At 53.9% G+C, this 56,467-nt stretch carries 55 protein-coding genes and 1 pseudogene (1 of these 56 cut by a window edge); 11 read left to right on the top strand and 45 right to left on the bottom strand.

The genetic code is table 11. The features are described from left to right. The 4 genes in view from paaC to ACHH0Z_RS16285 are tightly spaced (at most 12 nt apart) and all read right to left on the bottom strand, a layout consistent with a single transcriptional unit that may run on beyond the window. On the bottom strand, positions 1-265 hold the 5' end (the start) of the coding sequence (gene paaC / locus ACHH0Z_RS16300) for a 1,2-phenylacetyl-CoA epoxidase subunit PaaC (protein ID WP_045409999.1). Its footprint begins 482 nt before the window's first position; only the first 265 of its 747 coding nucleotides appear in the window; its start codon is at positions 263-265; the stop codon falls past the left edge of the window. An 8-nt stretch (positions 266-273) separates the two neighbouring features. Continuing rightward, positions 274-561, bottom strand: a complete 288-nt coding sequence (gene paaB / locus ACHH0Z_RS16295) for a 1,2-phenylacetyl-CoA epoxidase subunit PaaB (protein ID WP_045409990.1) — start codon at positions 559-561, stop codon at positions 274-276. Positions 562-573: 12 nt separating this feature from the next. Then, positions 574-1,503: a 1,2-phenylacetyl-CoA epoxidase subunit PaaA gene (gene paaA, locus ACHH0Z_RS16290; protein ID WP_021241328.1), complete on the bottom strand. Its 930-nt coding sequence runs from the start codon at positions 1,501-1,503 to the stop codon at positions 574-576. Positions 1,504-1,513: 10 nt separating this feature from the next. Next, a complete protein-coding gene (locus tag ACHH0Z_RS16285; protein WP_163291595.1) occupies positions 1,514-1,687 on the bottom strand; it encodes a hypothetical protein in 174 nt (57 codons plus the stop codon). A gap of 101 nt (positions 1,688-1,788) precedes the next feature. Here ACHH0Z_RS16285 and paaZ point away from each other — a divergent pair, with 101 nt between their 5' ends. The 3 genes from paaZ (at position 1,789) to ACHH0Z_RS16270 (ending at position 7,532) form a co-directional block, all read left to right on the top strand. Next, complete coding sequence (paaZ, locus tag ACHH0Z_RS16280) at positions 1,789-3,828, top strand: phenylacetic acid degradation bifunctional protein PaaZ (protein WP_045409989.1); 2,040 nt, start codon at positions 1,789-1,791, stop codon at positions 3,826-3,828. A gap of 205 nt (positions 3,829-4,033) precedes the next feature. Further along, positions 4,034-6,307, top strand: coding sequence for a primary-amine oxidase (gene tynA, locus ACHH0Z_RS16275; RefSeq protein WP_045409987.1), 2,274 nt, complete (start codon positions 4,034-4,036; stop codon positions 6,305-6,307). A gap of 118 nt (positions 6,308-6,425) precedes the next feature. Then, complete coding sequence (locus ACHH0Z_RS16270) at positions 6,426-7,532, top strand: GGDEF domain-containing protein (RefSeq protein WP_023344047.1); 1,107 nt, start codon at positions 6,426-6,428, stop codon at positions 7,530-7,532. Between the two features lie 88 nt (positions 7,533-7,620). Here ACHH0Z_RS16270 and ACHH0Z_RS16265 read toward each other — a convergent pair whose 3' ends face one another. Further along, the gene (locus ACHH0Z_RS16265; protein ID WP_025911374.1) at positions 7,621-9,120 is read right to left on the bottom strand and encodes an aldehyde dehydrogenase family protein; all 1,500 of its coding nucleotides are present in this window, start codon (positions 9,118-9,120) and stop codon (positions 7,621-7,623) included. A 241-nt stretch (positions 9,121-9,361) separates the two neighbouring features. Between ACHH0Z_RS16265 and feaR the strand changes: the two genes are divergently transcribed. Next, complete coding sequence (feaR, locus tag ACHH0Z_RS16260; RefSeq protein WP_021241324.1) at positions 9,362-10,270, top strand: transcriptional regulator FeaR; 909 nt, start codon at positions 9,362-9,364, stop codon at positions 10,268-10,270. On the opposite strand, the gene ACHH0Z_RS16255 is transcribed toward feaR, so the two are convergent. From ACHH0Z_RS16255 to ACHH0Z_RS16245, 3 genes are read right to left on the bottom strand one after another with little or no spacing between them, the layout of a single operon-like run. After that, complete coding sequence (locus tag ACHH0Z_RS16255; RefSeq protein ID WP_008502387.1) at positions 10,271-10,588, bottom strand: YdbL family protein; 318 nt, start codon at positions 10,586-10,588, stop codon at positions 10,271-10,273. Between the two features lie 7 nt (positions 10,589-10,595). After that, complete coding sequence (locus ACHH0Z_RS16250) at positions 10,596-10,787, bottom strand: YnbE family lipoprotein (protein WP_008502388.1); 192 nt, start codon at positions 10,785-10,787, stop codon at positions 10,596-10,598. A 2-nt stretch (positions 10,788-10,789) separates the two neighbouring features. Continuing rightward, a complete protein-coding gene (locus ACHH0Z_RS16245; RefSeq protein ID WP_045409984.1) occupies positions 10,790-13,423 on the bottom strand; it encodes a YdbH family protein in 2,634 nt (877 codons plus the stop codon). 867 nt (positions 13,424-14,290) lie between these two features. Between ACHH0Z_RS16245 and ACHH0Z_RS16240 the strand changes: the two genes are divergently transcribed. Next, entirely contained in the window at positions 14,291-15,280 is a 990-nt protein-coding gene (locus ACHH0Z_RS16240) for a 2-hydroxyacid dehydrogenase (protein ID WP_023311563.1), read from the top strand. A gap of 20 nt (positions 15,281-15,300) precedes the next feature. On the opposite strand, the gene ACHH0Z_RS16235 is transcribed toward ACHH0Z_RS16240, so the two are convergent. After that, on the bottom strand, positions 15,301-16,506 hold the full coding sequence (locus ACHH0Z_RS16235; protein ID WP_045409979.1) for an MFS transporter: 1,206 nt from the start codon (positions 16,504-16,506) through the stop codon (positions 15,301-15,303). Between the two features lie 454 nt (positions 16,507-16,960). Between ACHH0Z_RS16235 and ACHH0Z_RS16230 the strand changes: the two genes are divergently transcribed. Together ACHH0Z_RS16230 and uspF are read left to right on the top strand one after the other, a co-directional pair. After that, positions 16,961-17,632: an MgtC family protein gene (locus ACHH0Z_RS16230; protein WP_008502394.1), complete on the top strand. Its 672-nt coding sequence runs from the start codon at positions 16,961-16,963 to the stop codon at positions 17,630-17,632. A 245-nt stretch (positions 17,633-17,877) separates the two neighbouring features. After that, complete coding sequence (gene uspF, locus ACHH0Z_RS16225; protein WP_039025368.1) at positions 17,878-18,312, top strand: universal stress protein UspF; 435 nt, start codon at positions 17,878-17,880, stop codon at positions 18,310-18,312. Between the two features lie 117 nt (positions 18,313-18,429). On the opposite strand, the gene ACHH0Z_RS16220 is transcribed toward uspF, so the two are convergent. Both ACHH0Z_RS16220 and dcp read right to left on the bottom strand, forming a co-directional pair. Further along, a complete protein-coding gene (locus ACHH0Z_RS16220; protein WP_045410513.1) occupies positions 18,430-21,012 on the bottom strand; it encodes an EAL domain-containing protein in 2,583 nt (860 codons plus the stop codon). Positions 21,013-21,314: 302 nt separating this feature from the next. Further along, positions 21,315-23,348 (bottom strand): peptidyl-dipeptidase Dcp, encoded by a 2,034-nt coding sequence (dcp, locus tag ACHH0Z_RS16215; RefSeq protein ID WP_045409974.1) that lies wholly within the window; start codon positions 23,346-23,348, stop codon positions 21,315-21,317. Between the two features lie 142 nt (positions 23,349-23,490). Here dcp and ydfG point away from each other — a divergent pair, with 142 nt between their 5' ends. Both ydfG and ACHH0Z_RS16205 read left to right on the top strand, forming a co-directional pair. Further along, positions 23,491-24,237, top strand: a complete 747-nt coding sequence (gene ydfG, locus ACHH0Z_RS16210; protein WP_023292548.1) for a bifunctional NADP-dependent 3-hydroxy acid dehydrogenase/3-hydroxypropionate dehydrogenase YdfG — start codon at positions 23,491-23,493, stop codon at positions 24,235-24,237. 91 nt (positions 24,238-24,328) lie between these two features. Beyond that, the gene (locus ACHH0Z_RS16205) at positions 24,329-25,015 is read left to right on the top strand and encodes a GntR family transcriptional regulator (protein ID WP_008502405.1); all 687 of its coding nucleotides are present in this window, start codon (positions 24,329-24,331) and stop codon (positions 25,013-25,015) included. Positions 25,016-25,050: 35 nt separating this feature from the next. Here the strand turns inward: ACHH0Z_RS16205 and ACHH0Z_RS16200 are convergent, their stop codons facing one another. Continuing rightward, positions 25,051-25,482 carry a universal stress protein gene (locus tag ACHH0Z_RS16200; protein WP_008502406.1) on the bottom strand — a complete coding sequence of 144 codons (432 nt, stop codon included), beginning with the start codon at positions 25,480-25,482 and terminating at the stop codon, positions 25,051-25,053. A 287-nt stretch (positions 25,483-25,769) separates the two neighbouring features. On the opposite strand from ACHH0Z_RS16200, the gene ydfZ reads away from it, so the two are divergent. Next, positions 25,770-25,973, top strand: a complete 204-nt coding sequence (ydfZ, locus tag ACHH0Z_RS16195) for a putative selenium delivery protein YdfZ (protein ID WP_014883679.1) — start codon at positions 25,770-25,772, stop codon at positions 25,971-25,973. 43 nt (positions 25,974-26,016) lie between these two features. Here ydfZ and ACHH0Z_RS16190 read toward each other — a convergent pair whose 3' ends face one another. The 3 genes and pseudogenes from ACHH0Z_RS16190 to ACHH0Z_RS16180 all read right to left on the bottom strand — a co-directional run bounded on the left by ACHH0Z_RS16190 (position 26,017) and on the right by ACHH0Z_RS16180 (position 29,514). Further along, positions 26,017-27,480 (bottom strand): mannitol dehydrogenase family protein, encoded by a 1,464-nt coding sequence (locus tag ACHH0Z_RS16190; RefSeq protein WP_045409972.1) that lies wholly within the window; start codon positions 27,478-27,480, stop codon positions 26,017-26,019. 221 nt (positions 27,481-27,701) lie between these two features. After that, positions 27,702-28,985: pseudogene (locus ACHH0Z_RS16185) on the bottom strand (MFS transporter); the annotation flags it as partial. 139 nt (positions 28,986-29,124) lie between these two features. After that, positions 29,125-29,514 carry a S24 family peptidase gene (locus ACHH0Z_RS16180; protein ID WP_395149551.1) on the bottom strand — a complete coding sequence of 130 codons (390 nt, stop codon included), beginning with the start codon at positions 29,512-29,514 and terminating at the stop codon, positions 29,125-29,127. Positions 29,515-30,047: 533 nt separating this feature from the next. Here ACHH0Z_RS16180 and ACHH0Z_RS16175 point away from each other — a divergent pair. After that, entirely contained in the window at positions 30,048-32,027 is a 1,980-nt protein-coding gene (locus tag ACHH0Z_RS16175) for an acyltransferase family protein (protein ID WP_395149550.1), read from the top strand. Positions 32,028-32,086: 59 nt separating this feature from the next. On the opposite strand, the gene ACHH0Z_RS16170 is transcribed toward ACHH0Z_RS16175, so the two are convergent. From ACHH0Z_RS16170 to ACHH0Z_RS16025, 30 genes are all read right to left on the bottom strand, one after another. Then, positions 32,087-34,012 (bottom strand): glycosyl hydrolase family 28-related protein, encoded by a 1,926-nt coding sequence (locus tag ACHH0Z_RS16170; RefSeq protein WP_395149549.1) that lies wholly within the window; start codon positions 34,010-34,012, stop codon positions 32,087-32,089. Between the two features lie 56 nt (positions 34,013-34,068). Beyond that, a complete protein-coding gene (locus ACHH0Z_RS16165; protein WP_395149548.1) occupies positions 34,069-36,552 on the bottom strand; it encodes a host specificity factor TipJ family phage tail protein in 2,484 nt (827 codons plus the stop codon). Beyond that, a complete protein-coding gene (locus ACHH0Z_RS16160) occupies positions 36,464-36,931 on the bottom strand; it encodes an NlpC/P60 family protein (RefSeq protein WP_045409668.1) in 468 nt (155 codons plus the stop codon). Before ACHH0Z_RS16160 ends, ACHH0Z_RS16165 begins: the two co-directional genes overlap by 89 nt. Further along, positions 36,924-37,394, bottom strand: coding sequence for a hypothetical protein (locus ACHH0Z_RS16155; protein ID WP_032657161.1), 471 nt, complete (start codon positions 37,392-37,394; stop codon positions 36,924-36,926). The genes ACHH0Z_RS16160 and ACHH0Z_RS16155 overlap by 8 nt, the downstream gene beginning before the upstream one ends. Next, positions 37,394-37,888, bottom strand: coding sequence for a hypothetical protein (locus ACHH0Z_RS16150; protein ID WP_045409665.1), 495 nt, complete (start codon positions 37,886-37,888; stop codon positions 37,394-37,396). Before ACHH0Z_RS16150 ends, ACHH0Z_RS16155 begins: the two co-directional genes overlap by 1 nt. Position 37,889: 1 nt before the next feature. Then, positions 37,890-41,315, bottom strand: coding sequence for a tail protein (tape measure) (locus tag ACHH0Z_RS16145; RefSeq protein ID WP_314734030.1), 3,426 nt, complete (start codon positions 41,313-41,315; stop codon positions 37,890-37,892). Between the two features lie 12 nt (positions 41,316-41,327). Next, complete coding sequence (locus tag ACHH0Z_RS16140; protein WP_045409663.1) at positions 41,328-41,999, bottom strand: DUF6246 family protein; 672 nt, start codon at positions 41,997-41,999, stop codon at positions 41,328-41,330. Positions 42,000-42,056: 57 nt separating this feature from the next. Continuing rightward, positions 42,057-42,800: an Ig-like domain-containing protein gene (locus tag ACHH0Z_RS16135; protein ID WP_047748764.1), complete on the bottom strand. Its 744-nt coding sequence runs from the start codon at positions 42,798-42,800 to the stop codon at positions 42,057-42,059. Positions 42,801-42,862: 62 nt separating this feature from the next. Beyond that, the gene (locus ACHH0Z_RS16130) at positions 42,863-43,246 is read right to left on the bottom strand and encodes a hypothetical protein (RefSeq protein WP_047748763.1); all 384 of its coding nucleotides are present in this window, start codon (positions 43,244-43,246) and stop codon (positions 42,863-42,865) included. Further along, positions 43,243-43,683: a hypothetical protein gene (locus ACHH0Z_RS16125; protein WP_045408444.1), complete on the bottom strand. Its 441-nt coding sequence runs from the start codon at positions 43,681-43,683 to the stop codon at positions 43,243-43,245. The genes ACHH0Z_RS16130 and ACHH0Z_RS16125 overlap by 4 nt, the downstream gene beginning before the upstream one ends. Positions 43,684-43,685: 2 nt before the next feature. Next, a complete protein-coding gene (locus ACHH0Z_RS16120) occupies positions 43,686-44,042 on the bottom strand; it encodes a hypothetical protein (RefSeq protein WP_045408443.1) in 357 nt (118 codons plus the stop codon). Next, the gene (locus ACHH0Z_RS16115; RefSeq protein ID WP_045408440.1) at positions 44,042-44,215 is read right to left on the bottom strand and encodes a hypothetical protein; all 174 of its coding nucleotides are present in this window, start codon (positions 44,213-44,215) and stop codon (positions 44,042-44,044) included. Before ACHH0Z_RS16115 ends, ACHH0Z_RS16120 begins: the two co-directional genes overlap by 1 nt. Next, positions 44,215-44,616, bottom strand: coding sequence for a hypothetical protein (locus tag ACHH0Z_RS16110; protein ID WP_001514201.1), 402 nt, complete (start codon positions 44,614-44,616; stop codon positions 44,215-44,217). The genes ACHH0Z_RS16115 and ACHH0Z_RS16110 overlap by 1 nt, the downstream gene beginning before the upstream one ends. Positions 44,617-44,678: 62 nt before the next feature. Next, complete coding sequence (locus tag ACHH0Z_RS16105) at positions 44,679-44,972, bottom strand: hypothetical protein (protein ID WP_045408437.1); 294 nt, start codon at positions 44,970-44,972, stop codon at positions 44,679-44,681. Positions 44,973-44,981: 9 nt separating this feature from the next. Next, positions 44,982-46,058, bottom strand: coding sequence for a major capsid protein (locus ACHH0Z_RS16100; protein WP_013095983.1), 1,077 nt, complete (start codon positions 46,056-46,058; stop codon positions 44,982-44,984). Positions 46,059-46,075: 17 nt separating this feature from the next. Further along, positions 46,076-46,525 carry a hypothetical protein gene (locus ACHH0Z_RS16095; RefSeq protein ID WP_045408433.1) on the bottom strand — a complete coding sequence of 150 codons (450 nt, stop codon included), beginning with the start codon at positions 46,523-46,525 and terminating at the stop codon, positions 46,076-46,078. Positions 46,526-46,537: 12 nt separating this feature from the next. Next, on the bottom strand, positions 46,538-47,803 hold the full coding sequence (locus tag ACHH0Z_RS16090) for a hypothetical protein (RefSeq protein ID WP_045408430.1): 1,266 nt from the start codon (positions 47,801-47,803) through the stop codon (positions 46,538-46,540). A gap of 2 nt (positions 47,804-47,805) precedes the next feature. Next, on the bottom strand, positions 47,806-48,732 hold the full coding sequence (locus ACHH0Z_RS16085) for a phage minor head protein (protein WP_045408428.1): 927 nt from the start codon (positions 48,730-48,732) through the stop codon (positions 47,806-47,808). Beyond that, a complete protein-coding gene (locus tag ACHH0Z_RS16080) occupies positions 48,692-50,041 on the bottom strand; it encodes an anti-CBASS protein Acb1 family protein (protein ID WP_045408425.1) in 1,350 nt (449 codons plus the stop codon). The genes ACHH0Z_RS16085 and ACHH0Z_RS16080 overlap by 41 nt, the downstream gene beginning before the upstream one ends. Before the next feature lie 15 nt (positions 50,042-50,056). Beyond that, positions 50,057-51,535: a phage DNA Packaging protein gene (locus tag ACHH0Z_RS16075; RefSeq protein ID WP_045408422.1), complete on the bottom strand. Its 1,479-nt coding sequence runs from the start codon at positions 51,533-51,535 to the stop codon at positions 50,057-50,059. Beyond that, positions 51,522-52,001 carry a DUF2280 domain-containing protein gene (locus ACHH0Z_RS16070; protein WP_045408419.1) on the bottom strand — a complete coding sequence of 160 codons (480 nt, stop codon included), beginning with the start codon at positions 51,999-52,001 and terminating at the stop codon, positions 51,522-51,524. Before ACHH0Z_RS16070 ends, ACHH0Z_RS16075 begins: the two co-directional genes overlap by 14 nt. 32 nt (positions 52,002-52,033) lie before the next feature. After that, positions 52,034-52,672 (bottom strand): putative metallopeptidase, encoded by a 639-nt coding sequence (locus ACHH0Z_RS16065; protein WP_045408416.1) that lies wholly within the window; start codon positions 52,670-52,672, stop codon positions 52,034-52,036. 165 nt (positions 52,673-52,837) lie between these two features. After that, a complete protein-coding gene (locus tag ACHH0Z_RS16060; protein ID WP_045408413.1) occupies positions 52,838-53,056 on the bottom strand; it encodes a hypothetical protein in 219 nt (72 codons plus the stop codon). 95 nt (positions 53,057-53,151) lie between these two features. Beyond that, complete coding sequence (locus ACHH0Z_RS16055) at positions 53,152-53,280, bottom strand: Rz1 lytic protein (protein ID WP_241772293.1); 129 nt, start codon at positions 53,278-53,280, stop codon at positions 53,152-53,154. A gap of 28 nt (positions 53,281-53,308) precedes the next feature. Beyond that, positions 53,309-53,725 carry a hypothetical protein gene (locus ACHH0Z_RS16050; RefSeq protein ID WP_045408410.1) on the bottom strand — a complete coding sequence of 139 codons (417 nt, stop codon included), beginning with the start codon at positions 53,723-53,725 and terminating at the stop codon, positions 53,309-53,311. Continuing rightward, positions 53,718-54,212, bottom strand: coding sequence for a lysozyme (locus ACHH0Z_RS16045; RefSeq protein WP_045408407.1), 495 nt, complete (start codon positions 54,210-54,212; stop codon positions 53,718-53,720). Before ACHH0Z_RS16045 ends, ACHH0Z_RS16050 begins: the two co-directional genes overlap by 8 nt. Beyond that, entirely contained in the window at positions 54,212-54,484 is a 273-nt protein-coding gene (locus ACHH0Z_RS16040) for a hypothetical protein (RefSeq protein WP_021241270.1), read from the bottom strand. Before ACHH0Z_RS16040 ends, ACHH0Z_RS16045 begins: the two co-directional genes overlap by 1 nt. Positions 54,485-55,025: 541 nt before the next feature. Continuing rightward, positions 55,026-55,790 carry an antitermination protein gene (locus tag ACHH0Z_RS16035; protein WP_045408400.1) on the bottom strand — a complete coding sequence of 255 codons (765 nt, stop codon included), beginning with the start codon at positions 55,788-55,790 and terminating at the stop codon, positions 55,026-55,028. 158 nt (positions 55,791-55,948) lie between these two features. Beyond that, positions 55,949-56,134 carry a hypothetical protein gene (locus ACHH0Z_RS16030; RefSeq protein ID WP_045408398.1) on the bottom strand — a complete coding sequence of 62 codons (186 nt, stop codon included), beginning with the start codon at positions 56,132-56,134 and terminating at the stop codon, positions 55,949-55,951. Further along, the gene (locus ACHH0Z_RS16025) at positions 56,122-56,322 is read right to left on the bottom strand and encodes a hypothetical protein (protein ID WP_395149547.1); all 201 of its coding nucleotides are present in this window, start codon (positions 56,320-56,322) and stop codon (positions 56,122-56,124) included. The genes ACHH0Z_RS16030 and ACHH0Z_RS16025 overlap by 13 nt, the downstream gene beginning before the upstream one ends. Positions 56,323-56,467 lie beyond the last annotated feature (145 nt).

Genomic DNA, 56,467 nt, shown 5'->3' with positions numbered 1-56,467 from the left:
TGCCGTTCGGCTGCTCCACCAGCAGGACGTTGCGGAACTGGCGCTCGTCGCGGCCAAACGCCAGCGTGTCCTCATCGCCCTGGCCTTCCCGCTCCGCGGCATAGGTCAGGAAATTACGCGCCTGTCCCAGCAGGTCGAGACCGATATTGGCGAGCGCGAGGTCGATCTCCAGCTCCGGCGCGTGGCCGCACCAGGCGCCGAGACGCTGAGAAAGCACCAGACCGTTGTCGCCCAGACGCAGGGCATAGGCAGTCACTGAATTCATTATTTGCCTCACATATGCTCGATGCCGTCAGGGATCGTGTAGAACGTCGGATGGCGGTAAACCTTGCTTTCCGCCGGGTCGAAGAACTCGCCGCGCTCTTCCGGCTGGGAGGCGACAATCTCGCTCGCCTTAACCACCCAGAGAGAGCAGCCTTCGCTGCGGCGGGTATAGGCATCACGCGCATTTTCCAGCGCCATGCGATCGTCGGCGGCATGCAGACTGCCCACGTGACGGTGGGACAACCCCTGTTTGCTGCGTACGAACACTTCGTACAGCGGCCAGTAGACATTGCTCATGGTTATTTCCTCTTAAGCGGCCTGACGGGCGCGTTGTTTTTCGGCGTGCGCCAGCGCGGCTTCCCGCACCCACGCGCCCTCTTCCCAGGCTTTACGTTTCGCGGCCAGGCGTTCGTGGTTGCAGATGCCGCGCCCGTTAATGACCTCGTCAAACTCCTGCCAGTCGATCTCGCCGAAGCGATAATGACCGCTCTCTTCATCAAAATGCAGGTCGGGATCGGGCACCGTCATGCCCAGCATCTCCACCTGCGGCACCGTGTTGTCGACAAAGCGCTGGCGCAGCTCGTCGTTGCCAAAGCGTTTGATTTTCCACGCCAGGCTGCGGGCGCTGTTCGGCGAATTGTCGTCGTTCGGCCCGAACATCATCAGCGCCGGCCACCAGAAGCGGTTGATGGCGTCCTGCAGCATCTGACGCTGGGCTTCACTGCCCTGCGCCAGCGCCATGCAGGCTTCAAAGCCCTGACGCTGGTGGAAGCTCTCTTCTTTACAGATTTTCACCATCGCGCGGGCATACGGACCGTAAGAGGTGCGGCACAGCGCCACCTGGTTGACGATGGCGGCGCCGTCCACCAGCCAGCCGATCACGCCGATATCGGCCCAGCTCAGGGTCGGATAGTTGAAGATGGAGGAGTATTTCATCTTGCCGTCGAGCATCTTCTGGTAGATGTCTTCCCGCGCGCAGCCCAGCGTTTCCGCCGCGCTGTAGAGGTAAAGCCCGTGTCCGGCTTCGTCCTGCACCTTCGCCAGCAGGATCGCCTTGCGGCGCAGCGTCGGGGCGCGGGCGATCCAGTTCCCTTCCGGCAGCATGCCGACAATTTCGGAGTGCGCATGCTGGCCAATCTGGCGGATCAACGTCTTACGGTAGGCGTCAGGCATCCAGTCCTGAGGCTCAATCGCCGTCTCCTGCGCTATGCGCTGCTCAAACCGTTGTTCTTGCGTCACGTCATCACCTTTATGATTCGTTAGTTTGCAAATTAAAGCGTAATGCTGAATCACTTTGTTTTTTAAAAGTTACACAAAGGTTAAATATAACCCCAAGAATTGTTTGCTTGTTTTGTGATGCTGCTCGCAAGGCTTTTGCTTCAAGCCTTGATAGGCGGGCCTTGGTATTCTGTGATTCATCCATCCAGATCACATCGTTAACAATTCATTAAAAACTCAGCTTGATTTTTATGATTCACGATCAAACTATTAATGGGTAAACCACGTAACATTTGGAGATAAGCGATGCAGCAGTTAGCCAGCTTCTTGTCCGGCGCCTGGCAGTCTGGCCGGGGCCGCGAACGCACTATTCATCACGCCATCAGTGGCGAAGCGCTGTGGAGCGTGACCAGCGAAGGGCTGGACATGGCGGCCGCCCGTCGCTATGCGATTGAGCGCGGCGGCGAAGCGCTTCACGCGATGACCTTTATCGAACGCGCAGCCATGCTGAAGGCGGTGGCAAAGCATCTGCTTAACGAGAAAGAGACGTTTTATGCTCTGTCCGCCCAGACCGGGGCGACGAAAGCAGACAGCTGGGTCGATATCGAAGGCGGGATCGGCACCCTCTTCACTTACGCCAGCCTGGGCAGCCGCGAGCTGCCGGATGACACCGTGTGGCCGGAAGACGAGCCGATCCCGCTGTCAAAAGAAGGCGGCTTTGCCGCGCGTCACGTCCTGACCTCGAAGTCCGGCGTGGCGGTGCACATCAACGCCTTTAACTTCCCCTGCTGGGGAATGCTGGAAAAACTGGCCCCGACCTGGCTTGCGGGCATGCCCGCCATCATCAAACCTGCCACCGCTACCGCGCAGGTGGCGCAGGCGATGGTGAAATCCATCGTCGACAGCGGGCTGGTGCCGGACGGTGCCATCAGCCTGATCTGCGGCGGCGCGGGCGATCTGCTCGACCAGCTCGACAGCCAGGACGTGGTCACCTTTACGGGCTCCGCCAGCACCGGGCAAAGCCTGCGCGTGCACCCGAATATTGTGGCGAATGCCATTCCGTTCACGATGGAAGCCGACTCCCTGAACTGCTGCGTGCTGGGGGAAGACGTCACGCCGGAGCAGCCGGAATTTGCCCTGTTCATTCGGGAAGTGGTGCGCGAGATGACCGCCAAAGCCGGGCAGAAATGTACGGCCATCCGCCGCATTATCGTCCCGCAGAGCCAGATTGACGCCGTGAGCCAGGCGCTGGTTGCCCGCCTGGAAAAGGTGGTGGTGGGCGACCCGGCGCAGGAAGGGGTAAAGATGGGCGCGCTGGTCAACGCCGAACAGCGCGCGGACGTGCAGGAGAAAGTGGATCGGCTGATCGCCGCAGGCTGCCAGGTCCGTCTTGGAGGCAAAGCGGATTTGCAGGCCGCGGGCGCGTTCTTCCCGCCGACCCTGCTGTTCTGCCCGCAGCCGGATGAAACCCCTGCCGTCCACGCAACGGAGGCTTTCGGGCCGGTCGCGACCCTGATGCCGTATCGCAACGCACAGCACGCAATGCAGCTTGCCCGTGCGGGCGGCGGCAGCCTGGCGGGCACGCTGGTCACCGCAGACCTGGACATTGCCCGCCAGTTTATTCTCGGCGCGGCGCGCGCCCACGGGCGTATCCAGATCCTCAACGAGGAAGCCTCGAAAGAATCCACCGGCCACGGTTCCCCTCTGCCACAGCTAGTGCACGGCGGTCCCGGACGTGCGGGCGGCGGCGAAGAGCTGGGTGGCCTGCGCGCGGTGAAGCACTACCTGCAGCGCACCGCGATTCAGGGCAGTCCAACCATGCTGGCCGCCATCGGCAAGCAGTGGGTGCGTGGCGCAGCGGTGCAGGAAGATCGCGTGCATCCGTTCCGCAAATACTTTGAGGAGCTGCAGCCGGGCGACAGCCTGCTGACGCCGCGCCGCACCCTGACGGAAGCGGACATCGTGAACTTTGCCTGCCTGAGCGGCGACCACTTCTACGCCCATATGGACAAGATCGGCGCGGCAGAGTCGATCTTTGGCGAGCGCGTGGTGCACGGCTACTTCCTGATTTCCGCCGCGGCAGGGCTGTTCGTTGATGCGGGCGTTGGGCCTGTCATTGCCAACTACGGCATGGAAAACCTGCGCTTTATCGAGCCGGTTAAACCGGGCGATACCATTCAGGTGCGTCTGACCTGCAAGCGTAAAACGCTGAAGAAACAACGCAGTGCTGAGGAAAAACCAACCGGCGTGGTGGAATGGGCGGTTGAGATCTTCAACCAGCACCAGCAGGCCGTGGCGCTCTACTCCATCCTGACGCTGGTGGCGCGCCAGCAGGGGGATTTCTGACACCTTCCCTTCACCACCTTTCCTGCCGGGTGGCGCGATGCCTACCCGGCCTACGACGACCAGCCGGGGTGTGACATCGCCCCGCTCTTTTTTTAACCTGGCAAGACTGGCAAATAATCTGGCAGATGCAGGCAAACGCTTTTCTCAGGCGCCTGTCAGGATAAGGCTGTCACAACACAATAAACACAACAAGATGAGGTCTACGATGGGAAGCAATTCTTCTTTTTCTGCCCGTAGAACGGCGCTGGCTATGGCCGTTGCGCTGTGTTGCGCCTGGCAATCCCCTGTTTTCGCCCACGGCAGCGAGGCGCATATGGTCCCGATGGACAAAACACTGAAGGACTTTGGCGCGGACGTGCAGTGGGATGATTACGCACAGATGTTCACCATTGCGAAAGACGGCGCCTTTGTGAAGGTCAAACCGGGCGCTAAAACCGCCATCGTCAACGGGAAAACCCTCAAGCTCGAGGTGCCGGTGGTGATGAAAGGCAAGAAAGCCTTTATCTCTGACAGCTTCATCAATGATGTTTTCCAGTCCGGTCTTGACCAGACTTTCCAGGTTGAAAAACGCCCTCACCCGCTGAACGCGCTGACGGCGGACGAAATTAAGCAGGCCGTTGAGATTGTCAAAGCCTCAGCGGATTTTAAACCGAATACCCGCTTTACCCAGATTGCCCTTGCTGAGCCAGAGAAAGCCAAAGTGTGGGACTTTGTGCTTAACGGTACGGCTCTGGATGCCCCGCGTCAGGCAAAGATTGTGATGCTCGATGGGAAGCACGTCATCGAAAGCGTGGTGGATCTGAAGGATAAAAAAATCCTGCGCTGGGAGCCGGTGAAAGACGCGCACGGCATGGTGCTGCTGGATGATTTCACTGCGGTGCAGCAGATCGTTAACGAGAGCACGGAGTTTGCCGAGGTGCTTAAAAAACACGGCATCACCGACCCGAAAAAAGTGATTACCACGCCGCTGACCGTCGGCTATTTCGACGGTAAAGACGGCCTGAAGCAGGAAGATCGCCTGCTGAAGGTGGTGAGCTATCTCGACGTCGGCGACGGCAACTACTGGGCGCACCCGATTGAGAACCTGGTGGCCGTGGTCGATCTTGAGCAGAAAAAAATCCAGAAGATTGAAGAAGGCGCCGTTGTTCCGGTTCCGATGACGCCGCGCCCCTACGATGGCCGCGACCGTATAGAGACGCCGAAAAAACCGCTCGACATCATTGAGCCGGAAGGCAAGAACTACACTATTACCGGCGATATGGTGCACTGGCAGAACTGGGATTTCCACCTGAGCCTGGACTCCCGCGTCGGCCCGATGATTTCAACCGTCACGTATAACGACAACGGCAAAAAACGCCAGATTATGTATCAGGGGTCGCTCGGCGGCATGATCGTTCCTTACGGCGATCCGGACGTGGGCTGGTACTTCAAGGCCTATCTTGATTCCGGCGACTACGGTATGGGCACCCTGACCTCGCCGCTGGTGCGCGGGAAAGACGTGCCGTCCAACGCGGTGATGCTCAACGAAACTATCCCGGACTACACCGGCGCGCCGATGGAGATCCCGCGCGCGATTGCGATTTTCGAACGCTACGCGGGGCCGGAATATAAGCATCAGGAGATGGGCCAGCCTAACGTCAGCACCGAGCGCCGCGAACTGGTGGTGCGCTGGGTAAGTACCGTGGGCAACTACGATTACATCTTCGACTGGGTGTTCCATGAAAATGGCACCATCGGCATTGACGCCGGCGCGACGGGTATCGAGGCGGTGAAAGGCGTGCAGGCGAAAACCATGCACGACGCCACCGCCAAAGATGACACTAAATACGGCACGCTGATCGACCACAACATCGTGGGCACCACGCACCAGCACATCTACAACTTCCGTCTTGATATGGACGTGGACGGCATCAACAACAAGCTGGTGGCGATGGATCCGGAAGTGAAGCCGAATACCGCCGGGGGCCCGCGCACCAGCACCATGCAGATTAATCAGTACGATATTGATACCGAGCAGCAGGCGGCGCAGAAGTTCGACCCGGGCACGATTCGACTGCTGAGCAACACAAGTAAAGAGAACCGCATGGGCAACCCGGTCTCGTACCAGATCATCCCTTACGCGGGCGGCACGCACCCGGTGGCGACCGGCGCGAAATTTGCCCCGGACGAGTGGATTTACCATCGCCTGAGCTTTATGGACAAACAGCTGTGGGTGACCCGCTACCACCCTGATGAGCTCTACCCGGAAGGGAAATTCCCGAACCGCTCCATCCACGACACGGGCCTTGGGCAGTACAGCAAGGATAACGAGTCGCTGAACGATCAGGATGACGTGGTCTGGATGACCACCGGCACCACCCACGTGGCGCGCGCGGAGGAGTGGCCGATCATGCCGACGGAATGGGTGCATACCCTGCTTAAACCGTGGAATTTCTTCGACGAGACGCCAACGCTCGGGAAGAAAAAAGACGAAAAATAACCATCCGCCGGGCAATTGCCCGGTTTTTTTTGCCCTGCCGTTTGAGGATCGTCCTGGCTTGCTTATAGTTACTGATATCTCACCTGCATGATTTATCCCCCGGACGGGAAAGGGCTTTATGGAAAAAAGAAAAAAACCGACGCTGGAACGGGCAACCTGGCCAACGCGCCAGGCCATGGTCATGCATGGACTGGCGATGAACCTCCCGTGGCTGGCCTTCGTCAATATCAGCTTCGCGGTGATGATTCTGCTGCGACACGTTCTGCTTAAGGCCAGCGATCCCCTTTATCCCCACTCGCCGCAGCTGACGAGAATCGTCGATGCCTCCATGCTCGGTATTATCATCCTCTCGGCTGCGCTGATCCTTATGGCCTGGCGGCGCATCGCCGGCATCAGCGTGGTGTTGTTTATCTGCAGCGCCATCTGGTCGGTCTCCTGCTTCTGGTTTATCACCCAACTGCTGCTCCCGCACGTCTGGCCGCTGTGCGTTATTCTGTTACTCGCCGGTTTGACGGCGCTCTATTTTTACCCTGAAGGGCTGCTCGCCTTTGTGCTCCCGCTCTGGATCACCCTGCCGATAGCAAGCTGGATACGAAACGATGGTCTCAACCTTCACTTCGTTGTTATCTGGAGCGTCTTTACGCTGATCCTGATCTGCGGGCGTTTTATTCTGCTGAGCTGGTTTGACGAAGCCTGGCGACGTAACCAGCAAAATCAGCTGCTGATTTCGCGGCTGGATGCGCTGGCGCATCAGGACCCGTTAACCAAAACCGCCAATCGACGGAAAATGGAGGTGGTGCTGGAGAACGCGGTTGAGCAGAAGAAGCCCTTCTCGTTGATTATGCTGGATATCGACTACTTCAAGCGCTACAACGACACCTACGGACACCAGGCGGGTGACGACTGTCTGACGCGCGTGGCGCGCGTGCTTAAGCAGTCGGTGCGCACACCTGAGGATGTGGTGTCACGCTACGGCGGCGAAGAGTTTCTGGTGATTCTGTTTAATTGCCCGGAGAACATCGCTGAAAAGGTCGCCCTGCGTATCCAGGACGGCCTTCGCGCAGAGGCCATACCGCACGGCGCCTCGACGGTCAGCGACCATGTCACCGTGAGCATGGGGATTGCGGGGATGGCGGGGGGACTCGCGGGCACCGAGATTATCGCCCGCGCCGATGCGGCGCTGTATCGGGCGAAAGAGGCCGGGCGGGATCGGTGGTCGCTGTAGATAAAAGCCGGGTGGCGCTGCGCTTACCCAGCCTACGGTTCGAGTCGTTGTAGGCCGGGTAAGGCGTAGCCGCCACCCGGCTTGCTTTTTAATACCGCACGCACACCGACTTGGTTTCACACCAGCCGTCCAGCCAGTCAGGACCAAAGTCACGCCCTGTTCCGGACTGCTTCATCCCGCCGAACGGCAGGTTGGCGTCGATCAGCGTATGGCTGTTCACCCACACGGTGCCCGCCTGCAGCCTGTCGGTGTACTCCAGCGCCTTGCTGATATTCTGCGTCCAGACGCTGGCCGTCAGGCCATATTCGGTGTCGTTTGCCAGCTGGAGCGCCTCTTCCCCGTCGGCGACGCGTACCAGGTTGACCACCGGACCGAACACTTCTTCGCGGGTGAGCCGCAGCGAGGCATCCGGGTTCACCACCAGCGTCGGCGACACGTAATAGCCTTTGCCCTCCGGACCACGGTTACCGACGATCAGCTCCGCGTTGCGCGACGTCGCCTCATCAAGGAAGGACTGCACCTTGTCGCAGTGCGCACGCGACACCAGCGGGTTGATAAAGGCCTCCGGCGACATGCCCGGCCCGACGCTCAGGGATTTCACCGCCTGTTCGAACCCGCCGACCAGCGTGTCAAACAGCGGCGCCTCTATGTAGATACGCGAGCTGGCCGCGCACACCTGCCCCTGGTTCAGGAAGCTGCCGGTCATTAATCCTTCTATCACCCACGCGGGGTCCGCATCCTTGAGCACGATGGCCGGGTTTTTTCCGCCCAGCTCCAGGGTCACCCCGGTGAGCGTGTCCGCCGCCGCGCGGGCAATTTGCTTACCCGTTGCCGTTGAGCCGGTAAAGCTCACCTTCGCAATATGCGGGTGCGAGGTCAGCGCTGCGCCACACACCGCGCCGCTGCCGGTCACCACGTTGAACACCCCGTCCGGGATGCCCGCTTCACTGGCGAGTTCCGCCACGCGCAGCAGGGTCAGCGGCGTGGTTTCCGACGGCTTAATGACGATAGAGCAGCCCGCGGCCAGCGCTGGCATCACTTTCCACATCCCAATCATCAGCGGGAAGTTCCAGGGCACAATTCCGGCCACCACGCCAACCGGCTCTTTACGCGTCCACGCCTGATAGCGTGCCCCCTGGGGTAGCGGGATGGAGAGATCGAGGGTTTTGCCCGCAATTTTGGTGGTCAGCCCGGCGGTATAGCGCATCCAGTTCAGGGTGCAGCCGACTTCAAAGGCACGGGAGATGTTGATGGACTTGCCCTGCTCCAGCGTTTCAAGCTGAGCCAGCTCCTCGCCGTGCTTTTCAACGAGATCGGCGAAATGGAGCAGGATCCGCTCGCGCTCCGCCGGGAGTTTTCCGGCCCAGGTACGGGCCACAAAGGCGCGCCAGCCGGACATGACGGCACGATCAACGTCGTCGACGCTGGCATCGGCAGTTGAGGCAATCACTTCGCCCGTGGCCGGGTTGTAGACATTAAGCCGCTTTTCACTGTCCGACGCGGCCTGACGCCCTTCAATCCACAGGCCATGCTGTCGGTCTAAAAATTGTTGCACGGCAGGCTGAATAGCCACCAGTGATTCAGACATAGGATACTCCTTCGTTATTCTTCGCAGGGTGTTCATCCAGTCTAAGAGGGGTTTTGCATTCTCGCTTTTGTCTCTGTGACATTCGCTTTGCCACCTGTGACAGGCGCCGCAAATCGCGATAATTGCCGCTTATATCGCTGTTACCGGTGAGTGTTCTTTCCTATAGTCAGCCTCATAGCTCTGACAAAATGCAACACAAATGCAACAATGCGAAAACGTTGACGGTGCAGTGAGAGAAACGATGGCGTGTGCAAGCGAGCAGGAACAGTATCAGCAGTGGCTGGCGCAAATTAACCAGGTTTGCGGGCGTTTTAACGCGCAGCCCACCGGGGGCAGATTCTACGGCGAGCTGGAGACCAGCTATGCGCGCAGCCTGAAGCTCAGCACCGTCACCGCCGGTGGTGTCAACCTGTTCCGCTCCCGTGAGGAGATCAAACAGAGTAACGATGCCTGGTTCTATACCGTGTTTCAGCTCGAAGGCAGCGCGGAGATTGAGCAGGATGACCGTCGCGCGGTACTCAGAACCGGGGATATCACGCTGATTGACGCCTCACGTCCCTGCTCGATCAACTGGCAGGAAAAATCCCGCCAGATTTCGCTCCTGGTTCCCCGTCAGATTATTGAGCAGCAGTGCCGTTTTCAGGAGATAAGCTGCGCCACCGCCCTTTCCCGCACGCTGCCCACGGTACAGCTAAGCCATCGCCTGCTGATGGAGAGCATGAGCAATGCCAGCCTGAGTGACCGGGAGAGCGAAGCGGCGCTCGAAGCGATGATCTGCCTGCTGCGCCCCGCTTTCCAGCAGCGCGAAATCATTCAGCCGCGTAAGGAGCGCCAGTTCCAGCATGTGGTGGCGCTGATTGACGACCACATTCAGTCTGAATCGCTGCGCCCGGAATGGATTGCCGCCGAAAGCGGTATGTCCGTGCGCAGCCTCTATCGTATGTTTGCCGAGAAGGGGCTGGTGGTCGCGCAGTACATTAAAAACCGCCGCCTGGATCGCTGCGCGGAGGTGCTGCGCGCAGCCGGTGATGACGAAAAGCTGGCGGGGATTGGCTACAGCTGGGGGTTCACCGACCATAGCCATTTTTCAACGGCGTTTAAGCAGCGCTTTGGCGTTTCGCCGGGTGAATACCGCAAGCGCTACCGCTAGCTATTTTTTCAGCCATTTTCCGTTAATGCCCTTCACATACTCGCCCGGCTGGGCGCGGGCAACCAGTTTTTGCCCTGCCATTTTGGCCACTTCATCGACCGGCAAATTATTGCTGTCAGCCAGCTTCTGGTAGCTTTCCGTGCGCGCCGCGTTGATGCGATTGACCAGCGCCAGCGTTTCGGCATCCTGTTGAATCGGGGCCAGATAACCGCTGAGGGTTTCCCCCACGCGCCCCTGGGCCCGGGCATCGTTGAGGGTGAGCGTAGCCGCCTGCACGTTCATCCCCAGCGCCAGCAAAATCAGAGCTACTCGTTTCATGGCATCCTCAGAACAGATCGCTGCGCGATTTCAGCAGGGTTTCAACGTCTTTATCGACTTTAATGTGGATCTCATGTTCGATTTTGACATTCATGTTGATGGTAATCGGCTCCTTTGGCGCAGCGACTTCAATGCGCGGCGTACAGCCGGACAGTAGCGCGGCAACGGCAACGGTGAGCGCACCAGCCATCTTTTTCATTGTTATTCCTCACTTTCCTTGCCAGTCGAACTGCGGAGACCGGGTATCGCCGCGTGTTGCTCAAACCAGGTTTGCAGGTTGTCTCCAAAACGCAGGCTGCGCCAGAGGGTAAAGACATTCTCGTCATGGGTATAGTTCAGGTTGACGGAGCTGCTTTTGCCATCGACCCGGCTGGTCCCCTTGATGGTCGCCTGCATGGTTAATTCCCCCAGGTTATCTAAATTGATTCTCGTCCACGAACGCGAAATTTCCATATAGCGGAGCCAGTTAATCGCGGCGCCCGCGACCATATTGTCTTTCACGATGGCGTCGGCCGTATCTTTGTCGATGCGCAGCGTCATTGGCCCCGGGTTGGTCAGCCAGCCATCCTTAATGATCCATCTTTCGTTGTCCAGCCAGAACGGCAGCGCCCCGCTGACCGGCCCCGACATGGCGAACTGTTTCGGATTGACGGCGCTAATCAGCTCGCTCGAGGAGATATTGTCCACCCGCAGCAGAGCCGGATCGTGCTGCGGCATTCGCAGCTGCTGCATGGTGATCTTCCCGCCGAGGGTTTCCACCTTCACGTTGGTGAGCAGCAGCGGATTGTCCTCCGTCCAGGGATAATCGCCCTGTAAATCCGCGGTAATGTTGCGCGCGGTCACCAGGTTTACCACTTCACCGATGCGCAACGTGACCGGACCGCGCGTGCCCAGAGACCAGGTGCCCTCGCTGAAGCGGAACGGCAGCACAAAATCGACGCCGTTAATCTGGTTATCGGGCATCCAGGCGCTGCCGGATTTCAGCACCCCGTGCCCGCCCGCTTCAAAGCCCTGATCGGCCGCCGCCGAGAAGGCGACCTGCGCATAAAGCGCCCCGTCGCGCAGCGTCATTTTCCAGTCCGGCGGAATAAGCGGCTGGAATACGGTGAGGGACTGTTTCGGCCACCAGGCCTGCCCGCGAAGGCGCACGCCATCCCAGCGTCCGTTCACCTGTACCGGGCCGATGTTGTCCGCATGGAGGTCACCCTTAAACTGAAAAATCGTCGGGTCGGTGCCGTCGACGCTGAAGGTCAGGACCGAGGGCGGCAACACGCTGCCGCCGGAGAAACGGGTTTGCCCTGCGTTGAGCGACAACGCCCCACTGAAGGTTGGTTTTTCGGCATCGCGCAGCCAGCGTACAGGCCGATCCAGCACCAGACGCGGCGTGCTGACCTCCATCGTGCCGTACTGAAGCTTGTCAAAGCCGGTGGAGAGCGCCGTCAGCTCAATAAGGTTGTCTCGCCACTCGCCTTTCCCGGCGACATCCCAGCGGGCATGCATCGGCGTAAAGCCACCTTTGCCCCAGTAGCGCCACTGCCACAGGCCATTATCGGGTAAAAAGTCGTTGGCCTGACCGTCCAGGTGGAGTTCAAAATCCCCCATCTGGTTTTCATGGGCGCGCAGAATCGCCTGTAAACGACCGTCCACGCCCTTCCGGGTGAGCTTCACGCCCGCCAGAGGCCAGCGGATTTCATCGATATCGAGTGAGTCAATGATGCGCCCGCGCGAGCGGAGCAGCGCGCCCGGCTCAAAGGCCAGCTGCGGTTCATACAGGCTGCCGGTCAGTTTTGCCGGTAATTTGGCGTAAAGAATGAGATCGTTTTGCTTCGCCTCGCCGCTCAGGTGCAGGGGCATGTCGCTGTTTTCCATGCTGAGCCTGCCGGGCCCAATATTCAGTACCGCGTTGCCTTTACCCGCATCGCCTTGCGTCAACACGTTCAGTCGTCCGGTCAGGGTGGCTTTCTCCAGCCCCTGCTGCCAGTTGTCGGCGCGAAGGGACACCCGCCCGCTCAGCGGCATACCCGAGAGATCCCAGTTCCAGCGCCCGTCGCTGATGTTGAGCTGTTCCGCCGTGATCTGCCACGGCAGGTCGAGAAGCGGATCGGGGTTGTCTCTCGCCATCACCACCAGCTGTCCCTGATTGTCTTCCCAGTCGAGATCGGCATCGACCAGAGACGTTAACTGTGGCACGTTAAAGGTCGCCACCGCGTGGCCTTTCACCGGCACGCCATCCGGCACCAGCGGCAGGGTAAACTCGCCCACCAGCTTAATCGGCTGCGGCTGGTCCGGGAGCTGGATATCGAACTGGCTGACCGAGAGCGTCTGACCGCGAAGCGTACCTTTAATGCTGACCTGCTCGCCTTTATAGGCGATCTCCTGAATGGACGGCGTCAGCGACGCATGCAGCTCGCCCTGCCACTGCTGCCAGGGCGACAGCGTCAGACGGTGAATCGTGAGCCAGGTATTGGGTAACACTGCCTGCCATTGTGCCAGCGTTTTCGGGGCGACCGTTGAGGGCGCCGACTGGGGAATTTTGCTCAGGCAGACGGTGTTAAGATCCAGCGCGCCGATATCCAGCTTCCAGCGGCTGGGGTGTGACAGCGTCACGTTATCGATGCGGGCAATTTCGCAGTCTTCCACCAGATAGCGAAGATCGGGGATCACCAGCGCGCGGCGAGTCAGTTTCGGACTCTCTTCGAACGCGATGCGCGTCCCGACGGGAAGCCAGATCCCGGCGAGCGTCGGTACCCACTGAGCGAGCGTCATCAGCAGCGTCAGCGGCAACAATATGAACAGCAGTAAAAGCGCAAGAGCGGCTTTGTATTTACCCTTCATGGGCAGTTAATATCCTGATTTAGCGAAAGAATTAAGCCGGCAGTGCCGATCATTGTCGCATGTTTAGCGGTTGAGTTGAAGTTAACGCCAGGATTAAGGATAGATGCTGTAAATAGTATGAGGTAACTTTTTTGCTATGCGTAACCTAAAGAACACATTTTAGATTCAGCGGGTTACGCATTATTTCAGGCGTAAAAAAGGGGAAAACACGGCGAAACTAATACCTGTTCCTGGGCATTGCCAGCAGGTAAAGCATAGCGAATATCAATGACCCCCAGTACACCGAATCGTACCGCCAGGGATCAAAATCGATATGTAAAAAACCGCGAACAAACTCATAGCCGTTGGCAAAAACGTTAATCTGGATGGCTGCAATGGCTATCACAAACAGCGTATAGGCTATGAACAGTGGGTATTTACGGAGCCGGTTAACCTTCTGTTTCCCGATATATAACAAGAAAAAAATTACAATAGATACAATAAAATAGCACAAAGCGGGCAGCATTGACGGAGAAAAGGACAACTCCGGTTGTTGCGACATGCATCATTCTCCCTCTTTATCAGAAACTCACCCAGTTCCCGATATCGTCCCATCACATCCGGAAGGATTGCAGTTTTCACACCCTCTTGCCATTCTTTAACTTAATTCAGACTGGCTTTTTTCGCATCCTCAACCCACTGCATTTTTCTCTACATGCCCTGACCCGATTCACGCCAAAGATTCCTCGTAGCAAGAATATCATGGAGTTAGGATATAGATATGCTCTAAAATAATTGATAGAACTTATTGAATTCAATAATATTTTAGAAATTGTAAGATAATTTTAATCATGCTAACGTGAATGCAAAATCACTGGAGAAAGTCTTATGAAACTCGCAGTATATAGCACAAAGCAGTACGACAAAAAGTATCTGCAACATGTTAACGAGGCTTACGGGTTTGAGCTTGAATTTTTCGACTTTCTGCTGTCCGAAAAAACCGCCAAAACGGCGCACGGCTGTGAAGGCGTCTGCATTTTTGTTAACGACGACGGCAGTCGCCCGGTGCTGGAAGAATTGAAAAAACAGGGCGTGAAATATATCGCCCTGCGCTGCGCGGGCTTTAATAACGTGGACCTCGACGCGGCGAAAGAGCTGGGTCTGAGGGTGGTGCGCGTCCCGGCGTACTCCCCGGAAGCGGTCGCGGAACATGCGATTGGCATGATGATGTCGCTCAACCGTCGTATTCACCGCGCTTATCAGCGCACCCGTGATGCCAACTTCTCTCTGGAAGGGCTGACCGGCTTTACCATGTACGGCAAAACCGCGGGCGTGATCGGCACCGGTAAAATCGGCATCGCCGCCCTGCGCATTCTGAAAGGCTTCGGCATGCGTCTGCTGGCGTTCGATCCGTACCCGAGCGCCGCTGCGCTGGAGCTGGGCGTGGAATACGTCGACCTGCCGACCCTGTTCTCGCAGTCTGACGTGATCTCCCTGCACTGCCCACTGACGCCGGAGAACTACCACCTGCTAAACCAGGCGGCGTTTGACCAGATGAAAGATGGCGTGATGATCATCAACACCAGCCGCGGCGGGCTGGTTGACTCTCAGGCCGCTATCGAAGCGCTGAAAACTCAGAAAATTGGCGCGCTGGGGATGGACGTGTACGAGAACGAACGCGATCTGTTCTTTGAGGACAAGTCGAATGATGTGATCCAGGACGACGTGTTCCGCCGCCTGTCTGCCTGTCATAACGTGCTGTTTACCGGACACCAGGCGTTTCTGACTGCCGAAGCGCTGATCAGCATTTCGGAAACCACGCTGGGTAATCTGCAGCAGCTGGAAAAGGGCGAAGCGTGCCCTAACGAGCTGGCTTAAGTGCTACGCCGGGTGGGCGGCTAAGCCTCACCCGGCGCGTTTGTTTCCCAGCTCCGGTGCGCAACGCGCCACCAGAGCAGGACGGCAGCCAGCGCAATCGCGCTCAGGACACTGAATGCCGTCGCAAACGAGTAATGACCGGCGATCGTCCCGGTTAATGCCGGACTCATGGATGCCCCTACTCCCTGCATCAACATCACCACGCTCTGCCCGGCATTGACGTGCCCGCTTCCGCGCAGCAGCACCACAATAAACGACGGTACGACGACACCCAGGATCCCGGCGGCCAGGCCGTCGAGAATTTGTACCGGGATCATCATTAACGGCGCATCCGTGGATGCCGCCAGCGCCGCACGCACCGGCATAACCAGCAGCGCCAGCATAATCAAGCGCCAGGAGCCATAGTGTTCGATCCGGCGCGAGGCCCAGATGGCGACAGGGATCATCACGGCCTGAGAAATGATGACGGTACCTGCTGCATACAAACCGGGGTTGATCGCGGCAGGTGCCGCGGCAACCCTCATGCTCAGCATCGGCAGCAGCGCGGCGTTCGCCAGGTGGAACAGCAGCAGCGTCAGCCCGGTCACAAACAGCGCCCGGTTTTTCATCAGCACCGCAAAACCGGGGACCGGCAGGCTCGCTGAAGAGGACAGCCCGCGCGCCGCGTCGTTATCGATATCGCTGTTGCGAATGGCAAGCAGCGCACACAGCGTTAGCAGCGTGGTGCTGGTCATCAGCAGGAAAATCCCGCCCACGCCCCAGTACCACGCAATGCCGCCCGCGATCAGTGCAGTAACAAAATTGCCGCCGTGATTGAACGCTTCGTTTCTACCCATCTGCGCGCTGAACCCGCCCTGCCCGGTCAACCCCAGCGTAATCCCGGCGATCAACGGCCCGACAAATGCCGCACAGATACCGGTGACGACTTGCGACACGGCGACAACGCTGCTCTGCTGGCTAAACCAGAGCAGAAGCGTGCTGAGCGTGATCAGAATGCACAGCAGCGCGAGCACAGCGCGCTTGTTGCGGGAGGTGTCGGTGATGAACCCCGCCGGCAGCGTGGCCAGTAACCCCGCCAGCCCGCCGGCCGTCATCAGGATGCCGATATCATCAGGGGTCCAGTGGCGTTCGGTCAGGAAAATACCGAGGAAAGGCCCCAGACCATCACGAACATCAGCAATGAAAAAACTTGTCAGGCATAACGCCCGCAGCGAACGAAGAGACATACTTCCTGCCTTGCCTGTTATTGCCTGAAATAAGCAAAATGCAGTATACCGGGTATTTTTGAAAATCAGATGACGTCTGAAAAAATTTCCCTGCAAACTTAAACAATACATCAAGGGCGCTGTTTTTTTACTTTACTCATTATTGCGCCTGCTTATACTGGCAAAAAATTTCACAGGAGTCCTTCGTTGGAAAGCCATTTTATCTTTGATACGAAGGTAAGCTGACGCGATTTTCTCGCTGCTTACCTTAACGGTGGGCAGCAATCCTCTTGACGTGATTGCATCCCAATACATTAAGAACGACCAAATTTGTGGGGCATCGCGATGTTCATGTTTAATCATTCACTCTTTCCGCCGCCCTCGCGCTGACATGCTTTGCGTTTTAACGGCGTCATACTGTGCTTTGTGAAGCGCTGACGCTTATCGTGTAACCATGTTAACAGGCGACAGGCTGATGTTCCCTTATATCTCTCATCTGCTCGCAGCGATGCTGCTGGGCGCAATTATTGGCGCGGAAAGACAGTGGCGCCAGCGTATGGCCGGGCTTCGCACCAATGCTCTGGTTGCAACGGGTGCGGCCGTGTTTATTTTAAGTTCCCTCTCGACGTCACCCGATAGCCCGGGGCGTATTGCAGCGCAGATTGTCTCCGGAATAGGTTTCCTTGGCGCTGGCGTTATTATGCGTGAGGGAATGAATATTCGCGGTCTTAATACCGCCGCGACACTGTGGTGTTCGGCCGGAATTGGCGTGCTATGTGGATTAGGTCAATTCTGGAATGCCGGTATGGCCAGCGTGATTATTCTGTGCGCCAACATCCTGCTTCGCGAAGCTGCGCAGCGGATTAATCAACTGCCCGCGATCCATGAAGGCGAAAAATGCTATGTCCTGAAAATCACCTGTGATGACGAGCATGAAGATGCGGTGCGGCAGAGTGTGGTCAACATGGCGAAAGAGTTGACGTTGAGTCTGAAAGCCATTTATTGCGATACGGCGCAAGCAGAAGGAAAAACTGAAATACGGGCCGAGGTGATGACCCGTGAGGAATACCGGAAATTACTCGAGCTAATTATGGGTAATATCGGCGGGAATAAAATTATGGCTTCCGTAAGCTGCCACGCAATATGAATACGATACCGGGCATTGCGCCCGGTTGAGGCTTTGCCGTTTTGCAGAAAACGGACCGTGACGCGAAGAGATTCATCCCCGGATGTCCCTGTTCGTTGTCACGCCACGTTGGCAAGATCACGGACAGGTTCGACTGTACGCCTATCACATAACCGAAATTTGTCCCCGTTATGACACCCTGCTCTCTGTTTTCCTGAAATTAACGGTCTACCCTGAATTGTGTGAAAAACACTCAGGAGGGACACATGTACAACTCAATTTTGGTTCCTATTGACATTTCCGAGGATAGCCTGACGCACATGGTTATCCCGTTCGTTCAGGCACACACCGCACTTAACACGGCCAAGGTTCACTTTCTTACTGTTATTCCATCGCTTCCCTATTATTCATCGTTAGGTTTGGCCTACCCCGCAGAAATGCCGAAGATGAAAGAATTCCAGCACGCTGCTTTAGCGAAACTGGATGAGATTGTTAAGCAATTCAAAATTCCTGCAGATAAGATACAGACTCACGCCGTGACGGGATCGCCTAAGGATCAAATCCTTAAGCTCGCTGACACGATCGGCGCCGACCTGATCATCATTGCCTCCCATAAGCCTGACATATCGACGTATCTGTTGGGTTCGAACGCTGCGGCAGTGGTGCGGCATGCGAAATGTCCTGTGCTGGTCGTTAGATAGAACGCGCTTGCGCCTCTGTATACGGTCAGATAGCAGATGACAAAAAACCGGGCGAGAAGCCCGGTTTTTCATTTTCGCTTCCCGGCGTAAAGCGTGCGAAGCTGATGGAAGCACACTTTAAAGATCTATTCTGTTTGCGTTTAAATTTAATTCCGTAATGGCGGCCGGTTTTCCAAGCAAGTAGCCCTGAACTTCATCACATCTATTTTTTTTAAGAAAAGAGAGCTGTTCGGTGGTCTCCACCCCTTCTGCAGTGACCGCCATCGAATAGGCCTTACCCAGATCGATAATTTTTTCTACGACTGATTGGTTCTGCGGCGAATCGGCCAGGGTAAAAATAAAACTCTTGTCGAGCTTGAGTCCATCAAACTGAAACTTCCGGAGATAGCTCAGAGAGGCATAGCCGGTACCGAAATCGTCAATCAAAATACGGACGCCCATTTTTTTGAGAGCCTTCATGGTCTGCAAGGTCTTTTCAGGATCGGAAAGCGTGACATTTTCCGTCACTTCTATTTCCAGTCGGTCAGGTTCTAGCCCTGTTTCGTGCAGGATCTCTTTTATCCTTTCAGCAAGATCGCTTGCCTGGAATTCGATAGCGGAAATATTTACGGATACCGATAGCCCCGGCAATTTATCTTTTGTCTCCGCACACGCTTTGCGTATGACCCAGTTGCTGAGGTTAATAATCAGACCTGTTTCTTCAGCCAGCGGAATGAACTGATCGGGCATCATCGTCCCCCGGTGCGGGTGCTGCCAACGTACCAGCGCTTCGACGGCCTCTATTTTAGAATATCGGAGGTTATAACGCGGCTGGTACACCAGATAGAGTTGCTCTTCGCGAATCGCGGTTTTCAGTTCGAGTTCCAGTTTTCTCCGTTCAGTTAACTTTTCCGACATATCCGGGCGATAATAGACCCATCTGTTTCTGCCGGATTGCTTAGCCTGGTAAAGCGCAATATCGGCATAGCGTAAAAGATCGTTTGCGCTGCTGCTATCCAGGGGAGCCAGCGCAATCCCCATGCTTACGCCTATTGCGACATCATTACCCTCAATGGAGAAAGGACGGTTGAGTTCCTGTACGATGCGGTGACACACCTCATCAATCTGGTCTTTTTGGCTGGTATTGCCGAGAAGAAGCATAAATTCATCCCCTCCCTGCCGTGCGACAAAATCACCTCGACGAACGCAATTTTTAAGACGTAGAGCGACCTCGCCAAGCAGCGCATCCCCCGTGGAGTGCCCAAAAATATCATTGACGGGTTTAAACTTGTCTAAATCGAGGCAAATCATGGCAAAGGGATAATGGTTAAGGTCTTCTTTAGCCAACTGGCCTGCCAGAAATTCCTTAATATGATAGCGGTTCGGCAGACCGGTTAATTCATCATGACGTGACAGGAACTCCACCCGTTTAGTTGCTTCAACTTCCAGAGAAACGTCGGTTGCCGCGCCTCGCAAAACCACCGTTCCATCAGGCTGAGCAGAAAGCTTTGCCAGAAGCGTGCAATAGGCCGTAGATTGTTGCGCATGAATATAAGGACAGTTCTTAAATTCAAAGCGTTCAGTTAATTCCCTGAGCCTCACACAGTTTTGTAATAATCCGCGTGACGTAGGAAAGAGTTCATCCAGCCTGCGGCCTATCCATTTGTTATTTTCATATCCCGTTACTGTAGAAAAACGACCTGAAAGCCAGGTTATCTTTAAAGATAAATCTGTTTCCCAGAACCAGTCGCTGGTTGTTTCACTGACGTCCCGGAATCGTTTTTCACTGGTGATAAGATTCAACCGCGCCTGCTCGAGGAGAAAGGTATTTTCGTCAAGCATTCTCGCCTTCTGCATAATATGGCGCATGAGAATAACCGTCATCGATACCGTCAGAATAACTGAAAGAATGAGTAATGGTAAAAAATAAATAATCAACGCCTGGCCGGGATTTTCACCGTCCCAGATAATTTGCACATCACCATTCTGGGTGCTTAAGGTAAATTCTGTTTGATTGTTTATTTGAGAAGTGACTGCATTAGGCGAAGTACGAACATTTTTAATACCGGCATCCTGCCCAATCGCGAGGAATTTTTTAGCCGTTAACTTGTCTACAAACACCATTACCGACGGCTTCCCCGGCAAGGGTTGCACGCTCGCGTCATCGCCCGTTGTTATCCATTCAGCAGAAACAATGGCTGGAACGGAATCGATAAGCGTGAGTATAGAAACCGGCAATCCATTGTTAACGCTCACCTCACGGAGTAATCGCTCCTTGGTTGATTTATCTAACCAGCGCCCGAGATCCTGAAGCTTCAGTTTCCCGTCAAGCACGCTGTATCGCGTGGTTCCTTCCGGGGAGAGAATAAACACCCCTTCGTAGCCAAAGTTGTCATACAGGGACTTACCCAGGTTCTGCTTATCCCATGCCCAGTGAACGTCAGTGTTCAAATGAAGATGTTTGTAGGCATCTCCCCATTCAGCATTATCTTTCAAGTGACTTCGCATGCTTTCCTGGCGGGAATCCAGGGCTTTCCTTAACAAAAATTCATCGTGCTTATCGCTGATTTTATTAACATTATTTTTTATTAATAGCAGGGAAATTATTGCCGCAATGAAAATACTTATCAACAATGTCACTATATAGGTAAAGGTTTTATTTATCAGCCCCTTAGAAGGCTCGGCATCCGTAAAACCGGGATTGTTCAGAGGTAGGGTCATCATTCGCCTTCTTATACTGCTAATACGTCAATTTTATACCACCTTTATTTATCGGCAAAGAATAATAAAAATTTATAGTTAAAACCCTTAAACTTAAAGAACATTTGATTTTTACAATCCAGATCAAATTATTAGCTCTCTTACAGCCTGAATTCGGTTAAATACATCTCCCGGAGGGAGTGACCTTTAACCTCGCCGGTTTTATTTATAAAGAACATAATCTTAGTTTTTATGCTGTAACGGTTACAGGCGTATAAAAAACCGGGCGTAAAGCCCGGTTCTTTTTTCATACGGCATTGACTCTATTCGCTCAATCCGCGGTTATCCAGCATCGGCTCAATCTTCGGATCGTGCCCACGCCAGTTGCGATACAGTTCGGCTAAATCTGTGCTGTTCCCGCGCGACAAAATGGCCTCGCGGAATTTTTGCCCGTTTTCACGCGTCAACCCGCCCTGCTCGACAAACCACTGATAGCCGTCGTCTGCCAGCATCTGCGTCCACAGGTAGGCGTAGTACCCTGCCGCATAGCCGCCGCCGAAGATATGGGCAAAATAGCTGCTGCGGTAGCGCGGCGGCACGGCAGGCAGATCCAGCCCCTCTTTTTTCAACGCAGCCGCTTCAAAATCCTCCACGTCCGAAACGGCCTCGCTGATGCCGTGCCAGTTCATGTCCAGCAGCGCGGCACCCAGCAGTTCGGTCATGTCATAACCCTTGTTGAAATGGGTCGCGTTTAGCATGCTTTCCCGCAGCGCGTCCGGCATCGGTTCGCCGGTTTCGTAATGGCGCGCATAGTGGGTAAACACCTTAGGATGGCTGGCCCAGTGCTCGTTGATTTGCGACGGGAACTCAACAAAATCACGCGGCGTATTGGTGCCGGAAAGGGTGGCGAAACGCTGGCTGGCAAAGAGACCGTGCAGCGTATGGCCAAACTCGTGGAACAGGGTTATTACGTCATCCCAGGAGAGAAGCGCGATACCGCCATTCGCCGGTTTCTGGTAGTTACAGACGTTGTAGATCACCGGACGGGCAGCAAACTCGAAGGATTGCTCGACGAAATTCCCCATCCATGCCCCGCCCTGTTTGGAATCGCGGGCAAAGAAGTCGCCGTAAAACAGCGCCATGCCCTCGCCGGTGTGGTCGAAAATTTCCCATACGCGGACGTCCGGGTGATATACCGGGATATCGAAGCGTTCGACGAAGCGAATGCCAAACAGCTGGCTGGCAGCCCAGAATACGCCATCCTGCAGCACGGTATTGAGCGCAAAGTAGGGCCTGATCTGCGACTCATCGAGGGCATATTTTGCCTGGCGCACGCGCTCCGCATAAAAGGCCCAGTCCCAGGCCTCCACGGTGAAACCGCCCTGCTCGTCGTCGATGACTTTCTGAATATCGGCCTGCTCGCGTTCCGCGCGGGCGCGGGCGGCAGGCACAATGCCGCGCATAAATTCCAGCGCGGCGGCCGGGGTTTTCGCCATCTGGTCAGCGATGCTCCAGCTAGCGTAATCCTCAAAGCCCAGCAGACGGGCCTGCCGCGCGCGCAGCGCCGTCAGACGAAGGATCAGCGCGCGGGTGTCGTTTTCGTCCCCTTTCTGGGTACGCGTCCAGCCTGCGTTGAAGAGGTTTTCGCGGGTCTGACGATTGCGCAGCGCGGAAAGCGCGGGCTGCTGGGTGGTGTTCAAAAGCGGGATCAGCCAGCGATCGTTTAGCCCTCGCTCCGCGGCAGCCTGCGCCGCGTCAGCGATCTCCGTTGCGCTGAGCCCGTCAAGCTGGTGCGCATAATCCACCACCAGCCCACCGGTCTTATCGGCAGCCAGCAGACGCTGGTTAAACTGGCTGGTCAGGGAGGCCGCCTCGGTATTCAGCGCCTTCAGCTCGGCCTTTTCTGTCTCATTCAGACGCGCGCCGGCCAGAATAAACCGCTGATACAACTCCTCGACCAGACGACGGCATTCGGCGTCCAGCGCGGCACGGTCCTGCCAGACGCTCTCCACGCGGGCGAACAGCGCGTCATTCAGCCAGATATCGTTTGCCAGCGCGGCAAGCTCGGTGGAGAACTGTTCTTCCAGCTCCTGTAAAAACGGATTGGTGTGCGCGGAAGTCATGGCGAAGAACACGCTGCTGACACGCGAGAGCATGGCGCCGCTCTTCTCCAGCGCCAGCACGGTGTTCGTGAAGTCAGGCGCAGCGGCCTGAGAGACAATCGCGTCAATGTCCGCACGCTTCTGGCGAAGGGCTTCATCGAAGGCCGGACGATAGTGGCTGTCGTCGATCTGATCAAAATGGGGTGCCTGGTAAGGCAGCAGGCTGATGTCAAAAAAGGGATTCGTGGCCGTCATCTTTCACTCCTGAGTACGGGTATCCTCCCAGAGTAGGCCAGGCCGCCATCCCCTGCAACGCTGTCATACAAATGTTGCCTTAACGCACCCTCTGCGGCCGTGCTATGTTAGTTAAACACAAAAAGCGTTGAGGAACAGTGAGATGATTATTTTAGTTACCGGGGCAACGGCAGGTTTTGGTGAAAGCATCACGCGTCGCTTCGTCGCCAACGGGCACAAGGTTATTGCAACGGGCCGCCGTCAGGAACGTCTGCAGGAGCTGAAGGACGAATTAGGCGACAGCATCCTGACCGCGCAGCTGGACGTGCGTAACCGCGCGGCGATTGAAGAGATGATTGCCAACCTGCCCGCCGAGTGGCGCGCCATCGACGTGCTGGTCAACAATGCCGGTCTGGCGCTGGGCATGGAGCCTGCACACAAAGCCAGCGTGGAAGACTGGGAAAACATGATCGACACCAACAACAAAGGGCTGGTCTATATGACCCGCGCGGTGCTGCCGGGCATGGTTGAGCGCAATCGTGGCCACATTATCAATATCGGCTCCACCGCCGGAAGCTGGCCTTATGCAGGCGGCAACGTCTACGGCGCAACAAAAGCGTTTGTGCGCCAGTTCAGCCTTAACCTGCGTACCGATCTGCACGGCACCGCCATTCGCGTCACCGACATCGAGCCGGGCCTGGTGGGCGGCACCGAGTTTTCCAACGTGCGTTTCAAGGGCGACGACGCGAAAGCAGACAAGACCTACGAAAACGCGAACGCCCTGACGCCGGAAGATGTCACCGAAACGGTCTGGTGGGTGGCGACGCTGCCAAAACACGTCAACATCAATACCGTAGAAATGATGCCGGTCAGCCAGAGTTTTGCCGGGCTTAGCGTGCATCGTGGCTAACGCTGCCCTTCCCGGCCTGCGGGCCGGGTCTGTTTCGGGTTATAAAAGAATGGTAGTATGTTCAGGCTAACTCTCTGAGAAATGACAACTCATGGCCGCTGAATCGCAACTCAATCCCACCCAGCCCGTAAACCAGCAAATCTATCGCATTTTGCGACGTGATATTGTCCATTGCCTGATCCCACCGGGAACGCCGCTTTCTGAAAAAGAGGTGTCCGTTCGTTTTGACGTTTCCCGTCAGCCGGTGCGTGAAGCGTTTATTAAGCTTGCGGAAAACGGTCTGATTCAGATCCGCCCGCAGCGCGGCAGCTACGTGAACAAAATTTCACTCTCTCAGGTGCGCAACGGCTGTTTTGTTCGCCAGGCCATTGAATGCGCGGTGGCGCGCCGTGCCGCAACGCTTATCAACGACAAGCAATGTTACCTGCTGGAGCAAAACCTGCATCAGCAGCGGATTGCGATTGACCGTAAGCAGTTGAATGATTTCTTCCAGCTTGATGATGAATTCCACCAGAAACTGGCGCAGATTGCAGATTGCCAGCTGGCCTGGGACACCATCGAAAACATCAAGGCCACCATCGACCGCGTGCGTTATATGAGTCTCGATCACGTCTCTCCGCCGGAAATGCTGCTCCGACAGCACCATGATATTTTCAGCGCGCTGGAAAAACGCGACCCGGACGGCGTGGAAAAAGCGATGACGCTGCATCTGCAGGAAATTAGCGAATCCGTGCAGCTGATTCGTCAGGAAAATAGCGAGTGGTTTAGCGAAGAATAATATTTCGCCGCGCCCTTTCGGGTACGGCGATGGGTTTAGCGAACGACTAACACCGGAATGGTTGCGTAGCGCAGGATAGATTCCGCATTTGATCCCAGCAGATGGGTGGTGATGCCCGGGTTTTTCGACCCGATGACGATCGCGTCATATTCCCCTTCCTTGCTCAGTTTGATGATTTCATCGCGGACGTTGCCAAAGCGAACCAGACAGTCAATTTTCTCCGGCGAGATATCGAACAGTCGTTTTAAGGCGTTCATTTTCTTCCCGGATTCCTCAGTCATATATTCTTCGAACTTTTTAATATCGGCGTTAAAACCGCGCAGCAGGGATCGGCTGCTGGTCGGCAGAATATTGACCAGGGTAATCGACGCGCCCTCGGCCTTCGCGAGGTTAGCCGCGTGGCGAACCGCTTTGTCACTCAAATCCATTTCAAATACATCAACAGGCATCAAAATCTTCTTATACATAAGCCTGGCTCCTTATTCCGATGAAAGGGTTATTTCCTGTATCCAGAATGGCATCGGGAATATAAACCAACCCTCAACGCTTACCTGCTGAAACTATCAGGTAATGAAAATAACGGTCTGCTTTGTAAATTGCTGTCGTGAACGGTCAGCGACCGAGGCAATAAAGAAAAAAGTGTGAGTTTGATCAAAAACAAAAACATCTGATGCAGACAGGCGTATTTATATGCCCCGTGAACGGCAACCCTGAAATAACGCCGTAACGAACAGGTTAGAGAGGAGAAAATACCATGATGACATACGACCGTAACCGCAATGCGATCACCACCGGCAGCCGCGTCATGATTAGCGGCACAGGCAAAACTGGCGTGATTAAAGCGATCCACAGCGACGGGCTGGATGCCGCGCAGGTGCGCCGCAGCAAAACGGTTGAAGTGGAAGGATGCGAAGGTAAGTTCGAACCGATTGAGCTGATTCGCCTGGGTATGCACTAAACGGTGCGCAGACATGCCGCCGCGAACGGCGGCATGTGCTGAATTACCGTTGAGACACGTACTGCGCCACGGTCGCTTTCGCGCCCTTTTGCAGCAGCGTCTGGTATGCCTTCATCACCGCATCAACAAAGACGGCTTCACGCGGTAGCTCCTTGCCAAAGATGGCCTCGATGCCGAGCAGCGCCCTGACCCGGCTTTCCCCTTCCGCACTGCCTTTAACCGCCGCCTGAATCACTTCCAGCTGCGGATCGCTCACGTCAATTGCGTTACCCTGCTCATCCACGCCGCCGACATAGCGCATCCACCCTGCCACACCCAGCGCCAGCAGCGGGAAAGGCTTCTGATGCACCAGGTGCCAGCGCACGGAATCCAGCATGCGCTGCGGAAGCTTCTGGCTGCCGTCCATCGCAATTTGCCAGGTCCGATGGCGCAGGGCCGAGTTGCTGTAGCGGGCAATCAGGAGATCGGCATAGCGTCCTAAATCGACGCCTTTGACCTTCAGCGTAGGCGCCTGCTCGTTAAGCATCAGGGCGTGCGCGGCGACGCGGTAGTTTTCATCTTCCATACAGTCGTTAATATGCTGATAGCCCGCCAGATAGCCCAGGTACGCCAGGAATGAGTGGCTGCCGTTAAGCATGCGCAGCTTCATCTCTTCAAACGGGATCACGTCTGACACCAGCTCGGCTCCGGCTTTGTCCCACGCTGGACGGCCGGCCACAAAGTTATCTTCGATCACCCACTGACGGAAGGGTTCACAGGCCACCGCCGCCGGATCGCGCACGCCGGTAAGCTGTTCAATTTTATCCAGCGTGTCGGGGGTGACCGCAGGCACGATGCGATCCACCATCGTTGACGGGAAGGTAACGTGGGATTCGATCCAGTCCGCCAGCTCACCGTCTACCGCACGGGCGTACGCGCAGGTGACATTGCGCATCACGTGACCGTTCTCCGGCATGTTATCGCAGGACATCACGCTAAACGCCGGCAGACCCGCCGCCTTACGCCGCGCCAGCGCTTCCACGACCACACCCGGCGCAGATTTCGGCTGGTGCGGGTTTTGCAGGTCTGCGACGATAAAAGGGTGATCGAGCATCAGTTGCCCGGTCGCCGGGGAATGGCAGTACCCTTTCTCGGTGATGGTCAGCGACACAATCGCCACCTGCGGTTCGCACATCGCGGCCAGCACGGTCTCCAGCCCGTCAACCTGCGCATGCAGCGCCTTTTTTACCACGCCAACCACGCGGGAGGTCCACGCATCGGCAGACATTTCCGCCACGGTATAGAGATTATCCTGCGCGTTCAGATCGGCAATCTGCTGTTCGCCGCCAATCAGGTTAACCTCACAGTATCCCCAGTCGCTACCGTGTTCCGCGGCGAGGATGTCGGCGTACACTGCCTGATGCGCACGGTGAAACGCGCCAAACCCTAAATGAACGATGCGTGCTTTAAGGCTGTCGCGATCGTACTGTGGCAGCGTCGCGTTGGCCTGTAATAAGGTATTTTCCATGATTAAGACTCGTTAATTAGAAAGCTGTGGATCGCTGCCGCCCATGCTGAAGCGGCAGCGCCTGCTGACTACACCAACTAGAATGGTAGCTGGAGTAAAAAAATGAACTGCCATCAACCATACTGATACTGCCGTTTGAGTTTTTGATTTATATTAACTTTTGTTCATGTGGTGTGACACAAAATCAAAGTTGTGTGATAGGTAACGCAAGTTATAAACCATCAGCGTCGCGAGGAGACGGCACCGTAACCGACCGTCTCTTTCGGCGCAGACTCGGCTGCGTCTTGCGCCGCGCTTAAATCACGGTCGCGCACTTCCGGCATCAGGATCGCCGAGATCAGTCCAATCACGGAATAGGCCACCAGCATGGCGACAATCGGCCACCAGGAGCCGGTCATATTGCAAAAGATCCCTGCCAGTACCGGACCAAAGCCCACCGCTACGAGGCCTCCCGCCTCTTTGGAGATCGCCATACGGGTAAAGCGATTTCGCGAGCCAAACATCTCCGCCATGGTGATATTTTCCAGCGCAAACAGCCCCAGCACGGCGAAGTTATGGATAACGATGATGCAGAGCATGATCGTCCCGGGTGCATAGCTCTTATCGACGATGATCGACAGCATCGGATAGGCCAGAATAATGGCGGAGATATTGAGGATAATGTACGGCAGACGGCGCCCCACTTTATCGGAAAGCCAGCCCAGCAGCGGAATGGAGATAAACCCGAGAATGGAGCTGATCATCAGCGCATCGGTCGGGATGGCCTTATCGAACAGCAGCGTCTGGACCAGATAACCCGCGAGGAAGGTCTGGATGAGCCCCGAGTTGCCTGCCTGGCCGAAACGCAGGCCGGTCGCCAGCCAGAAGGATTTGCTTTTCACCATGGAACCCAGTGAGGTGTCCGGCTGCGCAGCTTGCACATCGTTCACTTTCTCAAAGACCGGGCTCTCCTTGAGGTTCATACGCAGCCAGATGGCGAAGATCATCACCACGACGCTGGCGAGGAACGGCACGCGCCAGCCCCAGGCGAGCAGCTGTTCACGATCGAGGGCAAAGAACATGATGGCCCAGATCGCCGTTGCGCTCAGCGTCCCGCAGTTAGTCCCCATAGCCACCAGCGAGGAGATGATGCCGCGTTTACCTTTCGGCGCGTACTCCGCCAGCATAGTTCCGGCCCCGGAGATCTCGGCCCCGGCACCAAGGCCCTGAATAATGCGCAGCGTCACCAGCAGCACGGGGGCAAAAATCCCGATCTGCGCGTAGGTCGGCAGGACGCCAATCAGCGTGGTGCAGATCCCCATCATGGTGATGGTAATGAACAGCACCTTCTTACGACCAATGCTGTCGCCCATTCTGCCGAAGATAAAGGCGCCGACGATGCGCGCAATATAGCCTGCGCCGTAGGTGCCCATCGCGAGGATCAGCGCCATCGCGGCGGACTGTTCCGGGAAGAAGATCTCATGGAAGACCAGAGCGGCACCCAGCGAGTAAAGCTGGAAGTCCATAATTTAAAGGTGCAAAAAATGAAAGCGTGAGTATGTAGAAAGTAAGCAGGTAAAAAGCAAAGTGTTAGCGCAAGACGAATCATCAACTTCTGTGTGTTTGAGTTGTTTTGCGCTAATTTTTTGCCCCATATATGCCCCATCACATCACCGGACAATCATCAAACTCACCAGAACGCGCATCGTTGATGATGTACGTTATCACTCCGAACACCGGACGCGATGTGTCTGATGCTTCGTTCTTATCCGGCAGACTCTCTCGCTTTCCATTCTCAAGATTCTCAAGATGGGGTTGCGGGTGAGACCGGTAGCGCTTAATCCTGAATTCTCCCTCATTAGTGCAAACCAGTAGTGAGCCATCACATGGATTCAGTGAGGCGTCTACGACAAGCAGTGCCCCGCTGAGTATGCCTTCCCGGTAATGCGTCGTACCGGCACGCATGAAGTAGGTAGCCGCTGGCCTGGTAATGATGCGCTTGTCGAGTGATATGCGTTCTTCAACGTAGTCTGCTGCCGGGCTCGGGAATCCCATGATGCACCTCCGATAGTTACTGTATGTAAATACAGTATTATTGATCGGTGGCGGTGATCAAGATGTAGGAAGCAAAAAGCCCAGATGACTGGGCTTTGTCATTTGTTTAGACTCGTGATATCAAAGACTAATCTTTATTGTTTTTTCGTTTGTCGCTGATATCGTACTCATTTGATGCAAAGATTGCCAACATGATGACGTCTACAGATATGGCGATCATGTCAACCTTGTTCCACCCAAGAAGCATAGAAACAAGGCTTACAACGCTTAGCAGTGCTGCAAATCTTATGATGTTATTGATAGCTGTTCTCATGTAACAATCCGCTTTTGATGCTGATGGCAAGCCAAAACCGTAAATTCAGGTGTGCCCTATCATATCAAGAATCCTTCGCCATCATTGATTTTTGTTCCTGGAAAAATCCCATTCAGCATGGAGCCAGATTAGCACCTACCAAACCAATACGTTTCGTCACCAAGCATGTTTGTGGTACATTTACGAACCTAAATTTTCTCAATTTTATAGATTATGAGCAATGATTAAGTATAGAGCGGATATAGATGGGTTGAGATCGATAGCTGTGCTATCCGTTGTTTTATTCCACTTTTTCCCGTTATTTCTACAAGGTGGATTTGTTGGTGTTGATATATTCTTTGTTATTTCAGGTTTTTTAATTGGAAAAATTATTATATCTGAGATAAAAGAAAATTCTTTTAGCTTTATAAACTTCTACAAGCGAAGGGCATTAAGAATATTCCCTGCCCTGATATTAGTATTGGGTTTCAGCTTTTTTATTGGCTACTCAGCGCTTTATGAACCAGAATTAGCATCACTATCAAAACATATCGCTGCAGGTTCTGGTTTTGTATCAAACTTAGTATTATGGTCTGAATCTGGATATTTTGATGCATCTTCGAACGCAAAGCCTTTACTTCATCTTTGGTCGCTGGGAGTAGAAGAACAATTCTATATATTTACACCAATTATTTTGATATTTGCAATAAAGCGAGGAATTCCCTTACTTAAGGTTCTTGTAACCTTAACGTTAGCAAGTTTTATATACTGCCTATGGACTATGCATTTTGATAGAACAGCTAATTATTATTCTCCATTTTCAAGGATGTGGGAGCTTATGGCAGGTGTAATGCTGGCTTTCATTAATATTTCAATGCCGCATGCCAATACATGCTTTAAGAGGTTTGGTAATTATATATCATTAGCAGGAATGCTTTTATTATCATTATCAGTTTTATTTATAAACGAAAGCATGAAATTTCCTGGCTACATTGCTGTATTTCCTGTACTTGGCTCCATGATGATTATTGCGGCAGGGCAAAATTCATACATAAACAGTAAAATATTAAGCGCCAAACCATTAGTATTTATCGGTTTGATTAGTTACCCATTATATTTATGGCATTGGCCTGTGGTAACGTTTGCGAGAATTATTAACGGAGATAAACTATCAACAGGGATTTTATTTGTACTTCTGGCGGTATCTTTTGCGCTTGCTTTTTTAACTTATGTTTTAGTTGAGAAGCCAATCAGATTTATGTTACCCCTAAAAAGCGAGCATAAAGCTATAATACTATCTATCGGGTTATTATCTGTTTTTTCTTTGGGTATTTCTGTATTCTTGAACAATGGCATCCATTCTCGCCAGTTCACTTCCATTAATGCGGAAAGGTCTACAGGTTATGATCCTGACATACCATTCACTGCTGATGGGTGCGGGATTGCAAAAGAGGATGAGAAAATCGTCCCGTTCTGCCAGCACGACAGAAGGGGTCAGCCATCGTATGCTTTAATTGGTGATAGTAAATCAATGGCTCTGTATGGCGGAGTGATGAGAACAGCTATTCCTGATAATTACTGGATGTATTTAGGTGGTAATAGCAGTAGCACCCCACCTCGAATTGTCATGCCAGTCTTTACCAATGACTCAAGGTACTCATACTATCAAGATGCATCTCGCGTCGTGATAGACGGACTTGCTGATAATGATGATGTTAAAGTTGTAGTCTATGCGATTGCATCGCGAGCAATTTTCCAACTTAAAAGCGATGATAGCATCGCAGATCTGCCTGAGACAAAAAACTATAGATTAGCTCTAGAGGGCTTGCTTAAAGGAGTAGATAAGTTAGTATCATCAGGCAAAAAGGTTGTTTTTGTTATTGATAACCCAACCCTCGCTCATCCAGAAAGTTGCATGGGGAGAAACACCACTTTTAAATTTATTAATGAATATCTTTCATCTGCAAATAAAAATTGCAGCATCTCTGTTAATGAGCAACTTAGGTTATCTGATAACTACAGAAAATTATTAGAAGATATTAAGAATAGATATCCCAACAAGGTGTATACCTTTGAAACTATAGATTTTATGTGCGACAAAGGAATTTGCTCACATCGTAAAAACGGTCATTTTATGTATTCAGAGACTGACCACATCTCAGGCTACGCATCAGGAATGATTGGTAATGCTTTGAATAAATTCCTTTTGACTATAAAGTAAGAACCTGCAATACATAGAGATAATTGTTAACATGACTGGCCGCCGAAAGGCGGCCATTTTTAGATTATGCAATAACTAATTACTCCAATAGCTGTCGAGGAACTATCATTTGCATTCATTGCAATCATTATATTTAAACCTATATCAACATCCTCCCTACTTAGTATTACCTCCCCAGATCTACCAAAGTCTGTTTTTATAACAACAGGTGATGATGGGTTATTTACATTGGTGAAATTGATATAAGCGTTTGTTTGTGTATTACCAGAAGCTGCATTTGTTGGCACTGATACAATGTCATATTTTATATAACATTGATGTCCGTATGGTATGGAGAAAAAACAAATGTTCTTAGATGTTCCACCTGGGACGGCCGTGTTTAATGTCACTTTACCGTCTTCTTTATATCCGTTATATCCTTTCCAGCCTGAAGCAATCATTCCGAATGGAACAGGCCCAGTATTCCCATCGATACCTGAATAACTATTGCTGCTAGATAAAATAAATTGCCTTGAGTCAAACTCCCCAGCACCAGTAGGTGCCTGCACATAAAGTACAATGGTTTTAGTTTGAGAAAAGGTATTGCCTGAAATAAGAAGTGGGAATGGGAATCCTCCAGTAAGAACTGTAGAAGATTTTTGCACCCAAATGTCATATCCATTGAGTATGAAGCAGTTTCCGATTATAGTTTTGCTTCCTTCAGATGCCGGGTTGGTTACGCTTGAAGGTATGGTAAAATTGACACCTATTCCATTGTTTTCTATTTGTAATCCTGACATATAGAACGTTGTGTTAAAACCAGCAATTATACCCACAGTTGTATTTTCTGATATAGTACATCCAAGTATGGCTTGCGATCCACTATAAGCGCTTTCACTAAGACTTAACCCCCTATCGCACAAGACGAACTCACATCCAAAAAACCTGTTTTGATCTGAACCACCTTCTGACGCGGTAACGACCTTATCCACTACACAACCACTGGCGCACCACAATGCCCTGCAATCGTTCCAGGAATTAAGATAACAGATACCACGGACATTCCATCCCGCATCGAAGTAGCGCATGTTAACATTGTTAAATGTGTTATTTCTGACGTGATAAACTCCGCTGTTTATGGTTTCGTCGGTGCATATACCGTAAAGACCTTTTGAGTCTAACGACGGCCCTTCAAGCATAATGTCTTTGATATGTACACCAGTGATTCCGTAGGCATCAAACATATAATTATCCAAGGTAGCCCTCAGCTTGAATACACTATTATTTCCTGCTGACTTGATGCATGGGAATTGCTTTGTTGTTACACTTGAGCCACCGTTACCTCGGATTGTAATAGGCTTTGAAATTATAATTTCTGCTGAGACGTTATAAAATTCTGCCGGAACATTGAATATTAGCTCCCCTCCCCATGGAGTAGCATCAATGGCAGCCTGAATGCCTGCAGTGTCGTCATTCACTCCATCGCCAACTACACCCTCAAAATCGAGAACGTTAATTTCCTGCGCCAGCTTTGAATGTACTGTCTGAGTTTTTGCGCCTGTGTATGGCTGCTTAGTTGTCACCAGCGCGTCACCTAATGAATCAGAGTCACTCGCTAGCTGCTGTCTAAGCGCTGCATCACCTACGCTCAACCATTTCCCTTGACCAATACCACCTGTGGTGTCCGGAGTTGACCCAGCAGGAACAGTTTTAGGAAATGCTCCATCCCAGCGGTAATATTCACCATTCGCCTCCAGGCGCAGCACCTGATTTGGCAAGGTAAGAGTATTACCATCCTCAAAGCTATCCAGAGTGATGTAGCCAAATGCGGCAATAGCCTGCTGCGCAAGCCAGCGCATGCCTTCAATGGTGTAATGCTGCACACCGAATCGGTCGGTGTAAGCCCATCCCATTGAGGTAACGAACTCGTCAATTTTCCCTGCGTTAAATTTCAGATCGCGGGGGGATTCGCTTGGAACAGATAGATTGGTTGGTTGCGTAGCCATATTGATTCCATAAAAAACCCGGCGCAGTGGCCGGGTTGGGGTGATCGGGATAGGTCTTATTGGTAAATCAGATCGCTATACTCAGCGAGGGTTAATGCTGTGCTGCCCTTTCCGTCTGGTTGCTTAGCCGTAATAGTCCACTGCCCTGCATCGAGCTCCTGAGATGTGGCGATGACGTACCGGGAAGGTGACTGGACGTCGACACCATCAAACAGGTTGAGCTCAATGCTCGGGATGGCAGCGGTAAAGCCGAACGCCGTATCAGCGCGAGGAGATGCCTGGTATCGCGCAGTGGTGGCGCCGGATGAGTCCGTGATCTGCACAAACATGGTTCCGGAGAAATTGATGCGCTCACTCGTCTCAAAGTCATTCCCGAGGCGCGACACAATATAACCGGCCTGCTGGTTAGTGTCATACGTGTCAGGCACCTGGACCATGTCGCCGATGTTCACCCACTCTCCGTCCGCCATTGCGGTGATCTGCATGGTCATGCGGGAATAGATAAGCCGCTTGCATTCCCGCAGCGCGCGCTCGTTGGCCTGGAAGCGATTCCTGACGTACAGCATTTCGAACTTCTTCGCTTTGGCCGGCGATCCTTCAATGATGGAATTTCCGGATATCCGGTACCGGACAAAGTCCTGCTTATTAGTGTCTGGGTTGCGGAACTGCACTTCTACGCCGTCATAGCCGCCAGGCAGCGTCATGTCGTAGGAGAGCGAGTAACCATCAGGCTTGGTATTCGAGCGGTTAAATATCGTGGCCGCAGACGTCTTTTTGCTGTCTCGGGTGAATGACAGCACGCCATTGTCGTCGTAAACCGAGACGCTGGCAGCGTCACAAATGCTCTCCATGCGCGAACCTAGCGACACATCCTCATCGTCAAAGGTGAAATCGAAATACCCAAGACGCGGGTCGATAGCGTCGATTTCAGCCTGGATCTGGTACAGGCCATAAATATCAATGCTCGACTCCGGCTGCTGCCCGACGTTCAGCCAGTTAAACAACGCGATATCCGCAAATTTTCGTGACGGCCGGAGCGTATAATCAACCTGCTGCGTCGACATGTTGTAGCTGATGACATGTCGTGTAATGAGTGCGTTATATTTGCGATCTCGTGAACCTGTTGCGTTTTCTGTCGCCCTGACTTTTACCATGACCAGAGTATCGTCAGGATGGACTACGTTTGTCCGCACGTTAACCGCATGAATTTCTTCAACCTGCAATTTGCTGGCGTCGCTGCTGTTATCGGTGCGCTGGAAGGATATTGCATACCGACCATACCCTCCGACTGGAGTAATTTTATCGGTGCGATAAAACGTCTCGGAGGTGTGGTCATGTGGCGTTGTCTGCTTGTATATGAAGGTTTGCTCAGTTCCTGGTATCTGATCGTTGTTTTCATCAACCTTCCATAGCGTGACCTTCCAGTTCGTCTCGCTATCACCACCGAGCCCTGATTGCGTATGCAGCCACAACTGGCTTGAAGGAAGAGGTGAAAAGAAAGGGCCTACAATAAGCGCCGCGTTATCATTAAGGATGAATTTTGTTGTGTTTATCGTCGCGCTTTCGATCGGGATATTTGGTCCATCCAGCCGGTCGAATGTGAATGTGTAGTAAAAAACAGGATTCACAACCGCGCCGTTATTCGTCTCTGCAAAGCTAATTAAATTTGCAGAAATAGTAATATCCTCAGTTTTTGTCCCACCTGTCACAGGATAAGAAACGTTGATCGTAAAGGTAACCGGGTGTGGAAATGCCAGGTCAGCGAAGTAATCAAAGGAAGCCTGCTTGACTATCTTCATTGCTATTTGACCACCTGCATAAGTCCCGCTGATAACTGTGTTTGCCGTTGCTGTCTCTATCGGGAAATCACCACTTTCATTTAGGCCAGGCACTTCCTGCCCGTCGACGTCATCAAACTGATAGCCTTCAAATACCTGTGGAATGACAGCACCAGGGTTAAAGATGGTATACGTCGCACCAGCCATCGACCCAAGGTTTGTTTCAGAGAATCGCACTGACGAAATGTCATAACGTCCAAGACCGAAGTTCATCAACTCTGTGATGTACTTGAGGTTGTTCTCATACTCAAAAAGAGACTCTTGAGTCAGGTCAGGGTAAGCCCTAATTTGCCCGAAGTTATCCGGCTTTGCTTCACCGTTGCGAGCGATGTTAGTCTGGCCCTTCAGGCTGTTATTTGGCGATGTCTTGCTGTTGCCTGAAGCAGCACTGGCATTTGGCTTCGGCATCAGCGAAGACAATACTTTTTGGGTGAACTTGATCGGGTTCAGATGCTCGAGCGGATTTAGCAGCGTACCGACAAGACCGCCTCCCTTTGGCTGATCGAAAATGATTACCCTGTCGTCGTCCTGAAGTGCAAACTGCAGCTCATCATCTGGCTGCAGTTCTTTGCCGTTAACGTTAATGCGGATATCGCGGTGAAAACTTTCCTGCTCAAGCCATTCTGAAAAAACCGTGCCGTTTTGAACTACCGCCCGGTCCTTCGGCATCCCCGGAACGCGCTGAATCTCGATTACCGGCATAAGTGTAAAACTCCACTCTGGTGAATAGCTTCTGAATTGTCCGGATGGCGTCGAACCGGACGTGTCCATTTTTCCCGCGGCTGTGCAGCGCGCGACCGTCAACAATCAGGCCGACATGCACAGGCTTGCTGCCAACCCAGGCGACGAAGATCCCGCCCTCATTGAACGTGGCGCCCGGCTGCCAGAAAACGACATCAGCGTCATAGCACGTCATGAAGTCGCGCCCGGATTCGTAATCCACCGTCTGGTGAATTTCGATCCCCATAACGTGGCGGTAATAGAGCACCACCAGGCCCCAGCAGTCAGCAGCGTCAAAGCTGCAGGCGCGGTTACTCCAGGGGATGCCCTCAACCCGCGAGATGAAGTCGTCTTTAAGCATTCTGGAGCCCCGGATATTCTTCGACGGTGTACAGCCGCCCGACGTTGCGATTAAGCGGGTTTACGCGCGTCAGGCTGCACGTCACGTCCTTGTCGTCCATCGAGCAGTCACTGACGTAGAGCGTCCACGACTTGATGGCCGTGGACATATCTGCTGCGTCAAATTGCTGGTACGTCGCCGAGATAGGCGTGATGCGCGAGTAGGCTTTCCACTGTTTTAGTTGCTGCTTGAAGTCCTGCGCCAACCGCCCAAATTTGACGGTGCTGTCGAGGATCGGCGTGTTGCTCTGCTGGCTTTCGGTTAATTCCATGCGGCATGGCGTGTATACCTGGCCTCCGAGCGTTTTGGGGAAAATCTGGTTATTAACGAGCCTGATGTAGCCAAAGACCGGGCTGTAAAAAGTGATGGTTTCGTACAGGATTCGGTTTGGCCTTCGGCTCTGAAATTCTCTGAGCGTAGGCATTATGGCACCTTCGGTAAAGTCTCGGGGTCGCGCCCGTCAGGATAGCCCGTGACAATGATGTCCAGCCAGGAGGCCCATGGTGGCGGCAGCTCAACGATAATGTCGTCAAACTCGTCATCGGAGTTAACCAACTCGCGCGCAATGACATCACCGCTCCACGTGAAAATGGACCCGGACTGTGACCACGACGGCCAGGAGAGAAAGTGCAATTCCTGCACCTCGACACCAGTATCGCCGGTCCCGGAGCCAAGCGGCATCGTGAACCACTGATTGCAGTTGTCGAGGTAGTTCGGGCTGCGCAACCACTGCATGAATGCACGGTGCTGGTCCTGGGTGAAGATCCACGTCAATGAGAATGACGTCTTTAGGTCGTCGGTTAATTTCTGAAATACCGGCGCCCCGACCGTAGGCTGGTCGACGCGAAACCCGGTATCGGTAGTGGGTGATTTCCCTTTCTGGGCCAGCGGCAACCAGTCAGGGTACGGAATTGGCATGTTATCCCCTTGCTTTGCGTGGTGCCTGATGGTTTTGTTGGATGGCCTGACTCACTCGACCGCCGTTATTGATATCAGCCACAATCATATCGATGGTTACCCCATTGCCGTCCTGAGTGGCCTGGGCATCAACAGTCGCGCCGGTATAGTTCTGAATGTTGATGGTGACAGGAACAGAACTACCGCCTGCACCGGCATTCATCTGCTTGTTGCTGATGACCTTGCCGTTGTCGCCGGGGATCATGTACTGGCTACCATTCGACGCCTGGTAGATTTCAGGCATGCCACCCTCACCCACCTGATACGTACGACCAGCCGATACCGGTCCGCCGTTCTTACGCTTGCCAGCAATACCACCAGCCATCGCCATAGCCGCGATAAGGGCTGCAATACCGATCGCCGCGGCACCACCGAATGAACCTATTGAGGCAACGGCCGCAGCTGGTGTCCATACCGCCATCGTGGTCGTGGCCGCCGCGGTGCTTGCAGCAGTGGTTGTCGCTAAGCCTGCAGTTTGAGCCGCAGTAGTGGTGGCAATCGCAGAGGTTTGTGCAGCAGCACCCATCACGGCAGATTTTACCCAGTCGACGCCCATCTGAACGAAGCCGTTAATCAGGCTATTCAGGGCATTGCTGGCGAGTGATTGCATTGCCTCCTGCGCCGACATGCTTCCAGTCAGGATCCCGGTAAAGGCATTGGATGCATTGCCTGCGAGAGAATCAAAGCTCGCGGCCAGCAACTCATTACCCATACTCTGGTTACGAAAAATCTCCCACTGGGCAGCGATGCGCGCCTGCTCATACTGCGTGTCAGTTGCAGCACGCAATGCCATGGCGTTCTGGTGAGTAATCAGCCCCTGCTGCTCGTATGACTGAATAAGCGCGAGTTTCTGGGCGTTCTCGTTAGCCAGCTGCTGAACAGGGTCAACTCCGCCTACAGCCTCCTGCTGTGGCGTTACAGCCTGTTGGGCCTGGATTTTCGCGAGGTTAGCCTGGTGCGTTGCCGCCAGTCGCTCTGAGGTCTGGTTGTACTGTTCCTGACTGATTTTCTTCGCTGCCAGCGCCGTATTCAGATCCTCAACATCCTGTTTGTAACTGGCGTTCTCAGCCGCTTCAGGGAGAAGCTTCTGCGCTGCAGCTTCAGCCTTAATGGCGTTTGCAGTGTCCCATTTTTTTGCTGCGTACTGACCGGCCAGAGCTATTTGCTCTTTGGTAGCGCCTTTTCCAAGCGACTGCTGCGCAGTCAGGATCGCCTGCTCGCGACTCAGCTTGTTCGTTGAGTCTGCCGCCAACTCCGATTGCTGCTTGAGGTTAGCCAGCTTCTGGGCAATAGAATCAGCCTGGGAAGCCCCCTTCTTCTGCTCGGACTGGAGAGTCTTCTGTGCCTGCGTATTTTTGTACGTAGCGGCAGCATCATCTTCCATCTGCTTGGCATGCGGATCATCCTTCGCAAACCCGGCATCTTCGGCAGCGTATTGCGCCTGCAGCCGTGCGCGGGCCTCCCCCTGCAACTTCGACAGCGCAAGATTGCGCTCAGACTGCTTGATGAGGTTCTTCTGCCCGGCCGTAAGGTTGTCGGTGGACTTGTTCAGGCTGTCGACGTTGATTTTCGCGTTGGCCGCCTCTCTTGCCAGATCGACAAGCTTACCTGCCAGTTCAGCAATGGCTGACTGCCCGTCTTTGGATGATGACTTCATTTCCTGGAGTTTTTTCGCCAGTTCCTGAAGTGCTTCCGGGGATGGGTTATTGCTCAGATCTGATAGCTCTCTTGCCAGATCAAACGCTGACTGCTTGCTGATGCCGAGGCGTGATGAAAGGGTGCTCACCGTTGCAGAAAGCGAGTTCACAATACCTGAGGCATATTGTCCCTGGCTGTTGGCCTGTTGAATGGCCTGACTCCAGTCATTGGTGGTTACGCCAAGAGCTGACAGCTCATCGTTGAACTTTTTGATGCTTGGAGACGCACCGCCAACAGCCGCCAGTGCGCGATCTCCTAACGTGATGAAAGCATCAGACGCGTCACTAATGGCCTTCGGAATCTTTGATATCGCCTGGTTATACTCGAGCAGCGCCTGATTTCTCAGCAAAGTAGCCACGTCGGCATTTACGCGTGCCAGGGCGGCATATTTGTCTGAAAGCGCGGCCACACCTTGCGAGGAAATGGTGATCACCTTATCCATCGCTTCAGCTGCGTCTTTCAGCGCATCCATGGCGTTCTTGCCGCCATTGAGCGAAGTGATCAGCACGCCAGCCAGTACAGAGCCAAGGGCGATTATAGCGCCAACCACGGCACCGCCAGGACCGAATGCGCCAGCAAGCTGTGACCCCTGTTGTGAAAACGCGACCAGGGCATTTTGCCCGCCCTGCACCTGCACGATGAAGTCCTGAACCTGGTAACCAGCCTGCTGCATGCTGGACTTCCAGTTTTTACTCCCACCAGCTGCAACATCAGTCATGCGTTTCATGTCGAACAACTGACCGGTAAGCTCACCTATCTTCTGCTTATCGGCCTCTGTTGCGCTTGCCCCTGCACGTAATTGGGCGGCCAGAATCGCGGCGCTGCGAGCCCCATTGGTTTGTTGCTCGCTCAGGATCGCTATTTGATTAGACAGGTCAGAGGTTATTCCGCTGATTCGGTTGGCTTCATTCGCCTGCTGGGCAAGTTGCTTAGCGGCTTCTGCAGATGCAGCTGAGGCTGACTTTTGAGCCTCACGCATATCAAAAAGAGCACCTGCGAGCTGAGCGATCTTGGCCTTTTGGGCGTCAGATGCACCCTCTCCAGCACTTAACTGAGCCGCAAGGATGGCTGCACTTCGCGATCCCGCCTGCATTTCAGTATTCAGGATGGATACTTCTTTCTCCAGTCCAGATATTGATGATTCCGCGCGCTGCGTAGCTGCTGCTATTGATGCTGCTGACTTGGCTGCCGCATCCGATGAGGCTTTCATGTCATAAAATGCACCGGCCAGTTCCGCGATAGTGCGCTTTTCTTCCTCGGTGGCATTCGCTCCAGCCCTTAGTTGCGATGCGAATACTGCGGCACTGCGGGCTCCATTCACCTGCGCCTCTTCAAGGATCGCAACCTGGTTACCGAGCGCCTCAATAACAGCATTTGCTCGGTTGAACTCGCTCGTTGTGCTTCCGGTACCAGTGCGAGCCTCCTCCATAGCACGCGCAATACCGCTAACGCTCGTGTTCAGCTTGCGAAGCTGGTTGTCCATCGAGTTTGCATAACCTGCCAGTTCAGTAAACGCAGATCCGGTTTGGGATGCGCTCTGATCGAGGTTATCCATTCCCTTGCCGGACTGCTGGGCTGCAGCATCCAGTTTATCCAGAGCATCAATGGCCTGTTTCCCGCCCTGCAGCAGCGGCTCAACGTCGGCGCTGATTTCATAAACGATGCTACCGGCGTTCTTCTCACCTGCCATGTCATTCTCCGGTTATTGCTTTGCTTTTGCCCTGCGTGCGGCCTGTTTAGCCAGGTACTCATCGGCGATACTGTCGTACTCTTCGCGAGTGAAGCCTTTCTGGTCAGGGTATTTCGCCGCCAGCAGCATCTGGAATTCGGTCATCGTTAACTTAGAGGCTTCGTCGCGGTTCATGCCGAAGTGACTACGTGCCGCGCTGATATAGTCGAAGGCTTTAAACTCTGTGGTGCGCTCGCCTGTTTCGTGGCGCTGCAGCTGGCGGACCTTAGCTTTTCCGACGACGCCGTGCTGCATGAGGTGCTGCGCCAGCACGATGATATCGTTCTTCGGCATCTGGCCCGGGCGGTAGACGACACAATGCCGCCAACCCTTCCACTCGCCAATCATTGGCGTCAGATCGTCATCGCAGCACGCCTGCAGCACCAGCATGCACGTTGATAACAGCTTCTCAGCGGCGCGGTTGAATGATGGTGAAAGCCATTCAGGAAAACGCCCCAGCGTGCCAGCGCACACCTCAATGAGCTGAGCGACATCATTGCCGTGGATAGTGGCGTACGTCTGCACAATCTCTTCCGGAGTGCCGATCCTGGTCATAGCCTCGAATGATGGCCGGAGCAGGTAATCTTTTCCGCCTTCACGGCTGTCGCTGATTGAGATTTCGCCAATATCGGTTAAAGCGGTCATAGGCCTTCCAGTAAACGGTCATTATCAAGGGCAGCACGCCGCCCTTTGGAATGTCCGTTAGGTAACGGTAACCGTATGCACGGCCACAAAGTTGCCGTCTTCGGTATTGATGATGATCTGCGCGCTGCCGGTGGCGACACGCGTCACGGTAACGGTGTTGCCTGAGGCGGTTGCCGTTGCTTTGGTCGCATCGGTAGTCGCTACAGTGAAGTTTTTGTTGGTAGCGCCGGTTGGTGCGATGTTCACCGTGAAGGTGCTGGTACCGCCTGCCGTACCGGTGCTGGTTGTCGGGGTCACAGTTACGCCAGTCACCGCAACCGCAGTGATTTCGTTCACTTCGATGGTGCTCGCGTCACCGACTTTGAACTCGGTTGAGAACGTGACGATGTCATTTGTGCCGCCGTCAGAGCTCAGTGCGGTGATGTTCATATAGCCGATGAATTCAACCGGGCCGTAGTCCATGCGCACCCAGATCCCAGGCTGGCGCTTGGCCTTGAGCTCGTCAGCGAAATACTTGATGAACTTGCCGACACCGTACTGATCCAGCTTGTCCTTCTTGCGCACTTCGCCTTCGAAGCTCAGGGTAAAGTCACTGTTGGTGATGATGGTCTCGACATAGCCGCCGCCGTCATCCGCATCAGAGGTAACCGAGTTCGGGTTGAAGTCGAAGCCTTTCGACGTACCAGCAGCCAGCGCCTTCCACTCACTTTCCAGTGGTTTGACGTCCGGGCAGCCATCGGCGACTTCCAGCACGACCGCACCGCCGAACAGGCGCTCGTTCGAGTTCTGGCAATTAGCCATTTGAAACTCCTCTTTGACGTATAAAAGAAAACCCGCCGAAGCGGGTTATTTGGTTGGGATGGCTATTCGCCGTAAGTGCAGGCGAACTGGAGTCGGAAGACTATTCGCCCTTCTTCTGTGAGCACCGGCGCGGGAATTGCGCCTATGTTCTGGATGTAGCCGACACACTCGTCAGCCATTGGGTTGGCCTGGACGTAATCGACGATGCGTTGCACGGCGTTTAGCGCGTCTTTGCGCTTGTCCTTCGCGCCGACAACGTCGACCAGGACGTGGTACTCAGAGCCGAGGTCAGTGCGGATATTCGAGCCTCCGTTTGGCCTGAACACCATGATCGCCTTCGACAGGTCGCCCGGGTCGTCGTACATCAGTTGCTGCACCGTGAAGCCTGTAGTTAGCCCGGCGTCGCCGAACATGTTGCGCACCCGCTCGTGCATCATGGGTGTCATAGCGAAAGCTCCTTGCGCATTACCGCATCAACGTTATCGCGCTCGTCATTCGCGCCTTTGGTCAGGAATTGAGGTTCACCATGCGGATCCCAGTAGTTTCCTGTTTCGGTCCCGCCGCCGAACTGCTGTCCGGCACGGGTCGTACCAAAGTGCGCGCGCGGCTGGCCTTTCAGCTTTCCAGACGCCTCATGCACATACGCAGCATAGTTGGCTGAGTAGCCGATGCGCCCGGTGATGTACACCCCGCCAGCGTCGATTTCACGGAACTGACTGTTAATCAACGTGGAGGTGTCGATCGGAGTGTAATAGGCCGCCCGCGCACCGATAAGTATCATCGCCGACTGCAGCGCGCGAATTACCTTGCGCCCCTTAACGTCGTTGATGACATCATTCAGATGCTTTTTCGCCTGGCTAATACCTTTCACTTTGATGCCCATGGCTACACTCCCGTAATAATCGCCCAGTCATCTTCCAGACCGTCGAGAGTGTCGTTCCAGCGCGTTACGTGACGCACCTCATCGGCACCGGCCACGACCGGGTCTGGTTCAGTGCTAACACCAATCAGGATGTAATCGCCCTCATCGGCCAGCGAAAACGCAGTAAAGAAGGTGTTTTTTACAACAACCTCTTTACCGATTGAGCCGAGCTTTGCTGACAGACCGCCGATGTAGTCGCACATGATGGTTTCAGGCGGTTCGTATGGGTCGACAGGATCGCCAAACTCATCATTACCGCCAGCGCCCTTACGCCATATCGTGCACGGCTTGTTGTAGGACCATGAAGCAGTAGACGACATTAGTCCTCCTTCCAGCGCAGCACCTTCGCGCCAGTCGCCCGGATGCGCGGGCAGTTGATGAACCACTCGCCATCCGATTTCAAGTAACCGGTAGTCTCCCGCCCGGTGTCGGTCATCACCCATACGCGAGTGAAGGAACGGGGCAACCCGTGCTTAACTGATTTGTACGTCATCACTTATCCCCGCACATGCAGCCGCCCTTACCGATCCAGATACCAGCGAATGCCGGGGTGGCGGTAGGGTCGGCAGGAATAAGGGAGGTTGCACAACCGTACTTATCCAGCCCCCGCAACAGGTTCACTGATGCTTTCCAGCGGTCGGTGAACGACTGGTACCGGAAAGAGCGGGACGCCCCGCTTGGAGCCGTCTGGCTGGAGATGTATTTGTCCCCCTGCCCGAGCCCCATAAGCGCCAGCAGATAGAGCTGAATCAACAGCGAGGTCGATGCCGGATAATGCGCATCGAGACACTCCTGAATGCTGTTGGCCTGGTCGACGAGAGCCTGAAGAACAAAATCGGGAATGGTAATTCCCTGGCTCTCCAGATACTCCTTTGCCTGTTCGAGAGTTACCATTATCGACTCCGTGAAATACCCCGCCGGAGCGGGGCATAAAAAAACCGCCTTAGCGGCGGCTGTTATTCAGCAGGGAAAAGCTTTTCGAGTTCGCCATCCGGCAACAGCTCACTGAGCTTTTCAGCGCCCAGGGTGCCTTTAAACTCAATCCCCAGCTCAGTAAGGCGGTCCTGAATAATCTCCTTGCGAGATTTCTCGCCAGTACCGGCACCAGGTGTCGACGGGGTAAGTTCTCCGCCTGCCTCACCATTCATGAGACGGACGTTAGACTTCAGCGCCGGGTGCAGTTCTTTCAACTCCACCACCTGCCCTACCTTCACGCCGAACCATGCGCGCACAACTTCGTATTTAGCCATGCTGTTTCCTTACGCCAGGTTAGCGCCGTAGACAACACCAGACAGGCCCTGATCGTCTGCGGTGATTTGCAGACCCTCAGCAGACATGATCTGGAAGTTGTAGTTAACGTTAGGGAGTGGACGCGGCAGTGGCACAACGCCGACGGCCATGCCAACCAGTGGAGAGATCACGTCACGGCGACGTACATACGCGATAAACTCGTTACCGGTCAGCGCGAAGCTCATGCGGATTTCTTTCACCGGTGCGAATGGCAGAACAGCCTGCAGGAGAGTGCCGCTCACCACACCATTAACTACGTATGGCTGAGCCATATTTGCCCAGATCTCAGGGGAAACCCACATCACATCATACTGAGCTACTTTGTTGGTGCGTGCGGTGGTACCGAATGCTCCTTTACCAAAGAACTCAAAATATTGAGTCGTGGTTGCGCTGGTCAGGTCGATGTTCGCACCACCAGCACCAGAACCGAGGTTAATCTTCTTGGTGTTGCGGTGGTTCTTGATGCCCTGCGCCGGGTAGGACTGAACCTGAATTTTTGAATCGCCGTTCAGGTAGTAGTTGACGCGCTTCTGGTTGAACTTGCGCATCTTCGCCATCTGCGAATCCAGAACCAGATCAATGCCTACAGAGTTAAGGCCAGCAGCATGACGCCAGTTAACACCGTAGCCAGCAGTGAACACCGGAATCGGGTCGCCATCGCTCGCGTAGTCAGTGTGGTCGAAGGAGAATGGCGCCTGACCATCGATGCTTACTGACACGTCGTCAGCGATGTCGCCGACCACGTTATACAGCTTGGCGGTTTTACCAACCGGCAGCACGGTCTGAACGCCGATCAGGTCGTTTACGATTTCCATGCCAACTTCCTGATCCCGCAGCTGCAGCACCTGGTTGTCAATCTCAGCCCAGAAGTCACGGGAGAAACCGCCAACAGCGTTACAAGCCAGCATGTCAGGCGTCATCATTGCGCGGTTAGCTGCAATGATGGAATCGTTCTGTAGGTTCCACATGTTGCGGTTTGCCCACAGCTCACTCCAGTGCCCGCCAAGGCGGGAGTTAGTCGCCAGCGTCTCTTTTGAGAAGTACATATGTTTTTGTCCTTTTGTTACGCGCCAGCAGCGGCGGCAGTGCCAACGCGCATGCGCACGCGGATGAAGTCGGTGGTGCTGGCCGCGATGGTGTATTCATCCTGGCTGTATCCGATCACTGAATCAGTGTCATCGGTTGCCAGGGTAAACTGACCGGCAGTGCCCAGCTTGATCGGGCTGTCTTTTTTATACGCACCAGGCAGGCAGCGCAGAGCCAGCTCACGACCTTCTTCGACGTAGTTGCCGACAGCAGAATCACCGGCAGGGATTGATTCAGTGATGGTCAGGCCCTGGTGGTAACCGACATCGATGATGTACAGGCGGCCGGTTAGCGCGGTGGCCTGAGCGAATTTATCGGATGCGTTGATGATTGCGGCGGTGCCAGGAAGCAACCCGGCGGCCGTTGTGCGGGTTTCGGTCTTGTACAGAGACTGACCGTCGATATTAACGCGACGATAACGTGGCATTATTCCGGCTCCTTACTTGAAGTGTTCGTCTGCGGCTGGTGCGCCGGTTTCTTTGTGCTGCTGAGCATTGTTGGTGCCCAGCGGCGCAGCTTCGCCCAGCGACTTGAACATCGCGTCCAGAGCTTCGCCTGACAGAGCGTTCGCGACGATATCGCCATGGACCTTCGCAACCGCTTCGCGCTTTGCTTTCTCTTCGGCACGGGAGTTCGCGGTAAGGGTTTCCGCGAGTTGCTTCTGATTGGCCTGCAGCGCATCAACCTTTTCCGCGAGAGGCTTAATAGCCGCTTCAGTATTGGTCGCAACAGCCTGGCCGATCATGCTGCCGATTTGTTCCAGTTCTTCTTTGGTTAAAGGCATGTCGCCCTCCGTTTTGTGGTTTGGTGCAGGCTGTTCCTGCGGTGTGAATAGAGCTTTGAATTTGTTAGCGACGACTGCCACCCACGACTCCTGGCGCGCTACTGCGGTTCCGGTATCGTCGATTGTGATCTTCCCGCCATCAGCGGAATAACCGTAAACCTGAGCATCACCGCCATTTCGCACGATGACCACCTGCGAGTCAGTGAAGTCAGCAACCCAGGCATATTCATCCGTGCCCGGCGCAAACTTGGCTTTGGCTGCCCGATCGAGACGCTGCTCGCGCTCCCGGTAGGATTCACCCACCAGCGCGCCGGAGTTCGCTTTAAGCGGCTGCGCCAGATCGGCGTTTACCATCAGGCCAACGCCCTGCTCAGGGGTGGCGGCTCCGACTTCGTGCAGTAGGATCGCGTCGTGGTCCATGCTGTGAATCTTCGCCACCCACTCGGCACCCGTAGCTCTCTGTTGTTCGTTAGGCTCAAGCTGGTCGAGGAAAGCGGCGACACTGGTATGAATCGGCGGAACGTCATCGCCGCGCTCAATGGCAGCGACACGCTCAAGCAGTTCCCTGCCACCTTCCGACTCGCTGGCACGGGCCACATCAACCCACTTTTCGAGGTAAATTCGATTGCCGGACTTCTTAACGTTGCGGTTCCATGCGCCGATATGGCCTGCGTTAATCCCCTCTGGAGAGAAAGCAGACACGAACTGACCATTAACCTGAGGATGGCCCAGCGGCGCCAGGGTACCTTCCAGCCCCTTATAGTGGGCGTCGATTTGTTCTTGCGTGTACAACCCGCCATTCATGACGACGTTTGCCGGCAGCGTGTAGCTCGGCAGCACCAGGTGCTCACGCCCGTTGTATGTTTCGCGCCGGATAGACTGGCTGTTCACCTTCGTGGTGATGTTGACCTGCATAGGCATAGTTATTTCTCCGCCCAGGCGTAACCGCGCGCCTGCATCGATTTATATTCCTGTTTGAGTTTCGTGATGGTATCCGGGTATTCCGGATTCCCGTCCGCATCAACCAGCACCGACTGCTGGCTGCATTTGCAGTTGATGGAGTTACCATCTTTGCTGTACCAGTCGCGGACCTCTTCGTTGGTGTAGAGGTGGGCGTGACGCACTGCATGGGTGTGTCGGGTCGTCGGTGATAGCGCCGAGATGTGAACCAGCAGCGTTTTCAGGCCGAAGAGGTCATTCGCCTCCTGGTCTTCATCCCACTTTGCCCGGCGCAGCGCGGTAGTCACTTCAGTGCGCGCTATACGGTTTGCCCGGCGTTTCTCGATGCCGGTCTGGTCTGTCAGGTTGCGGGCAATGTCCAGCGGATTGAGTCCACGGCCCACGCCATCAGTCAGCACGCGCGCCATATCTCGCTTAACGTCAGCTGTCAGCCCCTTCATTTCCTCAAACACACGGGCATGCACCAGCGCCATGCGTTGCTGGTACGGATCGCTTGCGAGGATTGACGCCAGCGACTCACGCCAGGCAGCGTACACTGGTGATTGCTGGCTGAGGTTGTAGAACGACTGCCCGGTCCCCTTCTCCGAAGCCAGATCGATGTACTCGTAAAACCACAGGTCGTAATCGCCACCTTCAAGCAGCACCTGATCCACCAGGTAACTGGCATCGTTCAGGATGATGGAGAGCAGCGTTGGGTTTAACTGGTATTCGTATCTGGCGTTTACTGCGAGGGAGGAAGGTATTTTGTCGAGTGCTGATTTGTACGCTTTGCCAATCTTATTCATGCGCCTGGCGAAGTCTTTCATTGCCCGGCGTTCCAGCGCATCGGCTCCGGTCGGATCCTGATAGTTACGCGGCAGAATTGGTGGCTTCGTCTTCTTCGTCGCCATCCTCTTCTCCTAACGGGAATTCATCAACGTTTTCATAACCGGCAGCTGTGCGAATTTCTTCACGACTGAAGGCTGGATTCTCTCCGCTGCCCTGGAACGTCTGGTTAATCTCTGCCATGGTTTTGGCATTGGCGAGCTTCTCAGTTCCAGTCTGCTCGTTTAGGTCATCCCAGATAACCGTCTTCTCGCTGACAGCATCAATGATTTTCAGGTCGATTAGCTTGTCACTGAAGTCTTCAATTTCGAATGACAGGTCACCACGGCGTGACTGGCAGCGAGCATTCATATACTTCTGATCTTCAGTGCTCGCCCTTTCGCCAGTTTGCATCCCCACCAGAATTTTCACTGGCTCATCGACAGAAGCGGCAAAGGTTTGCAGGTTGACGTTATAGGTTGGGTCAGGATCTGAAACTGCCGACACCATCGACGTTACCTGGGCACCCTGAGTAATCAGAAGAACGTCATTACCGATGTTTAACTCCCTGGCAGCATCGTTATATCTCTCCTGAAGCTCATCAACAGATACGCCGTACAAAGAAGCAAGGTTATTGAAATCAACGTCTTTGTCGAAATTAATGCTCTGCTTATTAGCGGCGTTCTTCAGGAATGCCTCGCCTGACCCACCTTCAACCTTCTCTAGGCTTACGCAGGCGTTATAGCCAGGTTCAAGGAAGCCAATGGCATCATTCGAGTAGTCACCCAAGATGAAAACGCGATCGGGATGCACAAAGCGCTGATTAGTACCGCCGTTTGGCAAGCTCTCAACGTATTTCCACTGCTTTGGCTGCCCGTAGTCTGCCGATTTTTGGTCAGTTACCCACTCGCTGACTGTTAATGACCCAGCCCATGCGATCGTTACCTTTTTGAGTGACTTACCACGAACAACAGGCTGATCCCACGTTCTGGAATCATTGATGTGCAGCAGGATACCTGCATAACGTCCGACCAGGCGGCGGCGGTCAGCTTCAGCAAAGGCTCGCCAGAGGCGCTTAGTGAATACCTTTTTGGTCTTCTTCTCCCAAGCCGTCTCATCCTTGCTCTCGTCGGCATCGTCACCCTCGATGATTTCCGGGTTGGTCTGCCAGCACTTGCCCACCAGCTTCTCAACCGCACCGTGAGCGATACCACCGCGCCGATACAGGGCATAAAGGTTTTCGTAGGTTACCTGCTCAGGGAAGCCATACTCGCACCATGCGGAATGGCGCTTGTTGTCCAGCCCCATCGTTGGTGCCATCAGCCCCATACGGGCGCGCGCCATCCGCGCATCGTTCAACGCATGGTTGACGGCGAGAGTTAATTTGTCAGTCATGGTTTGTCCGTTTGGTTAGCGAAGGCGTTTCGGAATCATCATCCCCACAGGTTGCGATCCATTCAGTTCAGTCAGTGCGTAAACCATCGCATCGAGGCGGTCTGGTGATTTCTTCGCAGTGGCTGGGATGTATTCCATGAGCTGATTCTCCAACACGTAGAGATTTCCGTGATTTGCCACTCGGCCCTGCTCGTAGAGCGCCGATATCGGCTCCGCGCGGGCATACTTCCCTTTGCTGGCATGGACACGAATGATGCGACCTTTGAACCCAGCGTTGCGGAGTGTCTCCTCCGCCATATCTCCGCCCTGGTTCGTCTCAATAACTATCGCGTCAGCTTCGTGTTTCTCATAAGCCGATATGGCTTTCTTGGCCCATCCAGCAGGTGAATATTTACCGCTGTAATCGCCATCCACAGAGAACTGCTTTTTATCACCAGCACCATATGAGCTGGCAGCGACAATACCTGTTTCATCGCTTTCGTCGCTGTTTGTTGCCTGCGGGTCAATGGCTACGACAGTGCGAACCTTATCGTGATGAATTTGCAGTTCGCGTGCCGCGCTGATCATCGCCTCTGTCCACAGAGCGCCTTCTGCATTAAACCTGCGAGGCTTTTGCATATACTGCGCTTCGGCAGTGCGTCTGTGAGAGAACAGCGATACGCGGTGCGATTCATTGTGCTTGAACGGCCACAGCCAGCCATCAGGCAGTCCGTGGTCAATCGGTATGGCGTGGGTGTTTTCAGGGTACTGCGCAGCGTATGGCTGGCTATTGTCGATAATCACCGGCAAGTTCAGGTGATGCCATTTCTCACCACTCCCGCCACGCAGCAGATAGCCGCTCAGGTCGTGGTAGTGGATCCGCTGCATGATGACAATCATCGGCGTCGTCTCGATCGCCAGTCGTGATTTAATTGTCTCGTTAAAGCGGTTGTTGACCCCGTCGCGGACGATCTCAGAGTAAGCGTCGTCCGGCTTAACCGGGTCATCGATAATCAGCGCGCCCTGCCAGCCCGGTTCCATATGGCCGGCACGAAAACCGGTAACCTGCCCGGCAGCAGACGACGCATAAACGCCCCCGCCATGCTCAGTCCACCACATCGCCTTGCTGTCTGCGTCATCGCGCAACGACATCGGCCACATCGACTGGTAGGCCTGCGACTTAATCATGCCGCGCGCGGTGGATGAGTTCAGCAGCGCCAGGTTGTGCGAATAGGACAGGTGCATGAAGCGGGCCCGGCAGTTCAGCGCCAGCCCTCGACCCATCATATTGATGGTCGCCAGTTCCGTTTTCGTGTAGCCCGGCGGAACATTGATGATCAGGCGTTGAATCTCACCATCAATGACGCGGTCCAGCGTCTTCTGAATCACCTTGTGGTGCGGAGCGACAATCATCTTGCCGCCGGTGCGCTGCTTGAAGAAATAACGAGCGTAGTAGAGCCCGTCCTCTTCGCATTCAACCTTACGGGCAAACGCCTTTTGCTCAGCAGTCGTCATCCTCCATCATCTCCTGCCGTGCGGATTTGTATTCCTCTTTGCTCATGGTGATCGTCTGGATGGCGCCACCATTAGGGCCGGAATGTTCAAATTTGTGCTTATTGGTGTAGGCATCTCCGCATTCCTTCGCCGCCTGCTCCATCAGAGAAGCAGCCAGAGCCATGTTTCGCATCTTCTCGGCGCTGGTCATCATCCGGTTGAGCGCGCGAAGACGATAAGCTTTGTTGGCGATCGGGATGTCGCTTAATTCGGTCTGGAACCGGGTGCGAGTCGCGTTGAACAGGTCGATCCATTTCTGACCAAGATTCTTCGCAATCGCCTTGGTGGGATCATATGAGGATACTTGCTGGATACTTATGTCCAGACCGAATTCCTGTTTCACCTGAGAAGCAATTTGCGTTGGGGTGTCAAAGCAGGCTAAAGCCTGAACTATAAAGGCCTTAACCTCCGGTGATAATGCAGCCATTGGTCGCCTCCATAGCTAACTTAATATAACAATTAAGCCAGTTTCAGCATGCACGTTCCGCACGATCTGGCGATATCGATGTGAGCCACTTCTGCTGGCGCATTGGCAGCATCAACGAGCTCCTGCACTTCTTTGCTGGCACCGTATCGACGTACGACACCAATGAATTCTTCGACGTCGTGGTCGCGCAGTGTAAGCACTGGCTGCCCGGTCTCTTTGTTGAACCTTGGCGCACCGAAATCATCAGTGGCCTGGGCGATATGGTAAAGCTCATGCTCTACCAGTGCGCAGAACTCGAGGTCTCTGCATTGTGAGCAGTAATCGGCGGCCAGCGTAATAATGAACTTCGGGATTCGACCGAACCATTCATACATCTGCTGTTCCATTCTGGCTTTCTGCCAACCGCCGGCTCGGAGCATTACCTGTTCGGCCTGGCCGAGGACGTAGCGCCCCTTCTTCGCGAATGAGCCTGATGCCCACATGAAGCAGAGGTCAGCCTCAAGCAGGTGTTCGTGGTCAGGGTTATGGATGCTTCCGGTATCGCTGAGGATTTGGCGGCTTACCCACTCATGCACTTCATTTGCGGGAATGAGCCGGGTGTATGGCTGCCAGCTATCGGAGTCGATGAAGTTAACTGGCGGATATGGCCTGCGCTCGTCATCGTTAGCCATGAGTCACTCCGCTTAAAGCTGCACCGTATCGCTAGTTACGGTTTCGATTTTGAAGCACTTGTTAGTCAGCCAGTCCCAATGAAGTAAAGCTGACAGCATCAGGATCGGCTTCATGTATGGACGAAGAGATACTTTTGAGGTGAATGTTACTGTTTTGCCCATGGGTTACTCCGTTGTTTGTTCTGCTGGCTGTTCGGTCTGCTCTTCCGGCACGGGCGTGAACTCCACGCGCTTCACATCGGCAGGAGCGAAATACAACCACTGCCCCGTCTCTGTTGCCAGCGGCACGAAGCCGTTAACCAGCTCAGGCTGACGTCGTGACATCTTTCCAGTGAAGGTTTCGCCTGTTTGGGTGGTTAGCGTGATTTGGTAGATGTCGGACATGATTACCTCTTTGCCTTGTCGCAGCTGTTGCCCTGCTTCTCAGAAGTGCTTAGCCACTTACGGCTTACCCGTCAGCAAGATTGTTTATCACCGCCTTATTGGGGTTGAGCAATCTGTCCTTGTCGGGAGGATTCGATTTCACGAATAGCTTCAATCTGGCCGTTGCAGTTCTCAATCGAAAGCAGTAGCGCAACGTTGAGCTGCACGCTGTCTCCGAATGTCATTTGTTCTGGTACTTCAGGCACCACGCAATCAATCAGTAGATTTGCGGGTATCGGAGGATTTTTTACCTTTATGGCCTCGCGCACTATCTGCTGCTTTGCGCACCCCGACAACAGCATTAGCAGGGATATACTCAACAGCACATGCATTGCCTTTGAGCGCATCCTTCACCTCTTCTTGCAGTTTCTGGGCTTTCATTTCAGCTGCAGCACGACGACGCGCTTCAGTTGCCACAATCTTGTTCATTACGCCGATCTGCTCTACCAGGCCATCAATCGAGTTAGCCAGGCCTTCGTTCTTCTGTCCGATATCTTTAATCTGCTCAGACAATCGCCCGTTATCTTCACTGAGCTTTTTGTTATCTGAGGCAAGGCGAAGCGTCAGAAGAATGACGATGACTATCGCTGCTATGGTGATGATCTCGCCTATAGGCCACTTCTTAAGCATTCTTCTGGCTCCATGTGCAAACCTGGTATTCAACATCTCGGCGGTTAATCAAGCCTTTCCACTTCTGACCACCGGCAAACACCCAGCGCTTCAGCTCGTCACACGCGCCAGAATAGTCTTTGGCGTTGAGCTTCTTCATGAGCGTTGAGTTAATAGCCGCGTTCGCTCCTACGTTGTAAGCAAAGGAGTAAATTGCAGCGCGTTGCGTTTCAGTGGTGGGAACTTTGATGGCCGGGTCAACTTGTCTTGCTATGCGGGTCAGATCGCTCTTAGTAATCGCATCGCATTCTTTGTCTGTGTATCGCTTGCCGGGGATGATGTCTTTGCCAGTATGTCCATCACAAACCGTGAGAACGCCAACGACATCTTTGTAGGCGACGTATTCCCTACCCTCAAGCCCTCCCTTTCCGGAAAGCATTGCGGTGGCAATAGCGATTGCGCCAGCACCAATTGCGCCAGCTATTTTATTTCTGAGCGCACTATCCATCAGAGTTCCTTCGGAGCTTTTTGTCCGAGTTCAGCAATCACTCTGGCTGTAGCGGAGGGATTGTCTGTGTCTGTTTTGTTTAGGATGTCTTGCAGGATCTTCGTTCGCTTCATCTGCTCACGTTTATTGAGCCGGTAGGTAAGCACGCCGAGGGTGATACTGAATGCGACGCCGATAATGAAGCCCCAATCCTGCAAAGACAGGCTGGCGAAGAAAGCTGCAAGACCAGCGCTACCGTAGGAAGCATTGCTGTATCTCTCATCCATCTTCATGTCTCACCCCCAGAGTTCGGGGATCTGTTCAAAATAGGAATTGACGTGGTTGTTGAGTGAACAAATCCAGGATACATTTTGCGGTAACGTGGTTTGTTCGTTACTAAAGGCATGAGCAAATCAGGCAAGAGGCTGTTGGCGCAGTCTCTTGCCACCCATTTTCACGAAGCCCAGCTCAATGCTGGGTTTTCTTTTTTGCAAAGCGCACCGGCACCGTAGCCACAGCGGATAAGGTGAGGGTATTGTCTGTCTGGTATTTGGTGGGATGCGCTTTCAGAAAGGTCGTGCTTAAAACGCAAAAAGCCCCGAGGCGTGAACCTCAGGGCTTGTTTGTTCTTGGCGATGGCTGAAGTCGCGTTGTTGCCGTCCCCATAAGACCCGGCTCAAGGGTTTCGATGTCCCCGATTCATCAGCACTGTCATCTTGTACTTCATCGCCTTAACGAAGTCAGTTACCCATCGTTAGAGTTCAGATTAAACAAATTTCGCCACTTTGTAAAGTGTGTTTTTCTAGATAAATCCTATTTCGAAGAAAATATTTACTATCGAGTGACTTTGCTCAGCATCTGATTTGCATACTCCTCCTGCTTAATGCACTCACCTACTAGGCTTTCAAAGAAGTCCTTGTATGACCTTCGCCATGTGGTTTCAGGTACATTAATCACCGTAGCGCAGATGTATTGCCGTACTGCATCGGGCAGCAATCTAGCATAACCACGACCATTGCATCGTCCGCACGTTTTATATGCAGGAACGCCACCTTGTAGAATAGTTTTCTCTTTGTCTAAGACCAGGCCTTTACCATTGCACTGACAGGCATTAGTCAACACGCCCTTCCCTTTGCACTTATAGCACAGCACTTTCACCGTTTCCTTGCGTTCTTCCAGATACGGCTGCCCGATGCTTTTCATCGTTATGACTTCAGCATCGACAAACTTCTTACCGCCGCAGCAATCACAGGTTCGCGTACTGGCAGCACTGCGGGAATAGTCAGCAAATGCGAATGTTGCGAGCACTTGCATCACCTTTGGCTTAATATCATTTTCGAGCTTACGTAAGGCGGCAACCTTATCGCAGTGCTCAAGTGCATATTGGGTCAGCAGTTCAATAGCTTTCTCACGGTCATTGCTGCTGATTTCCATCTTTCCTAGAAACGCGCTGTAACCTAACGTGGCGCGACTTTGTGTCATACCCATGGCTGCCATCACATCAGTGCCAGTTAAGGTCTCTGAGGAGGTTGCACGCGGCGTATCGTTTATCTGCGTAGACTTCGCGAAGTGAAATTTGACTGCGTTTTCCAGATTCATCGTGAAATTCTCCAGATCGTGTATGGCCAGGCGATGCCAGCGAAAAGTGATATCCATTTGAGGTTGGTTTTATAGCCAAGCTCTTTCTGCCTGGTATGCGTGTATTCAGTTGTCATTCCGGCCATAAACGCATAGAAAATTAAGAATACGGTTATCATCTACGCCGCCTCCGGGTCATGGTCTGGCTTATTCGTTCCAAGCCGATTACGCACTTCCCTCAACTGCTCGCGCACATAATCAAGGCTGCGCTCAAGCTCCTGCTCTTTGCTAATCAGCACCTGCTCGGTATGCATATCGCGCTGCCGCTGCCATTTGACTTGCTGGATGTTAGTTACTGAGCACATACGGGTTCTCCTACTAAGCTGTCTAACTGGCGACGCATCATCTTTAGCGCTCCATCAGGGAATGGCTGACGGGATAAACCTGCGAAGATGGCGCGGATTTTCTTGTCGCGGATGCGCTTGAGTAACTCGGTTACTGTTGCGCGGATGGTGGCGTTAATCTTGCGGTCTTCGAGCTGGGCGAAACGCACGGATAGCTCGACTGTGACTGGATTGGCCCCTATATTTCCATACACTTTTTATCACTTAACCCATTACTGGTTCGCCGCCGCAGATATTCCCGTGGCGAACGATACCCCAGTGCACTATGCGGATGCCATTCGTTGTAATGTTCGA

This window comes from Enterobacter cloacae complex sp. 2024EL-00227 (assembly GCF_043945315.1).
GTDB lineage: Bacteria > Pseudomonadota > Gammaproteobacteria > Enterobacterales > Enterobacteriaceae > Enterobacter > Enterobacter roggenkampii.
This window is presented reverse-complemented; position numbering and strand designations above follow the sequence as displayed.

Bases quoted from the DNA above. Each gene is read 5' to 3' on its own strand.
- paaB (WP_045409990.1), bottom strand. From the start codon at position 561: ATGAGCAATGTCTACTGGCCGCTGTACGAAGTGTTCGTACGCAGCAAA.
- ACHH0Z_RS16285 (WP_163291595.1), bottom strand. From the start codon at position 1,687: ATGGATGAATCACAGAATACCAAGGCCCGCCTATCAAGGCTTGAAGCA.
- paaZ (WP_045409989.1), top strand. From the start codon at position 1,789: ATGCAGCAGTTAGCCAGCTTCTTGTCCGGCGCCTGGCAGTCTGGCCGG.
- tynA (WP_045409987.1), top strand. From the start codon at position 4,034: ATGGGAAGCAATTCTTCTTTTTCTGCCCGTAGAACGGCGCTGGCTATG.
- ACHH0Z_RS16270 (WP_023344047.1), top strand. From the start codon at position 6,426: ATGGAAAAAAGAAAAAAACCGACGCTGGAACGGGCAACCTGGCCAACG.
- ACHH0Z_RS16265 (WP_025911374.1), bottom strand. From the start codon at position 9,120: ATGTCTGAATCACTGGTGGCTATTCAGCCTGCCGTGCAACAATTTTTA.
- feaR (WP_021241324.1), top strand. From the start codon at position 9,362: ATGGCGTGTGCAAGCGAGCAGGAACAGTATCAGCAGTGGCTGGCGCAA.
- ACHH0Z_RS16255 (WP_008502387.1), bottom strand. From the start codon at position 10,588: ATGAAACGAGTAGCTCTGATTTTGCTGGCGCTGGGGATGAACGTGCAG.
- ACHH0Z_RS16250 (WP_008502388.1), bottom strand. From the start codon at position 10,787: ATGAAAAAGATGGCTGGTGCGCTCACCGTTGCCGTTGCCGCGCTACTG.
- ACHH0Z_RS16245 (WP_045409984.1), bottom strand. From the start codon at position 13,423: ATGAAGGGTAAATACAAAGCCGCTCTTGCGCTTTTACTGCTGTTCATA.
- ACHH0Z_RS16240 (WP_023311563.1), top strand. From the start codon at position 14,291: ATGAAACTCGCAGTATATAGCACAAAGCAGTACGACAAAAAGTATCTG.
- ACHH0Z_RS16235 (WP_045409979.1), bottom strand. From the start codon at position 16,506: ATGTCTCTTCGTTCGCTGCGGGCGTTATGCCTGACAAGTTTTTTCATT.
- ACHH0Z_RS16230 (WP_008502394.1), top strand. From the start codon at position 16,961: ATGTTCCCTTATATCTCTCATCTGCTCGCAGCGATGCTGCTGGGCGCA.
- uspF (WP_039025368.1), top strand. From the start codon at position 17,878: ATGTACAACTCAATTTTGGTTCCTATTGACATTTCCGAGGATAGCCTG.
- ACHH0Z_RS16220 (WP_045410513.1), bottom strand. From the start codon at position 21,012: ATGACCCTACCTCTGAACAATCCCGGTTTTACGGATGCCGAGCCTTCT.
- dcp (WP_045409974.1), bottom strand. From the start codon at position 23,348: ATGACGGCCACGAATCCCTTTTTTGACATCAGCCTGCTGCCTTACCAG.
- ydfG (WP_023292548.1), top strand. From the start codon at position 23,491: ATGATTATTTTAGTTACCGGGGCAACGGCAGGTTTTGGTGAAAGCATC.
- ACHH0Z_RS16205 (WP_008502405.1), top strand. From the start codon at position 24,329: ATGGCCGCTGAATCGCAACTCAATCCCACCCAGCCCGTAAACCAGCAA.
- ACHH0Z_RS16200 (WP_008502406.1), bottom strand. From the start codon at position 25,482: ATGTATAAGAAGATTTTGATGCCTGTTGATGTATTTGAAATGGATTTG.
- ydfZ (WP_014883679.1), top strand. From the start codon at position 25,770: ATGATGACATACGACCGTAACCGCAATGCGATCACCACCGGCAGCCGC.
- ACHH0Z_RS16190 (WP_045409972.1), bottom strand. From the start codon at position 27,480: ATGGAAAATACCTTATTACAGGCCAACGCGACGCTGCCACAGTACGAT.
- ACHH0Z_RS16180 (WP_395149551.1), bottom strand. From the start codon at position 29,514: ATGGGATTCCCGAGCCCGGCAGCAGACTACGTTGAAGAACGCATATCA.
- ACHH0Z_RS16175 (WP_395149550.1), top strand. From the start codon at position 30,048: ATGATTAAGTATAGAGCGGATATAGATGGGTTGAGATCGATAGCTGTG.
- ACHH0Z_RS16170 (WP_395149549.1), bottom strand. From the start codon at position 34,012: ATGGCTACGCAACCAACCAATCTATCTGTTCCAAGCGAATCCCCCCGC.
- ACHH0Z_RS16165 (WP_395149548.1), bottom strand. From the start codon at position 36,552: ATGCCGGTAATCGAGATTCAGCGCGTTCCGGGGATGCCGAAGGACCGG.
- ACHH0Z_RS16160 (WP_045409668.1), bottom strand. From the start codon at position 36,931: ATGCTTAAAGACGACTTCATCTCGCGGGTTGAGGGCATCCCCTGGAGT.
- ACHH0Z_RS16155 (WP_032657161.1), bottom strand. From the start codon at position 37,394: ATGCCTACGCTCAGAGAATTTCAGAGCCGAAGGCCAAACCGAATCCTG.
- ACHH0Z_RS16150 (WP_045409665.1), bottom strand. From the start codon at position 37,888: ATGCCAATTCCGTACCCTGACTGGTTGCCGCTGGCCCAGAAAGGGAAA.
- ACHH0Z_RS16145 (WP_314734030.1), bottom strand. From the start codon at position 41,315: ATGGCAGGTGAGAAGAACGCCGGTAGCATCGTTTATGAAATCAGCGCC.
- ACHH0Z_RS16140 (WP_045409663.1), bottom strand. From the start codon at position 41,999: ATGACCGCTTTAACCGATATTGGCGAAATCTCAATCAGCGACAGCCGT.
- ACHH0Z_RS16135 (WP_047748764.1), bottom strand. From the start codon at position 42,800: ATGGCTAATTGCCAGAACTCGAACGAGCGCCTGTTCGGCGGTGCGGTC.
- ACHH0Z_RS16130 (WP_047748763.1), bottom strand. From the start codon at position 43,246: ATGACACCCATGATGCACGAGCGGGTGCGCAACATGTTCGGCGACGCC.
- ACHH0Z_RS16125 (WP_045408444.1), bottom strand. From the start codon at position 43,683: ATGGGCATCAAAGTGAAAGGTATTAGCCAGGCGAAAAAGCATCTGAAT.
- ACHH0Z_RS16120 (WP_045408443.1), bottom strand. From the start codon at position 44,042: ATGTCGTCTACTGCTTCATGGTCCTACAACAAGCCGTGCACGATATGG.
- ACHH0Z_RS16115 (WP_045408440.1), bottom strand. From the start codon at position 44,215: ATGACGTACAAATCAGTTAAGCACGGGTTGCCCCGTTCCTTCACTCGC.
- ACHH0Z_RS16110 (WP_001514201.1), bottom strand. From the start codon at position 44,616: ATGGTAACTCTCGAACAGGCAAAGGAGTATCTGGAGAGCCAGGGAATT.
- ACHH0Z_RS16105 (WP_045408437.1), bottom strand. From the start codon at position 44,972: ATGGCTAAATACGAAGTTGTGCGCGCATGGTTCGGCGTGAAGGTAGGG.
- ACHH0Z_RS16100 (WP_013095983.1), bottom strand. From the start codon at position 46,058: ATGTACTTCTCAAAAGAGACGCTGGCGACTAACTCCCGCCTTGGCGGG.
- ACHH0Z_RS16095 (WP_045408433.1), bottom strand. From the start codon at position 46,525: ATGCCACGTTATCGTCGCGTTAATATCGACGGTCAGTCTCTGTACAAG.
- ACHH0Z_RS16090 (WP_045408430.1), bottom strand. From the start codon at position 47,803: ATGCCTATGCAGGTCAACATCACCACGAAGGTGAACAGCCAGTCTATC.
- ACHH0Z_RS16085 (WP_045408428.1), bottom strand. From the start codon at position 48,732: ATGGCGACGAAGAAGACGAAGCCACCAATTCTGCCGCGTAACTATCAG.
- ACHH0Z_RS16080 (WP_045408425.1), bottom strand. From the start codon at position 50,041: ATGACTGACAAATTAACTCTCGCCGTCAACCATGCGTTGAACGATGCG.
- ACHH0Z_RS16075 (WP_045408422.1), bottom strand. From the start codon at position 51,535: ATGACGACTGCTGAGCAAAAGGCGTTTGCCCGTAAGGTTGAATGCGAA.
- ACHH0Z_RS16070 (WP_045408419.1), bottom strand. From the start codon at position 52,001: ATGGCTGCATTATCACCGGAGGTTAAGGCCTTTATAGTTCAGGCTTTA.
- ACHH0Z_RS16065 (WP_045408416.1), bottom strand. From the start codon at position 52,672: ATGGCTAACGATGACGAGCGCAGGCCATATCCGCCAGTTAACTTCATC.
- ACHH0Z_RS16060 (WP_045408413.1), bottom strand. From the start codon at position 53,056: ATGTCCGACATCTACCAAATCACGCTAACCACCCAAACAGGCGAAACC.
- ACHH0Z_RS16055 (WP_241772293.1), bottom strand. From the start codon at position 53,280: ATGACATTCGGAGACAGCGTGCAGCTCAACGTTGCGCTACTGCTTTCG.
- ACHH0Z_RS16050 (WP_045408410.1), bottom strand. From the start codon at position 53,725: ATGCTTAAGAAGTGGCCTATAGGCGAGATCATCACCATAGCAGCGATA.
- ACHH0Z_RS16045 (WP_045408407.1), bottom strand. From the start codon at position 54,212: ATGGATAGTGCGCTCAGAAATAAAATAGCTGGCGCAATTGGTGCTGGC.
- ACHH0Z_RS16040 (WP_021241270.1), bottom strand. From the start codon at position 54,484: ATGAAGATGGATGAGAGATACAGCAATGCTTCCTACGGTAGCGCTGGT.
- ACHH0Z_RS16035 (WP_045408400.1), bottom strand. From the start codon at position 55,790: ATGAATCTGGAAAACGCAGTCAAATTTCACTTCGCGAAGTCTACGCAG.
- ACHH0Z_RS16030 (WP_045408398.1), bottom strand. From the start codon at position 56,134: ATGTGCTCAGTAACTAACATCCAGCAAGTCAAATGGCAGCGGCAGCGC.